The following is a 57,671-nucleotide window of genomic DNA, read 5'->3' as shown; positions in this document are numbered from 1 at the left end:
TCGTATACTGTATTTACTTACACTGTATGAACACCCTTCTCTTTTAATAGTACCATCTAATATGGATAAAACGATTATCTACTGACCACAGCAGTATGAAGTTGAGTGGATTTCAAGTATAATCACAGCCCTCCCAGCTTGCACAATTTTTATAAAAATCCGTTACAACCGTTGTTTGTAACCAAGGATTTAGCGTTAAGCTACACCCACATTTTGGATGGCTGCCAAACTTATGAGCAATACCCCAACACTAGCATCAGATTTTCAAGAAAGTGTCGAATCTTATCGTCAGCTAATCACCTCAACTGGCGAAAACTTAGAGCGTCCCGGCTTGCAAGACACCCCAACGCGTGCAGCAAAAGCGTTTGCGCATTTGACTAAGGGTTATCATCAAAGCTTGGATGAAGTCGTCAATGGCGCGGTATTCCCATCGACCAATCGTGAATTGGTCTTGGTGCAAAACATTGAATTTTATTCATTATGTGAGCATCATATGTTGCCGTTTCATGGCGTCGCGCACATCGGCTACTTGCCGAATGGTCACGTATTAGGGCTGTCAAAATTCGCTCGTATCGTCGATATGTTTGCCCGTCGTTTGCAAATTCAAGAGAATTTAAGCGAACAAGTGGCACAAACGATTATGGATGTGACGGGTTGCCGCGGTGTGGCAGTAGTCATGGATGCAGCGCACATGTGCATGATGATGCGCGGCGTGAATAAACAGCATTCAACCACGCGCAGTACAGCGATGCTGGGCGAATACGTATACGACAATCAAGCACGTAATGAATTTTTAGATGCGGTGCCAAAGCGGAAACCTGCTTTTTAAATATCAATCAAGATAAAAACCAGCAACAGAAATAAAAGTCAAAAAAAAGAGCATATTGCCATATTAGCAATATGCTCTTTTTTATTTATAAAGGTTGTTAATTAGAGATTGTTAATGAGAGCTATTAAGCCACCTTATCATTTTTTGAGTCACTTTTTGAGTCACGACTTGCGTGCTCATCACTGGCTTGCTGAATCTTAGTTAAAATAGCCTTGATTTCAGCTGCAGACAGATAAGTCGGTACCGCATAAGTATCGCTGACTTCTTTAGCCGCGGCTTTGGCAATGTTATCAAAATCACTGCTTTGCATGCCTTTAACGGTTGGATCGATATTTAAGGTAGCAATCAATTCGCGTACTTGCGCGATGAGATGATCGGCAATGTCGCTATCGCTCTTGTTAGCTTGACCCGATTTTACCATACCGGTTTTACGAGCCAACTCTGCCAGTCTTTTCTTGCTGCCTTTACGATTGACGTCAAGCACATACGGCAGCACGATGGCATTGGCGCGACCATGAGGAATACTATAATGCGCTCCTAACTGGTGAGCGATGGCATGGACGTAGCCAAGACCAGCTTTATTAAAGGCGATACCGCCGTAATGAGCGGCAATACCCATCTCTTCACGGGCTTTAAGATTGCCGCCATCTTTATAAACTAGGGGTAAGTTTTGCATCACAGATTTAACTGCAGACGCCGCATAGTAGTCGGTCTCGACGCTGGCATTGGCACTCATCCAAGCTTCTAAGGCATGCGTTAAGACATCGATACCTGTATCGGCTGTGATATGCGCCGGCATGCCTTTCATAATAACTGGATCAATAGCCGCGGCTAATGGCACCATTCTTGGGTCGATAGATAAGGCTTTTTGATGAGTTTTATCATCTGATACTACCGCACCCAAAGTAGCTTCTGAGCCCGTGCCAGCGGTGGTCGGAATACAATAAAGCGGAACCGAAGGCTTTCTAGCTTTCAAGATACCGATAAGCTGTTTTGGCTTGCAGTTATTGCCTTGTGACATGGCAATCATTTTAGCAGCATCAATGACCGAACCACCACCAATAGCAATAATTGAGTCGCACTTAGCGTCGACAGACTTACGTAGTCCTTCTTCGACGACTTTAAAAGTAGGATCTGGGGTAATGCCATCGTAGACTTTATAGCTGATGTTTTTGCTATCTAGGTAGTCAGTGACTTTCGCAGGGATACCAAGTTTGTTTAATACCGCGTCAGTAACGATAAAAACGTTGGTATTGCCTTCATTGATGAGCATGTCGCACAGATCCTCACAAGAGGTCTCACCGACGAATAACATAGGTCTTCTGATAGGTACAACGTACGCAAAGGCTTTTAGCACTTTAGCACGCGTCTTGGCAACCGCCAAATAACCGGCGTGTTGTAAGCCCGTACTGTTTACCAATTTAGAAATAGTATTTTGTTTTTTCATGGGTATAAAAATCCTTTTTAATGATGCTAATACTAGCAATAGCGACAACTTAAAGCAGTGATTCATCACCGCTGTCAAAATAAGAATACTTTTAAAATAAAAGTGCTGTGTCAGTGCCTAGCTACTCTAAACTACTGTTTAAACTTATTGTACCACCGCCATTTTTAGGATGTCATGATTATTATGAACTGCTATGTTCTGGTTATTTAGCGTCGCATCTTTACTTATACAACGAAAATCAGCTATCAACTTTTTTCTTTACGAAAACTTAAAATAGCCTCAGTAGCGACTTGTTGAATGCGTTGCCAGTCCGCTAAGTTCCACCGTGAATAACTGGCATAGACATCTAGCTGCATAGCAGGTTCTAAGTCAAAATACTGAGTACAAGGAGGACGTATAACCTGTCGATTAGTACACCTTATATAAGTCACTATCGTACCGTTACCATCTCGCTTTATAAAAACATCCTCTGCAAATCTATCTTCACGCCATGGTTTGTTGGTCTTTGGGTCTATACCTGGCGGGGAGTAGACTTCTAAACCATACTGTTTTTCAGGCAATTTTTCATATCGATGTCTAGGGGTAACCTCGTAGGTAGGATTAATCTTACCTTTACCCATGCGATCGATACCTTTGGAACCATAATAGCGATCACCTGAATTGATACCGACTGAGACCCACGGATTTTCTGGTAGCTTTTTTTCTTGATGATATATGTCTGCTAGCTTACCAAAAGGACCATCTAGTAGAGTTTTATCGGTATAGCGAATATCAAAGCCAAGACTATTGATTTTAGATTGATAGGTTCGTTCAGGCTTTTTGCCCACGATCTTCTCTCCCCAACTAGGATCCCCATCATATTCAATCAATTCGACAAATTCTCTAGGTAGATTTACAGAAACGCCACCAAGATCGCCAATGGCATATTTGTCTTGTGTTTCAGCTACGGTTGAATTCTCCGAACAGCCAATAAGTAATAGAGCGCTAGATAAAAGCATCAAGCATAATTTTCTCATGATTTTTACTTATAATAATTGATAGCGTTTATTGTTATAACAAACTCGCCTGCAATAATTGCTGCGCATACGGGTGCTGGGGATTATTAAACACATCTTCGCTACGACCCGACTCAATACACACACCATCTTTTATCACCATCATATGCTGACATAAGGCACGGACTACTTTTAAATCGTGGCTGATAAACACATAGCTGACTTGCAATTTTTCTTGAATCTCACGTAGCAAGCTGACCACAGTGACTTGCGTGGTGCTATCAAGCGCGGACGTCGGCTCATCCAATATCAACAGACTTGGTCGCATAATGAGTGCACGGGCAAGCGCCACGCGCTGACGCTGTCCACCTGATAGCTCATGCGGATAACGCTGCGCAAAATCAGCTGGTAGATGCACAGTCACCAAACTATCCATCACCGCTTGTTGACGTTCTGCTTTATTGACACCTTGTACTAACAGCCCTTCTGCGACGATTTGCATGACCGTCATGCGAGGGTTAATACTGGCAAAGGGATCTTGAAATACCATTTGAATTTGCGAACGGAAGGTGCGCAAATCACGTTTGGACAATGCTGTAATATCTTGTCCATTGACCATTATCTGACCACTGACACGCGCTTGATTGCTGAGTAATTGGCTTAGCGCAAGGGCAATCGTGGTTTTCCCAGAACCTGACTCACCAACGATACCGAGTGCCTGCCCTTTCTGTAGGGTCATATCGACATCTTTTACCGCATCAAACCAGCGTTTGGTACCGCCAAATAGATTTTTTTCAATAGGAAACTGCACTTGTAAATTACTGACTTGCAATACAGTTGGTAACTGACTTTCATCATCCAATAAACTGAGTGCTTGCCCGAAATCTTGCTTGATAAGCGAGCGGGTATATTCCGCTTTAGGCTGGCCAAATACTGCTGCTGTTTGCCCTTGCTCAATAGTGTGTCCTTGGCGCATGACGATGACTTCATCGCTATAGCGCCTGACCAGATTGAGATCATGGCTGATTAATATCATTGCCATATTATGCTGACGCTTAAGGTTATCTAACAGCTCAAGAATCTCATGTTGCAAGGTTACATCAAGCGCAGTAGTCGGTTCATCAGCGATTAAAATATCAGGTTGCTGCGCCAATGCCATGGCAATCATGACTCGCTGACGTTGACCGCCCGATAATTCATGCGGATAGCGATTTAGCTTATCAGCAGGGTCGTTGATATTGACATCATTTAACAAGGCGATACTTTTTTCGCGCCATTGCTTTTTGGCTACGCCGCTGAGATGCAATGATTCAGCAATTTGTTTGCCGACTGTATGTAGTGGATTAAGCGCCGTCATCGGCTCTTGAAACACCATACCGATATGCTGACCACGAATAGAGCGCAGCGCCGCATTACGTGCCTTATTATTAGCTACCGGTAATGTCACCATTCCTGTTACATCTGCTAATTGTACATCGCCAGTAACGGTCAAACTGTCCGGTAGCAAACCCAATAGCGCAAGACTGGCAATCGACTTACCAGAGCCCGACTCACCAACTATGGCAAGTGTTTGTCCTTGCCGCAGCTCATACGATAGCTTATCGACTAAAGGCACGCCAAGAGTGTTGGCAATACTAAGCTTATCCACTATCAGCATGAGCTTGCTTTGGGCATTGCTATGATTGTCATTTAAACGATTTTTTTGCTTAGTAGCAGTTGTCATATTAGCGGTTATCATATTCTCAGTTGTCATATCACGAGCGCCTCGGATCAAAGGCATCACGTAGCGCTTCGCCAACGAAGATTAGCAATGATAAGATAAAGGTTAAGCTAAAGAACCCTGATAGCGCAAGCCATGGGGCATCAAGGTTGTTTTTCCCTTGTACCATCAACTCACCGAGCGACGGTGAACCAGGCGGTAAACCATAACCTAAGAAATCTAGCGCTGTTAACGCAATAATATTAGCCGTTAAAATGAACGGCAGCTGTGACAAGCTTGAAGCTAAGGCGTTGGGTAAGATATGCCTGAGCATGATTTGACTGTCTGACACCCCAAGGTTACGAGCAGCACGGACATAATCAAAGTTACGCGCACGTAAAAACTCCGCCCGTACCAAACCGACTAACCCCATCCAGCCGAATAATAACATCATTGCAAACAGCATAAAGATACTAGGGCTAAATAAGCTCACCAAAATAATAATCATAAACAGCTGCGGCATACCGCCCCATACTTCCATAAAGCGCTGCCCGGCTAAATCTACCCAGCCACCGTAATAACCTTGTATCGCACCGACGATAATACCAATCAAAGCGCCCGCGAGCGTCAGTGCCAGTCCAAACAATAACGATACCCGCAACCCATAAAGTATCCGTGCCAGCACATCGCGACCTAAGTCATCAGTACCAAGCCAGTTCTGGCTATTCGGCGCGGCCGGATACGGAATACCTAACTCAACGTTTGGCGTCTGATCGGCAAATGGAATGGGCGGCATAATATAAAAGCCCTGCTCATCAATCAGCGTTTGCACCGCAGGGTCTTTATAGTTGGTTTCGGTCTCAAACACCCCACCAAAAGTCGTTTCAGGATAGGCTTTTAGTACGGGGAAATAATAATTGTCTTGATACTGCACCAGTAGCGGTTTGTCATTAGCAATGACATTGGCTGCCATACAAATGACGAATATCAGCGCAAAAATAAACAGCGATATGACACCAAGGCGATTATGACGAAAACGGTTTAGGCGTGCCTGCCAGATAGGATTTAGGCGGCGTTTTTTTTCTATAGGAATAGAAGATGCAGTTGAGGGCGTTGAAGATAATGGATGACTTGACATTAGCGCCCCTCAAAATCGATACGGGGATCAATTAAGTGATAACTTAAATCACTGATTAACTGTAATAACAGTCCTACCAAGGTAAAAATAAACAGCGTACCGAATATCACCGGATAATCGCGCTGTTGGATGGCTTCAAAACCTAACAGCCCCAAACCATCAAGTTTAAAGATAATCTCAATCAAAAAATTGCCAGCAAAGAAAACCCCAACGATGGCCGCTGGAATACCAGCAATAATAATCAGCATGGCATTACGAAACACATGACCATATAGAACTTGACGCTCACCCAAGCCTTTTGCGCGAGCGGTGAGCACGTATTGCTTACCAAGCTCTTCTAAAAAGCTAAACTTGGTCAAATAGGTTAAGCCGGCAAAACCGCCAACGGTACTTGCTAGGAGCGGTAGCGCCAGATGCCAAAAGTAATCTTTCACTTTACCAAGCGTGCTTAATTGATCGAAATTCTCAGAGGTTAATCCTTGCAATGGGAAAATATTCCAGTAGCTGCCACCAGCGAAAAACACCAATAGTATGACGGCAAATACAAAAACGGGAATCGCATGGCCGATAGCAAGCAGCATCGCCGTGGCTTTATCAATCCCCGAGCCATGATGCATGGCTTTATAAACACCCAGTGGAATCGCTATCATATAAATCAGCAACGTGCTCCAAAGCCCGAGTGAGATGGAGACGGGCAGCTTCTCTATAATGAGGTCAGTCACAGTCTGACCTTTAAAAAACGACTCACCAAAATCCAGCTGGGCATAATTTTTTAGCATTAGCCAAAAGCGCTCAGGCGCGGATTTATCAAAGCCGTATTGCGCATTGATGGCCGCTACCATCTCCTCCGATAGACCGCGTGTACCTTGGTAAGTACTAGTATTACCGGCACTGCCCGCACCAAGATTACCGCCGAGCGCATTGTCCTTTGCGCTTTGCTCAATAAGCGCCAGTTGCTGCTCAACAGGACCGCCCGGCGCCGCTTGTACAATGACAAAGTTTGCCAGCAATATCAAAAATAGCGTCGGTAATATCAGTAATAACCTTTTTAAGATATAACGACCCATAATGGCGGCTTCCTAAAATAAAGAGATATGACAACTTAGCATTTAGAAGTTATTTTTTAGCTCACGTAATGCTGCAAATATAGTTAAAGACTTATCATCATCAATAGTGACTTCAGACTTCACCCCTGCAATCACACTTGGCTCTTGCGTGCGCAAAAACACATTGATTGCGCGCTCATGCTCTAAAGTAACGGGCAGCGTCGGGACACCTTGGGCGGTTTTTTCTTCTGCTTGCGCAAGCGCTTGCTGCATCGCTTCATTAGCCGGTTCAATAGATAAGCCAAAGCGTAGATTACTGGCCGTATATTCGTGTGCTGGATACAGCAGCGTCTCAGCTGGCAAGCCATTTAAACGCTTAAAGCTCTCATGCAATTGCTCAATCGTACCGGTAAAGACGCGACCACAACCGGCACTAAATAAAGTATCACCGCAAAAACAATGCTTCTGCCCATCTATATCCAAAATATACGCCACGTGGCTTGCTGTATGACCTGAGACATCCCATACTTGCGCGGCGCAGCCCCAAGCACTGACCGTACTGCCGTCTTTAATGGTCTGGTCTTCATCGACGTTGTGTTCTGTATGCGCAACCAGATGGGTCATCGGATAAGACTCTTGTAGCTCGGCAACACCGCCGATATGATCATGGTGATGATGCGTGGTCCAGATAGACGTCAGCTCAAGCTCATGCTCCTCTAAATAAGCAATCACTGGCTCAGCTTGACCCGGATCAATGACAATCGCCTGCTTATTATTCTCATTAATTAATGTCCAGATATAATTGTCATTAAATGCTTTAATCGGGTGAATACGAATACTCATATGAAGTCCTTAGCAGTGATTATCTTTATTAAGAATGTCTTTTATTAAACTTTCAAACCAAATAAAACGTTATGCAGCGTCATTGCATTTATTAACTTAAATTATTGTTTTAAACTATCTTTTAGAGCCATTGTTTTAGACTATTGCTTCAAATATTGATTAACACGTGCTTCTGCTTCTTTATCTGTCCACCAATAATCGATAGCGACGGCGTTGGTCGGCAGTTTTTCAGTATGACGATATTGATTCCAGTAGGCAACATTGGTGGCAGACTTGCCGTATAAAGGCACTAAATAATGACCTGCCCGTAGCAAGCGATCGAGCACCTTGGTATATAAAACAATCTCATCACGGCTCTCAGCATTTGCAAGTGCGGTTGTGACCTCATCTATCACTATATTTCTAATACCAATGGTATTGGCGTTACCCGCTTCATCAGCGGCGGCACTGCCCCAAAACGCCGCTTGCTCAGCACCAGGTGATAAGCTCTGTGCAAAGACGTCGACCACCATATCATAGTCAAAAAGGCGCATACGCTCGTAATATTGCGGCCCATCGACTTGGCGTAAGGTCGCATCAAACCCCAAACGCTTTAAATTACGGATATAAGGTAGCAAGACACGCCCCATGGTCTCGCCTGTCATCAAAATTTCAATCTGAGCAAGCTTGCCATTTGGCTGATATAACTGCATATCTTTGTAATAAAAGCCAGCATCTAGCAACAGCTGGCGCGCCTCTAGTAAGGCTTTACGATTAAAGCCGCTACCATCACTGGTTGGCAATCGCCATTCCGTTAATACCGCTTGTCGCTGAATCGGTTCAAGCTTGGCTAGCAATGGGCTTAATACCTGCATCTCAGCCGCAGATGGCGTACCAGTAGCAGCAAGCTCTGAGCCATGAAAGAAGCTTTGTAAGCGCTCATACTGCCCATGAAATAAGGTTTTATTCATCCACTCAAAATCATAAGCTGCCGTCAATGCTTGGCGGACGCGAATATCTTGAAAAATTGGCCTGCGCATATTCATCACCAGACCCTGCATCGGTACTGGGTTTTCGCTGCTGATGGTTTCTTTATTAATCAGACCAGCTTTGACGGCTGGGAAATTGTAACCTGTTGCCCAATTAGAGGCTTTGTTTTCCGGGCGGAAGCGATATTGCCCAGATTTAAAACCCTCAAAAGCAATCTCATCACTTTGATAATAGACAAACTTAATCATATCAAAGTTATAACGACCGCGATTGACCATCAAATCACGGCCCCAATAATTGGGATCACGCACATAGCTGACCGCGCGCCCCGCATCGACGCGGCCGAGTTTATAAGGACCACTGCCCATGAGCGGCGTCAAGGTTATTTTCTCAAAATCTGTATCAATCGATGACTTAGCAAAAATAGGGAATTGCCCAACCGTTAATAAAATCTCTTTATTTTCATCAGACTTAAAAACAAACTTGACGCGCTGCTTATCGATAATCTCAATGTCTTTAATATCGCCCAAATAGCTGCGGATATACATTGGGCCTTTAGTCAGTATCGCATCATAGGTGGCTTTAACATCGTGACTGGTCACCGCTGTCCCATCCCAAAAGCGCGCGGCAGGATTAACATGGTAAATAATCCAACTGGTGTCATCGGGATCATACGTGACTTTATTTGCCAGCTGCGGATACATGGTAAAGGCTTCATTGAGTGAGCCCGTCATCAAGGTATCATACAGATAGTCCGTACCAACCATCGCCACACCTGTGGTCATCCATTTATTGGCCGCATTAAAGGTGCCGCGTGCCTCAAGCGATAATGTGCCACCCTTGGGCGCATTGGGATTGGCATAAGGCATGAACGGCACGTCAATATATTCAGTGGTACTATTATGCCCAAGCGCAGTCGTAGTGATTGGCGCCGCGATACTAGCAGGTATCCAGCTGATAGTAATGGCGAGCAAGACGGCTTTTAGCATGGTATTTTTTAACATCATAAAGTTATAACAAACCCCTTCGCCAGACCGAATGAATATATTGAGCATTTAACCAGTGACTGAAAGCTACTGACTGCTTATGAAATAAAAGCTGAGAAAAATGTGATGTATCTGACGTATCGTAAGTGCTGCAAAATTTTATCATAACAAACTTAGGTTTTTTAACCTAATATTTTGCAGCGTTAAGGTTGCTACATGACGGATTATGCAGCTTAAAAAACACTAATACGCATAAAAAAAGACGCAGCTCATAAAGTTGCGTCTTTTGTTTTAAAACCCGTGCTAACTTAAGCGTGCTTTTTTTCAAAGGCGATCATAAAGTCAACCAATTGCTGTACCCAATCTAGCGACACTGCATTATAAATACTGGCACGCATACCGCCGACATCGCGGTGACCTTTTAGATTCATCAAACCTGCTGCCGCTGACTCTTCTAAGAATACTTTGTCAAGGCTGCTGTCTGCTAACGTAAACGGCACGTTCATGATAGAGCGATATTTGGGGTCAACTGGATTGCTATAAAAGCTGCTATCATCAATTGTTTTATACAGCAAATCAGCTTTTTGTTGGTTGATTTCACCGATAGCAGCAACGCCACCCTGCTCCTCTAACCAATCAAATACCAACCCTGCTAAATACCAAGAATACGTCGCTGGCGTGTTTGACATTGACTCTTTTTCAGCCTGATGTTCATAGTTCATCAGCAATGGACACCATTCACTTGCTTGCCCCAATAAATCTTCACGAATAATGACAATGATTAATCCTGCTGGCCCGATATTTTTTTGCGCACCCGCGTAAATCATGCCAAATTTAGAGACGTCAATAGGCTGTGACAAAATGCAAGAAGACATATCGGCGATAATCGGCGCATCGACTTGTGGCGGCTCAAATATTTGTACACCATGAATGGTTTCATTGGCGCAGTAGTGGAAATACGCCGCAACTTCGCTTAGGTTCCAATCGCTTTGGGCTGGCACGTCGGTAAAATTACTGTCTTTACCCGTTGCCACTACATTAACCTCGCCCAAACCCAGTTTGGCATAGCGCTGTGCTTCTTTAACCGCTTTACCAGACCAAGTACCTGTCGTTAGATAGTCTGCGCGGCCACCATTTAACAGGTTTAATGGAATCGCTGAAAACTGTAAGCTGGCACCGCCTTGCAAAAACAGCACTTTATAGTTATCTGGAATGTCCATGAGCGAGCGCAATTTGGCTTCCGCTTTTTCGGTAATCGCGATGTATTCTTTACTACGGTGACTCACTTCCATAACCGACATACCGCGTCCCTGCCAATCAAGCAACTCTTCTTGAGCGCGTGATAAAACGGCGGTCGGTATGGTGGCAGGTCCCGCTGAAAAGTTGGGTACACGGTTAGGAGCGGCTTTAGTGGTCATAATCATTATCCTAAATATGATGAAATCATCGTGGTTATATAAGTTCTAAAGCGGCAGTTTTAGCAGCTCATCTATAAAACTGTCGCTTTAAAACCCCTTAAGTTTTATCTCTATATTTATTTTTAACAGTGTATTTAATAACCGTGTTTTTTAATTATGCGAATTTAATGGTCAAGCTTTAATTATTAGCATTTAAATTTAACTAGATAACTGCTCCCAAAGCTGACGTTTAAGGCTACTATCAGCAAGCATGTCATCGAGCGTGGGCACAGTAGAAAGGTTCGGATGCTCAAGGCCGTCAGGCAAAGCAGTCAATGCGGCAACTTTTATCTCTTCGCTACGACCAATCTTAAAGATATATCCTGCAAGGCTGGCATTGGCAAGCTCAGCGGTATCCATACCTTCACAAATAGGAAATGAGGTTGTCTCACAACTGATGGATAGCGCTTGGGTGATATTTTGCCACAGTTTTTGGCTGTCATGATTAAGGGCTTGAATATCAACCAAAATTACCCAATCGCCATAGCGACCACCTTGTAAATCAAATGGTACTACCTTTTTAAAGCTATCGTCTTTAAAGTTATTCTCTTTAAAACTGCTATCTTCAAAGCTTGAAGCGTTATTTACATTATCAATCGCAGTTTGCTGAACGACAGTATTTACAAGTGAGGTAACGGCGGGCTTAGAGATATCAGGGGCAGTCGAGTCAAAACTATAGGTAACGGGGCTTTGTTGGTCAGATTGGCTTAAACCTGTCTCATTAGCGTCATCATAAGAATGATTAGACTCATCATCTACCATATCTGATATGGCATTAATATTTGGGGATTCAATATTAGAAGATGCAATGCTTGGCTGTTCAGTGCTCGTTGTAAAAGAAGCTGTAGCATTAGATGGAGTGCTGGCATTAGATAAAGTTGAGTTAGCGGTAGTCTGCTCAGGCAGAGTAGGCGCAGAAATATCGGCAATATTCATGGTTTCAGAGCTTGGCTGCACCCACTGATTGATACCCATCATCGCTAAAATCTGGCGCTGCTGCATACGATGCTGCAATACAATTAGCGGGTCTTGAATATCACTCATGCTTATTTACTATCCTACTTATCTAAAATGAATTTACAGGCTTTTACTATCAAAAGAATACTCAAATGCAATCAATGACATTGCTCAAAAAAGCTGCCGAACGCCTAGCCAATGATTGGCAAGCTCGGTCAAGCAATCATACTCATCTTGACTGACTATCGTATCGTGTAACATCACTGTATGCAACGTACTCAGCCATTGCCGGTACGTATGATAAGTATAAAAATGGCGCGTACTATCATTGCCCGCCTTATCTACACTATCTGCCCTATCTGCATTGCCGTCCTGTATATGAGCATTATAATCTATTTGAGCGCCGCCCTGTTGCCTCTGTCGATAATTATCATCACCTTTGGCTTCTGATACAGACGATTGACTTGCAGACGCTATAAAAATAGGCACCGCTTCTATTAATGCTAATAATTGAACAGTATTTAAACTTTGCGCAGTCAATAACAACCATTGCAAATTTGCCTCACTAACGGCTGCTAAATCAATAGCAATCAAACGTGCATGACGGCGTAAATCTACAAGATAATGAGCAACGCTAGCACTATTGTAGCTGAGCACTGAAATAGGTGTTGAGATAGGTACTGAGCTATCTAGTGCAGATATTATCTGCCCTTTAGCATCCTTTGATAAGCGATAAGCCAATAAAGTAAGCATTGTTCTCGCGGCAATATCGAGACCATCAAACACCTGTCCTGACGGGTCAAGCTGAGCATAAATATCATCCGTGCCAGCGTGCAATACTTGCTGCCATTGATAGTATGGATATTGAGGGTGAAGATGCGACTGAACCTGTGTATCATTTAATACGGCAGACAATACGGGTAATAATTGCTGCAGCTGTAGCGCCTGCCATAACGCTAAAATCGCTGGCGACCGAGAGCGCGTATTCTCTAAAGGATTTAATACGGATATAGATTTATCAATAGAAGCATCATTATCTATAGTATCAGCGATATTTTGGCTTAGATCAGCCGTAAGGGAGTTTTCAAACAGCTGAATGATACCTTGCTGATAACGCAATAGCATCGTCCGACACTTTTTCTGCTGCACATAATATTGATGATCTTGATTACTATGACTGGCTTCATATTTTAAGCGCAATTCATCGATAGCGTTTTCTGATAGATTATGTTGGCGTAGTTGCTTTAGCGCTAACGCAATCAAAGCACTGTTTAATCGTCTGTCAAGATTTGCCACTGCCGCTAATAATTTATGATCGAGTGTATGCGGTAAAATTTGTGTGTTGCCGCTTGTATCAGTTTCAGCAGCAGAGGTTCCATCCTCATCAAGCCCAAGCCAGATATCAGTTAAATCATAAGTCGCTGTTGTTGACAGCACATAACCCTGATGACAAAGTAGTACGGACTCAATCAAAGCTTGCGCCCCTAGCGGGTGATAACTGTGATTGAGCACATACTGCGGTAGCGATACCTTTTGTATGTCATCAATACCAACCAATGTATCAGACGGCAAATCACTATCAGGTTTGGCTTGCCATGGCTTAAGCAACTGATGAGTACCGACATCTTCTGCTTGCACCTGCAAACGCCCATCAATAACAACATCTTGCTCTATAACAAATTCAAGCCCGTTATCGTCCTGCAATTCATTATTTATCTCACTAGTAGAAAAGGTAGCGATTTCTTTTTCGATAGCATCTTTTTCAATAACATCATTGAAGTTACTGTTAAGGCTTTTCTCAGCCGAACAGCGGTTTTTATCGGTCGCGCTTTTATAAATATCTGACGCTGACTGAGCAGCAGTTACTAGAGTTTGACGTGTATTTTTATCTTGTTTATGACTGCTTAGGCTATTTGCTACTATCACACCCCAATCACCTAAGCGGCGCTGCTCATATATCTCTTTAATTTTTTGTTGATTGATGCGTTTTTCTTTAGCAACCTGCACGGCGAAATCATGATAAGCATTCTCGTTAATAGCGCTCATACGCTCAGCCAAACTTGGATGGGTGGCAAACCACGATACGTCACCCAAATCGGCACCACTACTGGCAAAAAAGAAATGACTTAATCCATTGATATCGGCGATGCCAGTTAAGCGCGAACCAAGCGTATCTTGATGAATGGACTTTAAGGTTTCCATAATAGCTGGCGAACGTGTCAGCTGCACACTGGTCGCATCAGCAAGCAACTCGCGCTCACGGTTAAAGCTATGCTTAATCAGTTGCGCACTGGCCATACTAGAAAAACTCAATCCATGTATTAATAATGTCCAAATATTGCGCGGTGCTTGACTATCAAACTTATTATTATGTTGTAGCCATCGTGACTGACTCTTAGCTGATGATTGCTGGCTTTGCGACTGGCTTTGCCAGTAGGCGACCCATTCACTATGAGTGGTAAAGTTTGCTGTCTGCGCTTCAGTGCTACGCGCATGGCTATCAATCGCTCTTTGCGGTAAAGGGTTGCTTTGATTGACCGCACTATTAATAAAAGAGCCATCAAAATAGTTTTGCTGACTGTTTTTATGACTGACTTTATAACCAGAACCAAAATTACTAATAGAATCACTCCAGTCATAGAGTAATTGCAAGCCTGCTAACACCACCATTAACTGTAAATTAAACGTCGCATCGCCATGTAAGATATGACCATACTCATGCCCTATCAGCCCATATAGCGCCTCATCAGATACCTTATCAAGCGCGCCTTGGGTGACGACGAGCACCATATCTTGACTATGGCGACCCGCAACAAAGCCATTGATACCTTGCTCATCAGGCAGCACATAGAGAATCGGCATACGCAAACCCGAAGCAATGGCTAGCTGTTGGGCAATCTCATAATAACGCCGATAAACAGGCGGGAAATCACGCTCATCACGCACCGCAATATGTCGGACACTAAAGCGAACCTTTGCTGCAGGCTGATGCTGATGGGCAACTCCTTGGCTATGCTCCCAAGCATCTTGGCTGTGGTCGATAAACAAGCGCACCGCGCCCACGCGCTGAGCAATCGCACGACCACCTGCTTTTAAGCGTCTATACTCTAAAAAACTGCCCGCAACAAAGCTACCGATTGTCCATACGACCACCAATATTAATACCCAATGATAAATGCCACCGGTAAATAGCGTGAGCAGCAGCGCCATAACACCAAGCGCCACCGCAATATGGGCAAAGACAATCAGAAAAAATAGCCCATAGAGCAACAAGCTGCGCTGAGTACGGGTTCGCTGTGCACCAAAAAAATCCATCTATTACTCTTACCTAACCATAACTACGTGCATTTGACAGTATGTAAATATCAGCCCATATCGACAACAGGTGCTTGAGCAATTGCCTTTCTGTCTTCAAATACCAGTGGGCTAAGTGGACGAAATCCAAAGGTGCTGCTGACGAGATTATTTGGGAACATTTCACGGTCATTGTTATAAAACATCACGCTGTCATTATAATGCTGACGGGCAAAGCCAATCCGGTTTTCGGTATTGGTCAACTCATCCATCAGCTCTTTAATCATGCTATCCGCTTTTAGCTCAGGGTAAGACTCCACAACCGCTGAGAATTGCCCCAAGGCTTTCGACAACATACCCTCTGCTTTGGCAAACAACGCCATGTGTTCAAGCGAATCTGGCTGATGCTTAGTAGAATCTTGCAAGCTTTGGGCATGATTACGCGCGCTAATCACGCGGGTCAGCGTTTCTTCTTCATGGGTCAGATAACGTTTGGCGGTTTCGACTAAATTTGGAATCAAATCATGACGGCGCTTTAGCTGCACATCGATTTGCGCAAAGCCATTTTTTGCTTGGTTGCGGGCACGTACCAGCTTATTAAATACTGACACCCCAAAAACCACAATCAATATGACCACTGCAATGAATAACCAAACAAACATTTTCACTATCAGACTCCAAAAAGTTTTGTATTTATACTATTGTTAATAAAGGTTACTACAATGTATTTTACCCCATATATATTGCTCAAAGTCCAAAATCAGACGAAATGCAGGCGAAAAAAAAGCCCTTTACAATGAAGGACTTATTATTAGGTTTGACTCTTTAAAACGATATAGCAGGAGTATCATCAAATTTTAGGCAAAAAAAAGCGACTCCATCAGCACATCCTCGGCACACATTATAACTATTACCGTTGCTACCTTCCGGTCCTGGCGGGATTCATAGAACAATGTTGCGAGGCTACCAATGGAGCCACCAGTTGCAGATTATACAAGAATTTTTTATTATTACAACCCCTATCGTCAAACTGTTTGCTTTAGAGACTCAATGAGCCTGTAACTTAAGTGACAAAATTCTCACAACAACCCGTGTATTTTTTGCTATTTTACCTAAGGTCTGTTGAATAAAAAATGAACACAAACAACAGCGGATATAACAATGCGCATTATAACAACGTAACTCAGATAATTGAGATTACCATTACTAGCACTCATTAGGAGATAATTATGAAAAACACTTGGATGAACAAAGCCGCACTTGCTACGGGTACGGCCGCCCTACTGACCGCGATGATGGGTAGCGCCCATGCAGAACCCACAGGCTACGATCAGCTGACTTTTCAGACAGAAGTCAAAGAAGAAATCCAAAACGATGAAGTTCGCGCCAGTATGTATAAAAAAGCACAGGCAACAGATGCTAAGACGCTAGCGACCACGCTTAATACTTCTATCAATAACGCGATGAAAATCGCTAAACGCTACCCTAGTGTGACGGTCAGTACCGGTCAGCAGCGCACTTATCCGCGCTATGATAAAAATGACAAAATCATTGGTTGGACAGGACAAGCGAGCATCGACTTAAAGAGCACTGACTTTGCCGCGACCAGTCAGCTGATTGCAGACTTGCAAGAGACCTTAGTGATGGAAAACCTAAACTTTGGGGTTTCAGACGCTAAAAAAGATGCGCTAGAGCAAAAGCTTATGACCGATGCTTCTCGCGCTTTTCAGCAGCAGGCTAAAAACCTGACTCGTGCATGGGATGCGCGCGGTTATCGTGTCGTCACTGTCAATCTAAATACCGGTAGCAACTACCCTCGCCCTATGTATAGCGCGATGAATATGAAAGCTGAAGCGGCGGATGCCTCAGTACCAAGCCAAAGCTTTGAATCGGGCAACAGTACCATTTCAGTGACTGCGAATGGCACGATTGAGTTAACGAAATAAACGCAGAGGTAATGAGTTAAGCAATAGATATTATTACTAACTTCTACCAATAAGGGCAATCACTGCTTTCAGTGACTGCCCTTATTTTATGTCCAGCAATTATTATTAATGGATTGCCGCTAACTTTTCACTGTTAACCTTTCACTACTAGCCTTTAACACAGTGACTCAGATTTATTTTTTTACCGGTTCTTCAAGCGTCATGGGTTTATCAACTATGGGTTTATCAACTATTGGCTTAGTAAATGACAACATATTAGGCTGTTTGCCATCTTGACGCATTTTTAGTAACACTTTTTGATACCAAGGCAGACGCTGATACGCCAAAATCTGCTCTGCTAATTTCTTATTCTTTTGCAAGGTTTGCGTATTTTGGATGACATAGACGGTACGCTCGACCTGTTTTGCTACCTGCCCTTTTTTATTTTTTATCACAGCTTTGATGTTATGCGCACCCGGCAAAACATCAACAGTTGCAATCGAGGCGCTTAAACTCTGCGCCACCTCGTTATTATCTAAGTAAATGCTCACGCTATCGCCTGCTTGTAGTGCTGGTTTTATTTGCACCTTGACATCGATGCTTTGTACTGGACGACGATATGCCCGCTCTTCGCTAGGCTCTGTCATCGTCAGCTGATAATTAATGGGCGCTTTATTAGCGGTTGAATCACTGTTGGCAGTGGTACTAGTCGTGTTAGCAGCAGGTGCTTGAGTAGTATTGACAGGCTGATTGTTGGCATTGTTGGTTTGACTAGAACTATTTGCACCCACACTAACGCTGCCAGTCATGACGCTGGTTTGGCTAATTTGTTTGCCAGCTTGCTGCTCATAGTTCTGCGGACGGTCGGTAAAGGTCACTTGACCGGTCTTTTCATCAACAACTTTATAAATAGCAGCGGCATGTGCCATCGGCGCGTAAAGACTGGCGGTGCTGATAATCAAACCTGTTAGCAGACTTAGCGATAATCCTTTATTGAAAATAGTACTTTTTAATGATGCAATCATAGTCAGTTAGCCTAATAGCGATTTATTATTAATATATAGATGCAACCATTATGCGATATTTTTACCATTAAATCAGCAATGACTTCACACTAAATCGACCAATTAAACACGCACTTTGATTGAACAAAAAAACCAGCTAAGAATTACTTAACTGGTTTTTTTATCGAGAATTTGGCGTTTTAACTATAGATTAGCAGCTATAGTACAAATCAAACTCAACAGGATGCACAGTAATGTTGACGCGCTGTACTTCTTCTTGTTTAAGCGCAATATAGGCTTCTAGCATCTCTTTAGTGAATACATCACCTTTTAATAAGAACTCGTGATCTTCTTTCAACGCTTGTAGCGCCACTTCTAAGTTTTCAGCAACCGTTGGAATGAGTGCTTCTTCTTCTGGTGGTAAGTCATATAAGTTTTTATCAGCGGCTTCGCCTGGATGCATCTTGTTTTGAATACCGTCAAGACCTGCCATGAGCAACGCTGCAAACGCTAGGTATGGGTTGGCTGCTGGATCAGGGAATCGAGCTTCAACACGCACCGCTTTTGGGCTACTAACGTGTGGAATACGGATAGACGCTGAGCGGTTAGACGCTGAGTACGCAAGCTTGATAGGCGCTTCATAATGAGGCACAAGGCGCTTATAGCTGTTGGTCGATGGGTTGGTAATCGCATTTAATGCACGCGCATGCTTGATAACACCGCCAATAAAGTATAGCGCGGTTTCTGACAAGCCTGCATATTCATCACCTGAGAAAGTATTGACACCGTCTTTTGAGATAGAAATATGCACGTGCATGCCTGAACCATTATCACCGACCACTGGTTTTGGCATAAAGGTGGCGGTTTTGCCAAACTGATGGGCAACGTTATGGACCGCATATTTTAGCTTTTGCACTTCATCCGCTTTACGAACGAGCGTATTAAAGGCAACGCCAATCTCTAACTGACAAGGGGCAACTTCATGATGATGGACTTCGATACAACCTTCACCAACCATATCTTCGATACGCTCGCACATCACTGCACGCATGTCTTGTGAGCTATCAACGGGTGGTACTGGTACATAGCCGCCTTTGACGCGTGGGCGATGCCCCATATTGCCCCACTCATAGTCTTTATTGGTTGACCAAGCCGCTTCTTCAGCAACGATTTCATGGCTGACGCCAGACATGTTAATCGACCATTTTACTTCGTCAAATACAAAAAACTCAGGCTCAGGACCAAAAAAAGCCGTATCACCAATACCGGTAGATTTTAAGTATTCTTCAGCGCGGCGGGCGATAGAGCGTGGGTCACGGTCATAGCCTTGTAGCGTTGATGGCTCGATGATATCACAAGTCACAACCACCGTAACCGCATCAAAGAACGGGTCGATAAAGGCGGTCTCTGGATCAGGACGTAAAATCATATCTGAGGCTTCAATACCCTTCCAACCAGCAATCGATGAGCCATCAAACATTTTGCCATCTTCCATCACTTCTTCGTCAACGCTATGCGCTGGAAAGCTCATGTGATGCTCTTTGCCGCGCGTATCGGTGAAACGAAAATCGACCCATTTGGCATTGGATGATTTGATAAGATCAAGTAGTTTATTCGACATGGATAGTTTCCCTTATGGTTATCATGGTACTGAAATTAAAACTTAGGATTAAAAATATTAGATTCTAGAAAATCGGTGTTATCAGCGTTATTTACTCAGTATGTCTCTTTACTCTTAACGGTAATTTTCTTAACCGACTACAAGCAGCAGCTATTTTAGCAACATCTGGCTCATAATGCTGAACTGTTCAAATGCATATTAATAAATAACGCTGCATTACTTCGTAGCGCATTGTTTCGTAACGTTAGTTACTAATACTGAGTATGGGTGCAACTGCTATGCCAATTCTGGGTACCACTATAAAAATTTTAATATAATACAAAGCCGTAAATCATAGTTATTAATAGTAAATACAGATAGTTATGTAAGAAATATCGGAATACTAAAAAATGATTTGCATGGCAACGGTAGTTTGTAATCCTTAACCATGAAACTATAACATAACGATAAACGCACTATAGAAGCGCATAAACAGCACTTTATTAATAATTGTCGCACTTTTATGGTGCATATATTATCTATTAGAGGGCGGCTGCGCTACATTTGATAGATGGCAAAATAGTGTTAAGATAACGACGTTTAATATGGCAAGCTTAACAAGCCTTTCGCATTATAAAAATGTCTGCGCGTTATAAATGAGCATAAAAACTATCATGACCAAGCATAAAACCGTAAAGTACCCGCATAGCAATACGTCTAAGATTCTGAGTTAGAAATACTAAGTTAAAGATTCTAAGTTGAAAACATAATGATTTTGATGATCGATAATTACGACAGCTTTACCTACAATATTGTACAGTACTTCGGTGAATTGCAGCAGGACATCAGGGTTTGGCATAACGATGAAATCAGTATTGAGGAGCTTAAAGCACTTGCGCCAGATGCCATTGTTATTGGTCCCGGCCCCTGTGACCCTGACCGCGCCGGTATCTCGTTAGAGGTCATTGAGACGTTTAAAGGTATTATCCCGATATTAGGTATTTGCTTGGGTCATCAGGCAATCGGCCAAGCGTTTGGCGGCAAAATCGTCAAAGCAAGCGAGGTCATGCACGGGCGTTTATCGGCTATTTATCATAATGCACAAGGGGCGTTTGTCAACTTGCCCAATCCAGCAAAGTTTACCCGTTATCACTCACTGGTGATTGAGCAAGCAAGCTTACCAGAATGCTTTGAGGTTAGCGCTTGGACGCAAAATGCTAATGGCGATATTGAGGAAATCATGGGCATTCGCCACCGCGAGTTTGCGATTGAAGGGGTTCAGTTTCATCCTGAATCGATTTTAAGCGAAGCCGGTTATCAGCTGCTGAATAACTTTTTACAAACGCACAATCTAGCCGTAATGTCGTCAGATGAGCTACCGCAAGTAGGCTAGCTGTTTTAAAAGAAAAACTCTATTTAACCCAATGAATGTATTTATACGACAATTATAAAAGATAATAATAAGTGAGAATATTATGACCTCTGCCGCTATGCAGGATAAAAAATCAATGATGGAACAAATTAATAAGAGCAATCAAATTAACCAAACGCAGCAAGGGGTTGAAGCCATCAATCAGCTCTCAGATGAGAATATTCATAAACTCCTGACCACCGCTTTAGGCAGAATTTTTCAGCATATTGATCTGACCTTTGATGAGATGTATCAAGTCATGCTCATCATTATGCAAGGCAGATGTAGCGATGCTATGATGGGCGCGATTTTGACTGGTTTACGTATGAAAGGTGAGTCAATTGACGAGATTACAGCGTCAGCAAGCGCCATGCGTGCTTTAGCCGCCAATATCAGCCCAAAAGACTGTCGTTATATGGTCGATATCGTCGGTACAGGTGGCGATGGGGCTAACTTATTTAACGTGTCAACAGCCGCAGCCTTGGTAGCAGCCGCAGCGGGGGCGCAAGTTGCTAAGCATGGTAACCGCGGCGTTTCGACCAAATCTGGTAGCTCAGACTTACTTGAACAAGCAGGTATTAGCCTTACGCTGACCCCCGAACAAGCGCAGCAATGTATTGAAAATCAAGGCATTGGTTTCTTATTTGCGCCCAATCATCATAGTGCGATGCGCTACGCCAATCCGGTACGCCGTGAGCTAAAAGCGCGGACGATTTTTAATATCTTAGGTCCACTGACCAACCCTGCTGGCACACCAAATCTCGTTATCGGCGTCTTTACCGCGCAGCTATGTGAGCCTTTAGCAAAAGTGATGAAAAACTTGGGCGCGCGCCATGTGATGGTGGTCGGAGCAAAAGATGGTTTGGACGAAATCAGTCTCGCGACCTCGACCACGGTAGCTGAATTAAAAGATGGTGAAATCTCTGTTTATGAGATGATGCCAGAAGATGCCGGCGTTGAATCACAAACCTTAATTGGCCTTGATGTAGATTCTCCAGCACAAAGTCTTGAGCTGATTCGTGCCGCTTTATCAGGAGCAGATACTACCGACCGCGCTGTCCTAAAAGCTCGTGATATGATTGCCTTAAATGCCGGTGCCGCGATATATACCGCAGGACTTGCCAGCAACTATCCGAATGGCGTGAGCCGCGCACAAAAAGTCATTAAAAATGGTGACGCTTTGATTAAGCTTGATGACTTAGCCAAATATACGCAGCAATTAGCTGACCAAGTTTAATAAGCTAAATGCTTAGAATTAATAAAAAAATACGTTACTCATAACCCTGTTAATCGCAACTATTTATGCAGCCTTAATTTATTTGCCTAATTGTTACCCTAATTTTTTTACCAAATAACGGAATATAGCCATGACCGCCAATCCAAAATCAGACACCGCCATTCCTTCAGTGTTGCAGCGTATCGTCGCCACCAAACATGAGGAAGTTGCTGCTGCTCGTGCAGCAGTATCGCTTGAGGCATTAAAAGCACAAGTTGAAGCTGATACACAGCCCCGTCGCGGTTTTGCCGATGCTTTACGCAGCGCTGATATTGGTATCATTGCTGAGATTAAAAAAGCCTCGCCATCTAAAGGTATTATCAATCATAATTTTGCCCCAGCGCTGTTTGCTAAGCAATATGAGCAAGCCGGTGCCAGTTGTTTATCAGTACTCACCGACCGTGATTATTTCCAAGGTGACGATAGCTACTTAATCCAAGCACGCGAATCTTGCAGCTTACCGATATTGCGCAAAGATTTTATGGTAGATGTATATCAGATTTACCAATCTTACTTGATGGGTGCCGATTGCATCTTGCTAATTATGGCCTGCCTTGACGATACCCAAGTACAAGAATTGCACGCGCTAAGCATCGAGCTTGGTATGGATGTGTTGATTGAAGTGCATACCAAGGCTGAGCTTGAGCGCGCCCTACAACTGCCACGCTCAGCGCACAATATCTATGGTATTAATAATCGTGACTTAAATACCTTTGATGTCGACTTACAAACGACGCTTGAGCTAAAAAATATATTACTCGAAGCCTTAGCAGCTGATGTTGATAGCAGCATGCTGTTACCAAAGACGTCGCCACTGATTGTCACCGAAAGCGGTATCCATAGCAGCGACGATATTCGTTTGATGCTCAATAACGATATTCAGCACTTTTTAATAGGTGAGCAATTTATGAAAACCTATCATCCAGGGCAAGCGTTACAATCCTTACTTGCGAGCGTTGCAGCACAGGCGTAAAGTAATTAAAAAAGTAACTGAAAAATCTTAATTTAAGATTAGATAGCTTTAAGATATCTAATAAATACCTCATTCACTCACCAACGATACGTTAACTATTATGTCAAACTCTCTGTTTTCAAAAGAAATGCAAGACCAACTAAAAGAGCTTAAAGGGCAACTGAGTAAAGGTCGCGATACCAACTCAGCGGATGGCGATAATGAAAAGCCAACCGAACCTGTCTCGCTGTTGACGCAAAAACAAGTTAAAAAAACGGTCAAGCAATTAGATAGCGAACATATCGACGACGATAAAGTGCTATTTATGCAAGCGATGCATGGCGTCAATCAATTAGAAGATAAAAATGTGCGCTCGCCTGCCAATGCTTCAAAAGCCGGCAAACTTGACGCCGCAACGTTATCAAAACGTGCCGCAGCTCAAGGTAGTGAAGCAAGTGACTTAGGTGCAGGCTTGTCAGATATGCAAGCATTACTCAATCCGGTCGCTGCTGAAGCCTACTTATCTTATAAGCAGCCAACCTTACAAAACAAAATCTTTGATCAGCTCAAAAAAGGCAAGCTACGTTGGTATGATGCGGTAGATATTCATGGCTGCACCATCGAAGAAGCACGCGTGGCAATGACCCAGCTACTAAGCCAAGCCAAGCAAAACAATGAAACCATGGTAAAAATTGTCCATGGTAAAGGTTCTGAAGCGATTTTAAAAACATGCGTTAATGGTTGGTTGCGTCAACTACCAGAAGTATTGGCATTTTGCTCTGCCCCGCCTAAAGATGGTGGTAATGGCGCAGTATTAGTCTTACTTAAAAAGCCTAAAAATGATGGCGAGTAGTTTTTAGTTTTAGCTTAGTATCAAAATAAAAGGACTGCAATTGGCAGTCCTTTTTTATAAAGAAAATCGTAAAATTTTTTAATCATAGGCTTTAACTATATACGCCATTATTTTTATATCTCTATTTTTCCGTTTAAAAAACAGTGAAATCAGAATTACTATGACCATACAAACCATTGAAAACAGTAAAGAATTAAAAGCGCATATCAGCGCTTTGATTGCTATCGAACCAAGATTTGCGCCTGTTTATAAGCAAGTTGGCGTGCCTGATTTACGCCATAATGCTGGCGGCTTTACACAAGTAATGAGAGCGATGGTTGGGCAACAGCTGTCTGTAGCAGCGGCAGCAAGCATTTGGCAACGCTTGGTAGATACAGGATTGACGACACCGACAGCGATTCATGCAGCGACTGATGAGGGCTTACGAGCGCAAGGGTTATCTAAGCAAAAAATTCGTTATACACGCTCTTTAGTCGAGCACAATATAGATTTTGCTGCCTTAGAAACCCTGCCCGATGACGACGTTATCAAAACCTTGACTGCCGTTATCGGTATTGGACGCTGGACCGCTGAGATGTACCTGCTGTTTTCATTAAAACGAGCCGATGTGCTGGCAGTCGATGACTTAGCGATTAAAGTGGCGGCGATGGACTTGCTAGGGCTAGCAGAACGCCCAACGCCAAAACAATTAAAAAATCTGACTCACGATTGGTCGCCGTATCGTAGCGCTGCCAGCTTATTGCTATGGCAATACTATGGTTTCTTACGTCAAAAAAATGCCATCCCTTTATAAGCGGCACTTTTATAAGATATGCCTTTATAACTATCTAACTGAATAGCCTTCTAACTAAATAGCTCTCTAACGAACAAAACGTGGGGTAACTTTTTAAGCGAAATTGTCACATGACACCCTAAGGCTGATTCCAAATAGAAAAACCAAATTTTCTTTTGGCACGCTTAAATTTATTTTTTACCAATGCCTTTCTTTTTTGTTGACGCTCTTTATCTAAGTTAATTCTTTTATGCTTGGCTTCTTTGCTTGCTTCGATTTCAGCTGCTTTATTATCCTTGGTTTTGTCCGCCTCTTTGATTAAATCAACCGCATTCTGCTTACCGTCTATATCATCACTGTTGCTGATGTCATTAACGTCATGATTAACCTCATTCTTATTCTCATCAGTGCTTAAATTATCTTCTACCGCTTCACTACCATTATCCTCGATATCATTTAATATCTGATGCTCAAGCTCAGCTTGATTGACAATCAGCTGCTGGGTTGGCAAGGCATGCTCGACCTTGTATTTCGCTACTTGGTTTAAGATATCGACAAATAACACGTTTTGTTTGTCATAAAACTCGGTAATCCCATTGGCATTGACATAAGCCTGTAATTGGATAACGTAGCAATCTTGGCGCAGCTCTAAGATATTGACCTGATTCCATTCTTGGTTGGTTAGATAGTGCTCATCTAAGAACGCATCCAAGTCTTTGACCATTTTAAATACCACCTCAATATCAGCGGTACGCTTAAGATATAACTGGTGCAAAAAACGGAACATATCACGCGAGGTAAAGTTTTCAATTTGCATCGATGAAAAATCACCGTTTGGCACAGTGACGATGGTGCGCGACAAAGTACGTACCCGTGATGAACGAATGCCAATATCGACAACCGTGCCTTCATAGGTACCAAATTTACAATAATCACCGATACGCACGGGCGAATCCGCTACCACCACCACACTACCAACCAAGTTTTCAATCGTCTTTTGCGCACCAAGGGCTAAGGCCAAACCACCGACCCCCAATGCCGCAATACCTGTGGTCAAGTCAAAGCCCAAATTGCCAAAGATGACGATAACGGCAAATATCAATAATAGGGCTTTGACCACTTTACGCAGCAGTCCCAAGATAGAAACACGTTCGGTATAGTTTTTCTTATAGCTTAAATTGACCGCGCGGGTAAATATCGAATCAATAACGCGTAATAACAACCAAGTGGTCGCCACCCAAGAGGCAATATCAGTAAAGCGATTGACCGGCTCGCGCAGGGTCACTGAGACACCCGCATAAACCATCACCTCAGACAATATCAGCGCCATAACCACTACTGCCAGCGGCAATATCACATTATCAGGTAAGGGCAATGCCTCACCACGAATACGCGGATAAGCCAGTTTTAATAAGTGATAGAGCAGCCAAACCAAAATATAAGTCAGTATAAAGCTACTGACAATCATGGTGAGGGCAGCAAATAAATCCGCCATCTGGTAACCAAACAGCTTTTTGCCTTCTAATGAATCAATGGTATAGCGAGAAACCAACGTCGGCTCATAGTTCTCTATCACCTCTGGTACGGCATCAAGCGTGTCACTCGAAAACTGCCAATACTGCTCCCCTTCCTTAGACACAACCCTTTCGAGCAGCAGCGGCACGCTTTTATCGCCGACATTAATCACGCCCACGCTTTCTTGGCTGGGTGGTAACTGATCGGTTAAGTTGCCCTCAGGGGTATTATTAATCTGTAAGTCAGGCTGAAAACGCCCACCGGCGTCGAGCGCTTGCTTAAACTGGCGCACAATGGTGGTTGGATTATCAGATTTGGATAAATTTAAATAATTACTTGCCAGCAGATAGTCGTTTTCCCCTAACGCTCCGATAAACCCTTGAACAGTATGGCGTGGCGTATCGCGTCCAAATGAGTCTGGTATCGAGGTTTTGGTCGCCTCCTCACTTTGCCCACCCACACCCAGTATGTTGGCTTCGGCGGCAGTCGCACTATGCGGCAAGAGTAAACTTAATATCATCGCAAACATAAACGCCATCATCATAAGCAGCGTTTTGGGAAATGAAACGGATGGAGATGGCGCGGTACGAGCACTCAGATAACGCTGAATAGACAAAACAAACCTCTTAGCTTGATGAATGGCACAACAGAAAAATAGATAAAACCTGCCCTATGATAGCAATTATTTATGACGGTAATGCTTTTGATTGCATGTTTTTATCGCAGTCTCTATTAGGCAATTATATTTTAACTTCTCATATTTAGGCATTCACTTCTTATCGCCGCTCTACCTATATAATTTAGGAATACACCCACTATAGTTAATTTTATTAAATTAAGTCATTTAAGTGCATAAACAACCATCTATCATGAAAGTCGCTCAGCTTATAATGAATAAACATTAGGTTAAAGTGGTTTATAAGTAAGAGAACTTTATAGATAATAAGCGCGTGTAATATAGGTATTACTTTTTGTAAATATTAGCGTCTCAGCTTTCACATCTGTAACTTTCTGACATGATCAATTTGGAATTAAATATGGCTTTATCCCGTTCATCTTCGACCACCTATCTTCGGTTGTGTATCTTAAGTGCTTTAGGCATATTTGCCATGAGTGCTACAGCCGCGACTGCTGACAGTAGCGCTATTGACGATAGCAAGCTGCCACAAGTTGAGCTTGATAAAATCGTCGTCACAGCCACACGTACGCCAACTAAAACAAGTAATGTCATTGCCCAAACTCGGGTGATTGATAAAGAAGAGCTACAACGTTATCAGGGTCAGACAGTTACTGATATATTGAAGAATCAGCCTGGTATAAACATTATTCAAAGTGGTGGCATGGGCACAGCCAGTAATTTTTATATGCGCGGCTTTGATAGTAAGCAAGTATTAGTGCTTATCGATGGTATACGATATGGTTCTATCTCTTTGGGCAGCCCATCTCTAAACCTATTATCCGCCGACCAAATTGATCGTATCGAAATTTTATATGGTGCCTCAGGCTCTAGTATTTATGGTTCTGATGCCATGGGCGGGGTCATTCAAATCTTCACCAAGGGCAATAATGTAGAAAAATCCAATGTTTCTACGACTGTTGGTTATGGCAGTAATGATCATTACCAAGTTGGCGTAACGGGTCAGCTTAAAAATGAAACCTCATCATTGAGCTTAGGTGTCAGTCGCAACGAAACAGACGGTTTTAACGCGATTGCTAATGCCAATTCCTACGATTACAATGCGGACGATGATGGTTTCAAATCTACCAATGCCAGTTTGGCATTGCAGCATAAGCTATCAGACTCGCTAAGCGCGGGAATAAGTGCCTTGTATACCGACTCAACTACCGACATTGACTCAGCAGGAAACGCGTTTCCAAATGCCTATTCAGATCAAAAAAATGGCAGTGCAAATGCTTATCTTCAATACAAAACGCCTTTAACGGTCAGCAAACTTAGCTATGGACAAAGTGTTGATAAAGCCACTTCTCATGATGCCAACTCTATTAACTATCAACAAGGTAGTCAGTTCGATACCACGCAAGAGCAAGCACGCTTAGAGACCAGTATTAACGCGCAGCCTGGTACTGTTATCGTTGGCGCAGAATGGTTATCACAAAAATTAGACGCCTCAGATGTTTTAGTCTATCCACCTTACCCTGACACCACTCCTCCTGTTCAAACCGCTTATGACCCTGACGACAGAACCGTTAAAAGTGCTTTTGTTGGCTATCAATTGTCAGAGTCTTATTACGACCTACAAGCCAACTATCGTGTAGATGACAACTCTCAATACGGTAATGAGAGCACCTACAATTTAGGAGCAGCTATACGCCCGTTGGCTGGCATGCGAATTGGTGCCAACTATGCCACAGGTTTTCGTGTACCAACGTTTAATGACTTATACTGGCCTGGTTTTAGCAACCCCAACCTAAAACCCGAAAGAACAGAGAACACAGAAGTATTCGTTGAATATGCTAATGACGCTCAGACCTCAAGACTGACAGGCTATTACACCGATGCAGAAGACCTAATTTCTAATGCGGCAAATATCAGTGAAGCGAAAATCAAAGGATTGAGTTTAACCTCAGACTGGAATATGAATGCTTTTATATTTGGTCTTGGTTATGACTACTTAGATGCGAAGGACAAAACGGCAAATAGCACAAGCTATAATCAACAGCTTGCTTATCGTCCTAAAAACAGCGGTATGATTTACATTGGTTATCAGCAACCGATGTTCGATGTTCGCCTTGAAGCCAAACATACTGATGATAGAGTCACGGCCGAAAACAATAAACTTGATAGCTACACCTTGCTTAATTTAAGTGGCAGCGCCTATATTACGCCTAAACTTCGCGCTAACTTGCGTATAGATAATATTACTGACGAGGAATATACCCTTGCCAGTCAATTCGGTAATGAGTACGCCACAGAAGGCACCAGCTATTTCGGCTCTTTAACTTATAACTGGTTCTAAGCTGATTTTAATAGCGTAAAATTTAGTGTTTGTCTAATTATAAAAGGTCATCTAACGATGGCCTTTTTTTGTGCCTACCAAAAAAGCAAAATCACTTATGCCGATGCTGCCTAATATTTATGTTGTCCAATAGGTGACAATCGCAGATTCATCTATTACAATAACGACCTCCGAGAGGTGTTGCGCCATATGAATTGACAGCTGCGTTGAGATTTTAATCAAAGCTACGCTGATTAATTCGTCATGTTAGGCTCGGTAACTGTTGAATAATCATTTCACTGATTATTGACAGCGTAAATAACGGCACCTGCGTTTTTATTCTTTTTATCATACCTTAACCACTGATAGGAGCATATTATGGACGCAGTGTCTAACACCCCATCTGCCCATACGATCGATCCCTCTTTCACTGACTATAAAGTCGCCGACATCAGCCTTGCTGATTATGGTCGCCGTGAAATCTCCCTTGCTGAAGCCGAAATGCCTGCCCTAATGGGGTTGCGTCGTCGCTACGAAGCCGATCAACCGCTTAAAGGCGCGAAAATCGCTGGCTGTATCCATATGACCATCCAGACTGCGGTCCTTATCGAGACATTAGTCGCGCTAGGTGCTGAAGTACGCTGGACATCATGTAACATCTTCTCAACCCAAGACCATGCTGCTGCTGCTATTGCTGCTGCTGGTATCTCTGTTTACGCTTGGAAAGGCGAAACCGAAGAAGAGTACGAGTGGTGCTTGCGTCAACAAATCCACGTTGGCGGTGAAGCATCAGGTCAGCTTTGGGATGCAAACCTAATCTTAGATGACGGCGGTGATTTAACTGCGTTGATTCATAATGATTATGCAGAGCTGCTTGATAACATCCATGGTATCTCTGAAGAGACGACTACAGGCGTCCATCGCTTGGTTGAGATGCTCAATAAAGGTACGCTAAAAGTACCGGCTATCAACGTTAACGATGCGGTTACCAAGTCTAAAAATGACAACAAATACGGCTGCCGTCATAGCTTAAACGACGCTATCAAACGTGCTACCGACATGTTCCTTGCAGGTCGCCGCGCCTTAGTTATCGGTTATGGTGATGTGGGTAAAGGCTCTACGCAAAGCTTACGTCAAGAAGGCATGATTGTCCGTGTCTCAGAAGTCGATCCTATCTGTGCCATGCAGGCATGTATGGATGGTTTTGAAGTATTGTCACCGTATATCAATGGCGACAACACTGGCGGCGCAGAAAACATCAACACCCGTCTGCTTGAAGATACAGATATGATTGTCACCACTACCGGTAACTACCATGTTTGTGACAGACATATGCTAGCGGCTCTTAAACCAGGTGCTGTCGTTTGTAATATCGGTCACTTTGACACCGAAATCGATACCCAATTTATGCGTGATAACTGGCGCTGGGTTGAGATTAAGCCACAAGTGCATCAAATCTTCCGCTCAGACGACGAAAACGATTATTTAATCCTGCTTGCTGAAGGTCGTTTAGTGAACTTGGGTAATGCAACCGGTCACCCATCGCGCGTAATGGACGGCTCATTTGCCAACCAAGTATTGGCGCAAATGTATCTGTTCGAAGAAAAATTCGCTGACTTGCCAGCAGATAAGCGCAATGACAACTTATACGTTAAAGTCTTACCGAAAAAGCTAGACGAAGAAGTGGCTGCGGCGATGGTTGCTGGTTTTAACGGTACGCTAACTAAGCTGACTGAAAAACAAGCGGAGTATTTAGGCGTACCTGTCGAAGGTCCATTTAAGCCTGACGCTTATAAATACTAATAGGAGCCAGACTGTGACTAAGCCTGCTTTCTCCTTTGAGTTTTTTCCAGCTAAAACCGAGCAAGGACACGAAAAGCTCCTCAGCACTTATGATGAGTTAAATAAGCTATCACCTGCTTACTTTTCAGTGACCTACGGTGCGGGTGGTTCAACCCGTAGCCGCACTTTAGATATCGTTCAAGCTTTGTGCGCGCGCGGTGACACTGATATTGCGCCGCATATGTCTTGTATTGGTGATGACAAAGCGGAAATCGCTGAGTTGCTCGACCTTTATAAGAGCTTAGGCATCACACGCTTGGTCGCCCTGCGTGGTGATTTGCCATCAGGTCAGGTTGGTATGGGCGAGCTGCCATTTGCGTTAGACTTGGTTAAGTTTATCCGTGAATACTCAGGCGATCACTTCCGTATCGAGGTCGCAGCCTATCCTGAGATGCATCCACAAGCGCGCAGCTTTGAGTTTGATGTTGACAACTTGGTGAATAAATACCGAGCGGGTGCCAATGCGTCAATTACCCAGTTTTTCTATAACGCCGATAGCTATTTGTATCTGCGTGATACCTTAGAAAAACGCGGTATTGATACGGTTGCACAGCCATTGGTAGCCGGTATTATGCCGATTACTAACTCTAGTAATCTAGTACGCTTTGCCGATAGCTGTGGCGCTGATATTCCACGTTATGTGCGTAAACGCTTGGCGGATTTTGGTGATGACCGCACCGCCATTCGTGAGTTCGGCTTTGATATCGTTTATCGTTTATGTGAGCGTTTAATTAGCGAGGGCGTACCTGCCATACATTTTTATAGCATGAATAAGGTTGAGCCAAACAAGCGCTTGGTCGAAGCCTTAGGCTTGATTGCTTAAATACTTATCGAATGTATTGTTTAATGACTGGCGTTCCTAGGAGCGCCAGTCTTTTTTGGTATAGGAATTGCAGTTATGCGAGTTCCATTAGTGACAATCCCTTTACCCACTCAAATGATATTCTGCTAAGATATTGAAAATATATCATGACACCTATTATAGGAATAAGTAATTTTGCGACGTTTCTTTTATGCCACCGATAACAACATTAGTAATGACGTTACCAATGAAAATGAAAAGGCTGCAACCTACCCTCAGCTTAGCACCTTGCCTATCGGTGCCAGCGTCGAATTAACCGAAAGTATCGTCCATCATTGGTGCCGTGTATTACGCGCTAATATTGGCGATAAAGGGATTTTGTTTGACGGTTTCGGCGGTGAATATCAGGTACAGCTACAAACCATCAGCAAAAAACACGCCACTGCAACGTTATTGGCTCATGTAGATACTGACCGCAATGCCGCTGTATTGACGAAAATTGGACTGGTCATAAGTCGCGGTGAGCGAATGGATTACGCCATTCAAAAATCCACTGAGCTTGGTGTGACTGCCATTCAATTGCTGAGCAGCCATCATGGCGAGGTCAATCTAAAACCTGCCCAAGTAGAGAAAAAACTGGCACAGTGGCAGCAAGTCGCCATCACCGCCTGTGAGCAATGCGGCCTGAATCGCCCGCCCCTTATTATCGCGCCATTATCGATTGATGACTGGCTATTAAATGTAGCAGCTAGCGAAAAAGCAAACGAAAAAGAAATGGTCGTCAGCCCTATGGTGGCTGAGCTGAGTAAAGATGCCTATTATCAAGTATTACAGCAGCCAGCAGATTTGCGCCTGCAACTGAGTGTCCCAGCAGCAGGACAACCCCTGATGCCTGAGACGCTCCCCGTCGTCTTAAAGCAACATGCGCCTTATATCGAATTATTAATCGGACCTGAAGGCGGGCTTAGCGCTGATGAATGCGCCAAAGCTGCGGATGTGGGTTTTGCACCTTGGCAAATTGGCCCACGGGTTCTGCGTACCGAAACCGCGCCCGTGGTTGCACTGGCGACATTGTCGGCATTGGCAACTATGCATGCTTTAAATCAATAGTGGCCAAACTGTTCACCATTACCAAGCCCATTTATTATTTAATTTCGATGTTATGAGTCCATTATGAGCGCATTCACCCCTATGCCAATATCAGATAAACAGCAACTATTGGTCAAATTGTGCGAGCAATTTGAAGACGCCATATTCATATTGGACGAAAAATTACGCTATTTATCCGTCAATGCTAACTATGAGCTGATGCTTGGCTATACAGAAAATTTTTTGCTTGGGCGTCCGCTTGGGATATATGCTGCTGAATTTTTGTCAGAAGATGAACAGGCAGTGCTCAAAAACCTGATTAACAGCTTGGACAGTACAGGATTTTGTGAAATTGACTTTTCAATGGCAAACCGCTACGGGCAAGTCATCGACTGCCATATCACCTACCGCAAAATTTATCTAGAAGAAACCCCTTATTACGTCGGCACCATTCGTGATATGGCGACGCTTGCTAAAAACAGAAAAAAGGTGGTGCACCTGCTGAATTATGACCAGCTGACCGGACTACCGAACCGTAAAGTGTTTTTAAGTCAAACCAGTGAATTGTTGTTGGACAGCTATCAAGAAGTGGTCGTGGTACGCCTAAACATTGACCGTTATCGCAACCTTGCCAGTCTATTGGGACCGGATGCTATCAATACCTTGGTAGAAAACTTCGTCTTACGTATTACTGAGCTTGAGCTTGATAATTTACGCTGTTTTTCCCATTTCGGCGGTGATGACTTTGCCTTATTGTTTGAATGTAATGATGCCAATATGGTGCGCCATCAGTTAGACAGCTTAATGCAAATGTGCGAACGCCCTTTCTTCTTAAATGGCAATACGGCAAAAGGCACCGAGGTCTATTGCCATATCTCTGTCGGGGTAAGCTATTTTCCTGAAAATGGTAATGAATTTATCGGCCTGTTGACCAAAGCCGAAAAAGCCTTGAATTATGTCAAACAGCAGGGTGGCGATGATGTCTGTTGGTATCATAAAGCCATAAATGAGGTCAATGCGCATAATATACAGCTAGAATCTGAGCTGAGAGCTGCCACCAATGCAGGGCAATTTGTACCCTACTATCAACCTAAATTTGCCTTAGACACAGGCATGATTACCGGTTTTGAGGCGTTAGTACGCTGGCAACACCCTAGCCGCGGTTTGCTAAAACCCATTGATTTTATTGATGCCATCATTTCTCATAAACTATCGCTTGAGTTATTTTCGCAAATGGCGGTTCAAATCGCCGAGCAGCTAACAATTTGGCAAGGTTTGGGCTTTGATCAACACATCTGTATCAATGCTGATGCCGCCGAATTTAGCCATCCTGATTTTTTTGACATGGTCAGTAACTTACTAGTAGAGCATGATATTGCCGCCCACCAACTGCATATTGAAGTGACAGAATCTTCTTTAATACAGCGCCATGCCAATGTTAAAAAGCAGCTTAACTTACTCAAGGAGCTCGGCATCTGTCTGGCTCTTGATGACTTTGGTACCGGTTATGCCTCATTGAGTTACTTGCAAGAGTACCCTTTTGACTTTATTAAAATTGATAAAAGCTTTATCTCCAAAATCACAGATGACCGTACACAGCGCGCGATTGTCAAAGCGATTTTGGATTTAGCGGAGGCGCTTGATATGCAGGTTATCGCCGAAGGCATCGAAACCGAGCAGCAGCGTGATTTACTCTTAGACATGGGTTGCCAGTACGGGCAAGGCTATTGGTTTGGTAAACCTATGACGGCTGAGCAAGCAACCGTGCTATTAACGCAGCAACATTTGTCCAAAAACAATCCTTCTTAATACTGTCCCATAAAAGTAGATTGATAACATTTTCATAGAGTTATTGCGAGTCGTTTTATTCTGTAAGGTCGATGATATATAGGATGCAAGACAGGTTGATGACTTATCAGTATTGTCACCAAACTTGTATATTTGCCACTGAACGCCTATCTTTTACCAAGAATTTACGAATACAGTCATAATTCTTTTTACTCTTCTCAATCTATTTCATATGATCGGTGTCATTGTTTGTTATTTATACAGACAGATTTCATACCAGTAATTGGCTGGCGACTCAGACTTAACTAATCACAGTCAATGATAGTCGCCGCCTTACTGCCGGTCGCACCTTAAAAAAGGACAGGAAGTTATGCAATATAAAGCGCCCCTACGTGATATCCAATTCGTGATGCATGAGTTACTTGACAGCGAAAGTCACTATAAAACCTTGCCGGCGTTCCAAGAAGCGGATCGTGAGTTGATGGACAGTCTGTTTGAGATGGCGGCAAGCTTTGCTGAAAATGAGCTGTCACCATTGAACCAAAGCGGTGATGCTGAAGGCTGTAAATTTGACAACGGCACTGTTACCACGCCAAAAGGTTTTAAAGAAGCGTATAAAGCCTATTGTGAGCTTGGCTTCCCAGCCTTGTCTGCCGAAGAAGAATTCGGTGGTCAAAACATGCCGTTCTCATTATCAACGGTCATCAATGAGATGGTTGGTACCGCGAACTGGTCATTCTCTATGTACCCCGGCCTATCGCATGGCGCTATCCAAACTATCGAACACCATGGTACGGATGAGCAAAAACAAACCTACCTAGAAAAAATGGTCACCGGTGAATGGTCAGGTACCATGTGCTTGACTGAAGCACATGCAGGTTCTGATTTGGGTATTATCCGCACCAAAGCCGTACCTAACGATGATGGCAGTTATAGCATTACCGGTCAGAAAATCTTTATCTCAGCCGGTGAGCATGATTTAACTGACAACATTATTCATATCTGTTTGGCTCGCTTACCAGGCGCACCAGCTGGCACCAAAGGCATCTCGTTGTTTATCGTTCCTAAGATATTGGTCAACGAAGACAACAGCCTAGGCGAAAAGAATAGCGTGGTTTGTGGTTCTATCGAGCACAAAATGGGTATCAAAGCCTCAGCGACTTGTGTAATGAACTTCGATGGCGCCAAAGGTTACCTCATTGGCCCAGAAAACCGTGGTCTACAGTGCATGTTTACCTTTATGAACGTGGCCCGTATTGGTACAGCAGTTCAAGGCTTAACGGCTGCAGAGTATGCGTTCCAAGGCTCGCTAACTTATGCCAAAGACCGTCTAGCGATGCGCTCACTATCAGGTGCTAAAGCGCCAGAAAAAGTCGCTGACCCTATCATTGTGCATCCAGCCGTTCGTAACATGCTATTGACCGAAAAAGCCTTTGCAGAAGGCGGTCGCGCCTTGGTTTATTATCTCTCACATTTTGCGGATACCGTGGCAAAGGGCGAAGGCGATAACCTGAAGTTTGCTGACCAAATGCTGTCACTATTGACGCCGATTGCTAAAGCATTCTTGACTGAGACTGGTCTAGAAGCCGCCAACCATGGCGTGCAAGTTTATGGTGGTCATGGCTTTATCAGCGAATGGGGCATGGAACAAAACGTCCGTGATACGCGTATCGCTTGCTTATACGAAGGTACCACTGAAATCCAAGCGCTCGACCTACTAGGTCGTAAAGTATTGGGTTCACAAGGTAAACTGCTTGCCAACTTTATCAAAATTATCCAAACATTCTGCGAAGAAAATAAAGAAAATGACGCGATGGGTCAGTTTATCCGCCCACTTGCCAAGCATCTTAAAGAGTGGAGCGATTTGACTGCCCGTATCGGCATGCAAGCGACTGAAAACCCTGATGCAGTTGGCGGCGCGGCTGTTGATTACTTATACTTCAGCGGTTATGTGACCCTAGCTTACTTATGGGCTCGTATGGCATTAGTTGCACAAACTGAAATCGCTAATGGTAGCAGCGAGCAAGCATTCTACGATGCCAAAGTAAAAACCGCACAATTCTACTTTGCGAAGTTGTTGCCACGTACCACCACACACGTACAGCGCATCAGCACTGGTGTTGAGCCGTACATGACGATGGACGTTGATCAATTTGCCTTTTAATGAAAACGGCTAGTAATTAACACGGCTAGTTTTTGCGGAAATTGACGACGCTGTAATTAATAATGCTTGTATGAGTAATAAATAGATTAAAGCTATTTTTATTGCTTAGGTGTTATACAATAAAGCGGCGTTGATGTAGATGTTAATATGTAGGTCCTATCGGCAACATACTTAGGTGTGTTGCCGATTTTCTTAGCTAATCTACCAAACTGATTTTTTGACTAAAAATTGACGCAGACAAAACAGCGACTCTGCCCATTAAACTATTTTTGGTGTACGCACAATTCACGAAGAAAACCCCCTCTCGATACGCTAATTTGCTAAACTTTAGCTATCTATGCTTATGTGCCACCCAAAAGAACAACGCGATATTTTCGACCCACTTACTTTTATTCATTTGAACCAAAGGAATGTTTATGGCTGTTTATAATGCCCCTCTTAACGACATGCGCTTTATTTTAACTGACGTTTTTAAAGCCCATGAATTTTGGCAAAATAACGAAAACCTTGCTCATGTTGACATGGAAACCGTCGATATGATTTTGGAAGAAATGGCAAAACTGTCAAAAAACGTGTTATTGCCTATCAACCGTAGCGGTGATGAAGAAGGCGCAACCTTTGAAGGTAATGGCGTTGTGACCACCCCGACTGGTTTTAAAGAGGCGTATAAGCAGTATGCAGAATCAGGTTGGGTTGGCTTAAGCGGTAACTCTGAATACGGTGGTCAAGGTTTTCCAAAAATGGTCACCATGCTGACTGAAGAGATGGTCTTCACGGCCAACCAGTCATTTGCCCTCTATCCAAACCTAACTGTTGGCGCGACACTTTGCCTAAATGCGGCAGCGTCTGAAGAGCAAAAGCAAACTTACTTAGAGAAAATGTACAACGGTGAATGGGCAGGTACCATGTGCTTGACCGAGCCGCATGCTGGTACTGACTTGGGTATCATCAAAACCAAAGCGGTGCCTAACGATGACGGTAGCTATGATATCTCTGGTACCAAAATCTTTATCACTGGCGGTGAGCATGACCTAACCGAAAACATCATTCATTTGGTATTGGCAAAAACCCCAAATGCGCCAGAAGGCTCAAAAGGCATCTCGTTATTTGTTGTGCCAAAATTCTTGGTTAATGAAGATGGTAGCTTAGGTGAGCGCAACACTTTAGCAGTTGGCTCTATTGAGCACAAAATGGGCATCAAAGCCTCTGCAACTTGTGTGATGAACTTTGACAACGCCAAAGGCTGGATGGTTGGTGCAGAAAACACCGGTCTGTCTTCAATGTTCATTATGATGAACTATGAGCGTGTGACTATGGGTCTACAGGGCCTAGGTGGTTCTGAGCTTGCTTATCAAAACGCTGCTTTATATGCTAATGACCGAGGTCAAGGCCGTAGCGACACGCAAATTCAAAGCCCAGAAAAACCAGCCGATGCCATCATTCATCATGCCGATGTACGTCGCATGCTGTTAAATGCTAAAGCCAATACTGAAGCGTCACGTTGTTTTGCGATGTATGTTGCCAAAAACCTTGATCAAGAGAAATTTAGTACCGATCCTGAAGCCGCTCAAGCAGCAGCAGCGCGCGTTGCCCTACTGACGCCAGTTGCCAAAGCGTTCTTGACCGATAAAGCATTAGAAGCGACCATTGATTGCCAGCAAGTATTTGGCGGTCACGGCTATATCCGCGAATGGGGTATGGAGCAAATCGTTCGTGATACTCGTATTGCCCAGATTTATGAAGGCACCAACGGTATTCAAGCGCTTGACCTACTAGGTCGTAAAGTGGCGAAAAATAATGGCAAATACGTCACTCATTTCTTAGGTGAGATTCGTGATTTTGTCAAAAATATGCAAGCGGATCATGGTATCAAGCAAGCGACGCTAGACGCAGCTGATACCATCGAAGATCTAACCACCACTGTGTTAAACAACATCGGTGAGCGCAAGAGCGAAATCAACGGCTGTGCGGTTGACTACATGCATGCCTTTGGTTATCTTGCCTACTCGTATATGTTTGCCTTGATGGTCGAAGCCGCTAACGGTAAAGAAGGTGATTTCTACACCAATAAAGCCAAGCTTGCCGATTATTTCGTTGGTCGTATCTTGCCACGTATCGATGCTCATGCACAGATGGTTAAAGCCGGTAGTGATCCAATGATGAACTTTGATCTAAATTACTTTGATGTACCTGCTAGCTAATTTTTTACTTTTATAATAAAGTAAGCCTACCGCACTATGATAAAAGGGACAGTCACGCTACTGTCCCTTTTTTTGCCAAAAATATCGTCCCAGTAAGCAAAAGCATCGAAGCAATAATCAAAGTAATAATCGAAGCTGCCACTTACACAACAATCGACAGCATGAGCGGCACAATCTGCAGCACAATAACTGCTAACAAAATAATTAACCGCCCACGTGTCGTTACGATTAAAATAACGCAACGCCAAACGTATTGCGCTTAATAAGAATATTCCTGATACCTATAAAGCAATGCCTATAAAGCAACATCTGAAAATCAATACACTCTAAATTTATACCCTGCAAATTAACAAGCGGTCAATTCATAGGGACATATATCGCAACAGTGATAATTCCGACAAGCATGAGAAGAAAAGGTTTCAAATAAAATATATCGTTGCACAGACTGAATAATAACAATGATTGAAATAACCACCATAAGGGATGCGATGTGTCAGAGATAAAACACATTTTACAACAGATTACTGCCTTAAGTGATGTGCCAGATCCTGCGGTACTCAAGCGCTTAATCGATGAGCTACGAGTGAGTGATAAAGAGCCGGCTTTGGCCAATCAGAATATTCAAGAGTTGATTGAGGTCATACGTCAACATCCAGAATATGGCGACGGGCTATCAAGTTTTGTCTTAAAGCTTATTATTGAATATCGTCAAATTGCTTTATATACCGATACTGGCATCATGTCAGATCAGGGATTTTTTAATAGTCTGCGCCGCCTTGTCGGTCATCGTTTCTTACCACTGTTGCCACAAGAAGACTCCGTCGTAGAATTGGTTGGTTATTTATTCGATAAACGTTCTGATGAGCGCTGGCTTGCCCATATCGACAAGGACAAATGGGATGAGCTGGTCGGGCTACTCAAAGTCAATGAACAGCATTTAAACTTAGTCGCGACGGCAAAAAACAGCATCTTAAACGCGATTATCATTTTATCGTATCGTATCAGCGGCATTGGTTTGCATCCAGATTTGATGGAATTTTATCCGCAAATGCTGAATTATTCAGCGTCATTTGTGGCACAAAATCAAGAAGCGGTCTTGTATGTCAATCAGTACCGCGAAGCGCATGAGCTTGACACCCTAACCGATATCATTCCTGAAAAAGCCGTGGATCCAGCGCCATTACTGGTCATGATTGAGCAATGCGAAGATATCGTTGCCACCATACGTAAGCGCATTTATAAAACCGGTATCTCTATCCGCTTGACCAATATGATGCTCCGTTTGGATCAAAGTTTGCAGCGCATGCGCATCTTAACTGAGCTGGTGGCAGACAATTATGATAAGCGCGATCAGGCCATCATTGAGCTGATTCAAGCGCTGATTACCACCGCTAGCCGCCGCTATAGTATTGGTTATCTGATTGATAATAATACCAAGCTGCTGTCGCGTAAAGTCACCGAAAACGCGAGCCGCGTTGGTGAGCATTATATTAGTACCGATAAATCCGGTTATCAGAAGATGTTTAAAAAGGCCTCTATCGGTGGCTTTATCATTGCTTTTATGGCGACCACTAAGATATTGGCGTACCATCTGGCGCTTGCACCGATGGGACGCGCCTTTATCAATAGCATGATTTATGGTTTGGGTTTTGTTTTTATTCATATCGTCCATGGTACGGTCGCGACCAAGCAGCCCGCTATGACGGCAGCAGCAATCGCCTCTACCATATCGGATGGTTCTGGCAAAAAATCGCACCAGTTAAATAAGTTATCAGAATTGGTGGTCGATATTTTACGTACCCAGTTTGTCGCGATTATGGGTAACGTCATGGTAGCAATACCCGTTGCCCTGATTATCTCTTTTGCTTGGTTACATTATACCGGCGCACCGATGATCAATACCGATAAGGCTGCGCACTTATTGCATGATCTTGACCCGTTTCATTCACTGGCACTACCCCATGCAGCTATCGCTGGCGTGTATTTATTTTTATCCGGTCTAATCGCTGGATACTATGATAATCTGGCGGTCTACAATCAAATTGGCGCCCGTATTCAGCGCCATCGGCTACTGCAATATTTATTACCGAAAGCTTGGTTGCAGCGTTTAGGCGGCTTTATCGAAGCCAACCTCGGCGCTATTATGGGGAACTTCTTATTTGGGGTATTCTTAGGCAGTACGGCAACCATCGGCTTCTTATTTGGCTTACCGATTGATATTCGCCATATTGCCTTTGCCTCAGCAAATCTAGCACATGGATTGTTTAATATATCCGCCAACCAATGGGATTGGCAGATTGTATTTATCTCCATCTTGGGCGTTGCCCTTATCGGTATGGTCAACTTAATGGTAAGCTTTTCGCTGGCCTTATTTGTGGCACTACGCTCTAAAGAAGTCAAATTTATGGAGTGGAGCCGTTTAACCAAGCAACTCTTTAGTCACCTGCTTACCCATCCTTCTGACTTTATCTGGCCGCGCGATAAGCCTATGAAATACGCTCGAATTGACAGTCAAGGACATATGATTTTTGATGATACCAGTGCCCATAAAGGCGGACAGCCCATCCATAACAATTATGTTGTGCGCCGTTTGTCTGATGTCAAAATCTTGCCTAAATCTAAGCAAAAAAGCATGCAAAATGAACAGGCTGTCACCGATATAGATTACGATAATAATATATCAAATGGTGACCTTGACGCAGCGATCACAAGTCGTGAAGCTCACAGCACCACCAATCATATCAGCACTAAAAAAACCATTGACCTCGATGATGGACTGCTAGATGCGGAGCTTAATAGCGTTCCTTATAGCAATGATATTCAATACGATAAAGCGCACAATGCATTGAATGAAGAGCATCAGGCAAGCATTCAATATACTAATGATGATAGCAATCCTGAAAGTAAAGCTGCGGGCGATGCCAAAACACCACTGCCTAAACCAAAAAAACCACCAAACCTACCCAGTTAATGGGAGGGTCTTGGTGGCTTAGGTAGTTATTTGGCTGCGGGCTTGGTTATTGATTCGACGTTTTCTTTAGGTAACTATCCAAAAAAAACACCCTGTATATAGGCTATATAACTAAGATTATGATTCTGGCAGTAAGCAATGCGCGCTTGAGGTGATGGTTTTGCCATCGCCCAAGCGATAAGCCAATAGATGATTGCCCCAAACACAGCCACCATCAAGTGCGCGCGCATACGGCAAATCAACCTCAGCTTTAAGCGCTGCCCAATGACCAAACAAAATCTTGCGCGTGCGCGGTACTTGCCATTCAAACCAAGGTAAAAATCCTTTTGGCATCGGCTCTTCTAACCCTGCTGCAAAACTAAATTCAAGCGTGCCATCTTGTTTGCATAGACGCATACGCGTGAAATAATTGGTAATTGCGCGCATTTTGGTAAAACCATTAATACCCGCATGCCACTCATCGGCTGTTTTGCTATATAGATTTGGCAATAAACGATCGAGCTGTTTTAAACTGCCTTGTAGCTGCGCCTCTAACTGCTGCGCATAGTTTGCTGCCGTTTCAATCGTCCAATGCGGTGGAATGCCAGCATGTACCAATACCGTCTGTTCATCAGGAAAAACCAATATTGGCTGATGACGTAGCCATTCAAGCAATTCATCACAATCATCGGCCGCAAGAATAGCTGCCGTCTTGTCTTTTTTCTTAATGGACGTCGCCCCACGCCAAACCGCAATTAAATTGATATCGTGATTGCCCAATACCGTTGCCGCAGCCCCTTGTTCACATAGCGCTTTCACATGACGTAAGGTACTTAACGAGTCTTCACCGCGTGCCACCAAGTCACCTGCAAACCATAGCTTGTCTTGCGCAGGGTCAAAATCCAAGGTTTCCAGTAATTGCAGGTATGCCTCATAGCAACCCTGCAAGTCACCGATAACATACTGATGGCGAAAAATCATAAACCCTCTATACTTTTATGTGATGTTTATCATGCGAAAATTTTTGACGATAAAGTGGCAGTAGATTCATTTAAACCTCTATTTTGCGTGCCTGATTGCTGAGATTGACAAAATCTTTCACACTCAAGACTTCAGGGCGCGCTTGCGGGTCGATGGCGCAAGCCGCAAAGTCTTCTTCGCTCAATGTCGGTAGCAAAGTTGATTTTTTAAAAATAGCCCGTAGCGTCTTACGACGATGGTTAAAGGTTTCGCGCACCACAATCGCAAAGTACGCTTCGTCTTCTGCCACGATTGGTTTGTTGATATGTGGCGTCAGGCGAAAAACGGCACTGGTGACTTTTGGCGGCGGATTAAATGCGCCGCGCGGTACGGTCAGTAGATAGTCGGTATCACAATGATATTGCATGATGACCGATAGACGACCATAGGTTTTGCTGCCGACATCGGCAGTGATACGCTCGACCACTTCTTTTTGCAGCATAAAATGCATGTCTTGAATCACATCGGCATAACTGAGCAAATGAAAGAGTATCGGCGTAGAAATATTATAAGGTAGATTGCCGACTACGCGGAGCTTACCGCGCTCAGGGCTATACAGTTCACGATAATCGACATGCATGGCATTGTCTTTGATAATCGTAAAGTTCGGATGGCTATTGGCACCGATACGAATACGTAAACTATCTGCCAAATCGCGATCCAGCTCTACCACCGTCATCGCATCGACTTCTGCCAATAGCGGCTCAGTCAGCGCGCCCATGCCCGGTCCAATCTCGATTAAATTGTCATCACGCTCGAGGCGAATGCTGTCAACAATTTGGCGGATGACACTGCCATCGTGCAAGAAGTTTTGACCAAAACGCTTACGCGGTTGGTGTTTGGCAGCGCGTAGGCTGTTAGAAATAGATTGAGCATCAAACGTAGTTTTGGACATAAAAAGGTCTTAATCGATAAAAGATAAATGGGCTATAGCGCTATGGCAGCAATATGCTGATTATATATCAATGAATTATAACACAGCTCATAAATGCACTGTCTTTTTGAGATATTTTATTAGCAAACTACCCATACCTTAGTACAACCGACACAGTGCCTTATTTTTGTTCTAAAATCATTTATTATAACAACGATTATGAGAATGAACATGGTACCCTAGTGAGGACTTGAACCTTTGGCTCTAGGCTCATGATACCAACGGGTTTTCTCCCTGAGATAGTTCCAGTGTACTTCGTTGTGTACATGCAGTGAGTTTTTCGAAGATGAATTTAAGCTGTGTGACTATTGTCTTGTTATAGAGACTACTTCAAACTATATGTGGTTTACATAAAAAGTTACTTATTTGAGGTTTTGCTATGAATGTTTTTTACAAAATGAGCGCATCAGTTTTAATGAGCACGATGCTATTAACTGGCTGTTCAAGTCTTAGTACTCATAATACGGTAGATAAAACTGAGGTCGTAAAATCATCTCAAGTTGCGCCTATTCCACAAGTAGGGTTTCGCTATAGTGATGCTGAAAACTTTGATCTCGCTAATGAAGACAAGCTTTCTTGGCGTATATTTTATGACAAACCCTCTACAGGAACAGATGCTAAGTGGTTTGATGCGGTAAAACGTGGTGACCTAGCAACGGTTAAATATATGGTAAATAATGGTCAAGACTTAGAAGCTAAAGATACAGGTAGCCTTAATCAAACCGCTCTCGGCTGGGCAGCATTTATTGGCTATGAAGATATTGTAGATTACTTAGTTGATAAAGGCGCTGATATATATGCTAAAGATGATGGTGACGTTTATAACGTCATGAAATCTGCTGTACTAGGGGGAAATACCGTTATTGTTAAAAAAGTACATAAGTTATTAAATGACAAAGCGCCTGTCGATTTAAACGACCAAGAAATAGAAGATGATGGTGAAACATTTATTATGGTTGCCGCTAGTAATAATCGTATTGAGACGGTCAAATATTTACTGGCTCAAGGTGCTAATCCCAACCTTGTGGCGACTACTCAAGATGAAACTCAGGCATCGTATAATCAAAGTGCTTACTCCTATGCTTGTACTCGCGGTCATGCAGAGATGACAAAATTACTTGCGTCAAAAGGTGTGGTTAATCATCGTACGGGCAAAGCAAGTTGTCAATAACGTTTTCAATCATTAGAGCTATCTAATTGCTTTTGATTACAGACCTTCATAGTAGTCTAGATACTTAAAAAAAGGACGCTTCACAGTTTTTGAAGCGTCCTTTTTTAGGTTATACCTATGGCGAACCACTCAGGTACCTTCACTGGTTTGGTTCCCTATACAGGCATCGATGTGGTAGATATATGAGACACCTAGGAATTTTCATACTCTCTAAGATTGTTGAATATCAAACAATCCCAGCGTGGTTCAACATATGTATCAAAAAAAACATTTTTTATTAGGAAAAGCCATGCTTCTTAGTTTTATTGCGCGCCATAGCACATTAATTATGCCAGTTTGCGCAATTGTGGGCTTTGTTTTTCCAAACTTATCCAATGCAGTATTGGTATATTTGCCCCAAATACTGTTCTTCTTGATGTTCTTTACTTTACTGGGCATCGACCAATACGCGCTGTTAAAGCGTATAGCGACAAGCTATGTGTGGGTTTTTGCCTTGTTACAAAGCGGGGGCATGTGTCTAGTTTTAGTATTAATTGCTTATGCGTTCGGTGTACGTGGCGATTGGCTATTGGCGATTGCAGGTCTTGGCGCCACTGCCCCATTGTTTGGTAGTGGTGCGTTGGTCAATGCGGTGGGGTTTGATGCACAACTGGCGACGGCAAAAACTATCGCTGCTACGCTCATTATGCCATTCACATTATTAGGCGTATTATGGCTATTAGGCGATGAAAGTTCAAATTTAGACGTTGGTCTTTATGTCAAACGCTTGTTAGTTTATATTTTTATGCCAATGGTGCTAGCTGTGGGAGTGCGTCGGTTTGTTCCACCTGCTATTTTGTCACGTTATTATCCCAAAATTGGGCAGTTTAATATTTTACTGCTGATGTTGTTTCCACTGGGACTGATGGCAGGATTTCGTACCACCTTTGACCATAATCCCTGGCAAGCGTTGTTATTACTAGTGCTAAGTTCGGTATTGGCATTGGTATTTTATTTTACCGCTTATATAATATATCGGCGTTTTGGCTATGAGAATGCTATTGTCGCGGCGCTGGTGTGTGGCGGACGCAATGTATTACTTTCTTACACCATAACTGTACCCTTTATGGGTGCGGTGTTTCTACCGTTACTGGGTGCTTTTCAATTACCAATGTTTTGCTTACCCTTACTGGGCAAATATATGGCAAAACGCCATACGACTCGACCTATGGATTTAAAGTCAGGTTTCTGAATCGCCCTGACTACTTACAGATAAGTTATTGTTTAGAGGGTTTATTTTTTGGGTATACCCTAGCGGAACCAGCTATTTCACCCTTCAAACCTATTAATAGACCACTTAAAACAGACTGCTATAGTGGAACCACTTATATTAGACCGTGTTTGATGATTCATAAATAGCCATCATTCACAACAAAGTTACCCAATACTGCGTGACACACTTCGAGTGTAGCAGTTTTATATAAGAGGTCTATTAATAAGCGATTTATCCGCCATCTCATTGGCCATCAATAGTGCTTGGTATAAGCTGGTCGCACTTGCGCCGTCGCGCCCTGCTAAATCAAGCGCCGTCCCATGGTCGACGGAGGTACGGATATACGGCAACCCCAAAGTAAGATTGACCGTATCGCCAAAACCGTGTGATTTGAGCACTGGTAAACCTTGGTCATGATACATAGCAATCACAGCGTCACAATTCGCTAAATGTCTTGGGGTAAATAGCGTATCTGCAGGCATCGCCTCTGATATATCGACGCCTGCATCGATAAATTCTTGTAGCACGGGGTTAATAATCTCAATTTCCTCGACACCTAGATGCCCGCCCTCGCCTGCATGCGGATTAAGACCGCATACCAAGATACGCGGCTGCGTTAAGCCAAACTTCTCGCGCATATCGTCAATGACAATTTGCACCGTTTGGCGTACATTATCAGCGGTGATAGCAGCAGGTATGTCTTTTAATGCTAAATGTGTGGTAACAAGCGCCACTTTCATGGCTTGATTGGCGAGCATCATCACGACTTTCTCACAGCCACTTTGCTGCATAAAAAACTCAGTATGACCACTAAACATGGTGCCATCGAGCAGTTTAATATCAGCATCTATCAGTGCAGATTTTTGCAATGGCCCTGTGACGATAGCAGCAACTGTTTTGTTGGTTGCTAACTGATGGGCGATGTCCAATTGCTTGGCAACCATGGCCGAATTACGAGTATTAATTTTTCCGCAGACAACTGGTTCAGCACAAGGGGTATTCAGCAGGATAAAAGCATGATTGTCATTATTATTGTCATCAATAGTTTGCTGTGACATCTGCTCTAAAAAGTCATCGGCTGCGATGTCTAAATCGACAGTTTGCCAAAATGGACAGCTCTCGAGCACGCCTGCTGTTACCAGCATATCAGCGCGCTTTTGCATCGCAGTGCTATCGGCAGTAACCCAGATTGGGCGTTTAAAATCTTGCAATTTACCCTCAGCTGCTAATAGCAGCACAACATCCATTCCAATACCAGCAGGCTCACCGGTTGTGATTAATAATGGTAGTCTTTTTTGCATAGTAAAATATCCTAGTTTGATATTAAGAATATGATTTTATTGTATTTATTATTATGAAAACGAGCGTTTAAGATGGTCTAAGACATCGCAAATTTTATGTCATAGCAGATGGCATTTTTATAGATAGTTACTTATAGCAGCCGAAAAAACGGTAGAATGTGTTAAACTTTCGCCTTTCATTGTAGCATTTACCAGCAAGCGCTGAGACCACCTTTTGGTACTTCTCTCGTAGAGGTATGTCGCGCTTGCTTGGCTGTATCACTATTAAAATAAATACTGATAGCACACCGCTATTTATAATCTCTTATATACTTAATTTTATACCGACTTTTGACACATTAGGCATCCATGGCAGACAACGAAAAAACCGACGACTTACTCAATCAAACACCGCCACACAATATCGATATTGAAAAGGCCTTGCTAGCGTCTTTGATGAGTATCGAAGAGGCATACGATAAGATTGCAGATATCGTCACCAAAGACGACTTTTATGCAGGGCGACATCAGTATATTTTTGATGCTATTGCGCATTTGGCGGCGGTCAACGAGCCTTATGATACGGTCATGGTACATGACTGGTTAGAAGCACAAAAACTACTCAAAGGTGCCGGTGGTGACAGCTACTTAGCCGATATTTTGAGTCAAAGTCCTGCCACCTTGTTTAACCTCACCGCTTATGCGCAGCGCGTGCGCGAGCTATCGACCTTACGCCAGCTGATTACTACTGGCAATGACATGCTGACCCTTGCCTATAATCCCAAAGACCAAACGGTAAGCGATATCTTAGACAATGTTGAGGCAAAAATATTCAGTATTAATGAGCAACATAACAAACGCGCTGAGCAGCGTGGACCCGTTGGTATTACCTCAGTATTGACCAATGTTATTGATAAAATCCAAGAATTAAAATCCAATCCTGACGGCATGATTGGCTTACAAACGCCGTTTGTCGAGCTAAACAATAAGACTCAAGGCTTACAAGCGGGCGATTTAATCATTGTGGCGGCGCGTCCTTCTATGGGTAAAACAACCTTTGCGATGAACTTGGCAGAAGGGATTTTATTTAACGAAGATTTACCCGTGGTGGTGTTTTCGATGGAGATGCCAGCCGAGTCTATCGTCATGCGTTTGCTGTCATCATGGGGCGCGATTAATCAGACGCACCTGCGTTCTGGGCAAATGAACGAAGATGAATGGGCAAAAATGATGAACGCCATTCAGCATTTGCAGTCTAAGCATTTATACATTGATGACAGTACTGCCCTGCCGCCCTCTGAGCTACGTTCGCGCTGCCGCCGTATCGCTAAAAATCATGATGGCAAACTTGGCGCTATCATTGTCGATTATCTACAGCTGATGAAAGTGCCTAATCTTGATGGCAACCGTGTTGGAGAAATCTCCGAGATTTCTCGTAGCTTAAAAGCTTTGGCTCGTGAGCTTGAATGTCCGGTTATTGCCTTATCGCAGCTTAACCGTAGTCTAGAGAACCGTCCTAATAAGCGCCCTATCATGTCGGATTTGCGTGAATCGGGTGCGATTGAGCAGGATGCCGATTTGATTATGTTTATTTATCGCGATGAGGTTTATAATGAAAACTCAGACCACAAAGGCGTGGCTGAAATCATCATTGGTAAACAGCGTAATGGCCCTATCGGCACCATACGCTTGGGCTTTGAAGGGCAATTTACCCGCTTTATCAACCTGACGCCAGAATACTATCAAAACGTCAGCTTTGAAAATGATGAGTAATAAACAAAACGAACGATACGCTTAATAAGCGATTACTCATAAAAAATAGCCAGTGCGTCATCAGCCCAATTGATGACGCATTGGCTTTATCACTTTACTCATAAAATAACTTTGCTAATAAGCCAATTTTGACAATAATATAAGCTTGCTAATAGAGAAGGCAATTATGCGCACTATTACAATTAAACCAGCCGCCATCACCCATAATGTGGCTGAAGTTAAAAAACGGGCACCGACAGCTAAAGTCCTTGCTATGGTTAAAGCCAATGCCTATGGTCATGGCGTGGCCGCTGTTCTGCCAGCATTAAAACAAGCTAAACCACAGGCAGATGGTATCGGCGTCGCCACCTTGATAGAAGCCTTGGAAGCTCGTCAATTGGGCTGGGATAAAACCATTGGTCTAATCGAAGGCGCATTTACCGCCGATGAGTGGCAGCTGGCGATTGAGCATGATATTAGCTGCGTGATTCATCATGAGCCGCAGTTAACGTGGGCATTAGAAAACACCCCACCTACTACCAGCGCTACTAGCGTGGTTTGGCTTAAATACAATACTGGCATGAACCGCTTAGGGTTTAATGACCAAACCCTTATTCCAGCAGCCAAACGTCTGCATGAAGCCGGTTATCAGTTGGTTTTGACCACTCACTTTGCCAATGCCGATGACTGCGCTCATCCTCTAAACGCCATTCAAATCCAGCGCTTTAACGACATGCTGCAGACCCTAAAAGAAACGGTGAGTAGCGATGTAAAAGGCTCATTGTGCAACTCAGCGGGTATCGTCAATTTCCCCGAGCATCATCACGATTGGGTACGTCCGGGCATCATGCTCTACGGGAGTACGCCAGTCATTGATAAAAGTGCGCGTGATTTGGACTTACAGCCAGCGATGGAATTTAGCGCGCAGATTATCGCTCTACAAACGGTCAACGCCGGTGATGGTATTGGTTATGGCAGCCGCTGGACTGCGATGCAAGATACCAAAACGGCTTTGGTTAGTATCGGTTATGGTGATGGCTATCCACGGGTGGTGAGTGACAACGCTTATGTTTCTGTTATTGATGCTATCAACCATCAAAGCTATCCATGCGCGGTAGTCGGACGAGTGGCGATGGATATGATCGTCATTGATGTCAGCACTGTTCCAGAAAGCGTGGCTTTAGATAGTAAAGTGATACTTTGGGGTGATGCGCCGCACGTCGATGAAGTCGCCGCTCATGCTGAGACCATTAGCTATGAGTTGCTATGCCGCCTAAGCGCTCGCCCAAATCGGACCATAGCAAAATCATAATTGATAGAGTTTAATGTAATGATGGTTTGAGAGACGAATGAAGCAATGCAGCACTGCAGCACTGCTGAATCACGGCAAATTGGACATTTACATTAAGCCCAATTGCGCTATACTAAAAGTTTGTTGTCACACCAGTATACGCACTGACGCGATGCTATTAAAAAATGACAACGTATCATTTTTCATCGACTGCGATCGACTGCTAGGATTACTATGAGTTTGCGCCATTTTTTGACCCTATCTGATTTAACCAAACAAGAACTAGAAAACTTAATCAAACGCGCGAGCGAACTGCGTAAGATGCAACATGCTGGCGAGATATATCAGCCTTTTGTTGGTCGGACGCTTGGCATGATATTTGAGAAATCATCCACCCGTACGCGTATCTCGTTCGAGACTGGCATGGGTCAGTTTGGCGGTAATGCTATCTTTTTATCGCCAAATGACACCCAACTTGGCCGTGGTGAGCCGCTAGAAGATTCCGCTCGCGTCATCTCGAGCATGGTCGATATCATCATGATTCGCACCTTTGGGCACGAAAAAGTTGAGACCTTTGCGGAATACTCTAGTGTACCGATTATCAACGCGCTTACTGACGAATTCCATCCCTGCCAGCTGCTTGCTGATATGCAGACCTATTATGAGCATCGCGGTAGTATCGAAAATAAAATCGTCACGTGGGTCGGTGATGGCAACAATATGTGCGCCTCCTACATGCAAGCGGCCAATCAGTTTGGCTTTGAGCTACGTGTAGCAGCCCCTTATGGTTTCGAGCCTGACCCTGAGCTGATGAAACGCTTCTCGCATTGCGTCAGTATCGTTGAAAACGTCCAAGAAGCGGCGAAAGATTCAAACTTAATTGTCACCGATGTCTGGGCAAGTATGGGGCAAGAGTCTGAACAAAATACCCGTGCGCGCCGCTTTGCTTCTTATCAAGTGACGCCATCACTACTCGATAAAGCCGACCCTGAAGTGGTGTTTATGCATTGCTTGCCAGCCCATCGCGGCGAAGAAATCTCTCATGATATGCTCGATGATCCGCGCTCTGTGGTATGGCATGAAGCCGAAAACCGCTTACATGCGCAAAAAGCTTTGATGGAATTTTTATTAAAAGATAAAATTAAGCTGCCTGCCTAAAAACAAGCTGGTAAAGAGCATAACCTGAAATATTGATAAACCAGCACGTATAAAAATAACACGTACAAAAAAAGGCAGAGCATATTTATAGTGCTCTGCCTTTTTATTGTTTACAGCTTTATTTAGCGATAAGTTATAGCATTAAATTCTGTCAATAATACATTAGCGCGTTAAAGTCGTCACGCCATTACTGCCCGCTTTTAATAAGACATCGGCTTGATTGGCAGCAAAGATACCATTACAGACTACCCCAACGATATTGTTTAATTGCTGCTCAAGCTCTAGTGGGTTACTGACATCTAAGTCATAAGTATCTAAAATCACATTGCCATAATCGGTAACGAAATCTTCACGATATACTGGCTCAGCGCCCAAACGGGCTAATTGCCTTGCCACATACGAGCGCGCTTGTGGCAGCACCTCTATCGGTACTGGAAATTCGCGTCCCAACCATTCAACGCTTTTACTTTCATCAACCATGCAGATAAACTTATTAGATGCTGCAGCGACAATTTTTTCACGTGTGAGCGCGCCGCCGCCACCTTTAATCAATTGCAAATGCTCATTTACCTCATCAGCACCATCGATATAGACATCAAGCTGACCGGCAAAGTTTAAATCGACAATTTCGATACCAAGAGCGCGTAGCTTATCTTCGGTGACCTGTGAGCTTGCAACCGCGCCAGCAAGCCTTAGTGTCGGCAACAACTCAATCAAACAGTTAACCGTACTGCCCGTCCCCACTCCAAGTATCATGTCATCTTCAATATAGCTTAGGGCAGCTTTGGCTGCAGCTTGCTTTTGTGCTTGCTGATCACTCATCATAAATCCTTGGAAAAATAAACGTCTCACTCTAAAAGAGCTAAAATGATAAAAGAGGTAAAATGCGCGCTTATTATAACCGATGGCTTTAGGCGATGTTAGCGTAAAACCCATTCTAAATACTCATTGCCCCTTCTCAGAGCCCATACTTACTTTAATGTATTGATGGCTTGACCTTTAACCTTCAAAAAAACTCCCTATAAAATTTGCAATTGTGTCTTGCAAGATAGTGAAAATCAGCATAGGCTAATCTATTTCGTTTTTGTGCTTATCTATACTGGTTTATAGTTATTTATAGCGGCTAATTTATAAACACTGACTTTATAGCCATTTGCACTTCTTTTATTCATCTTCACTCTGTTTAGGAATTATTATGCTGTCACATTGGGTACGAGCCATCTTGCAAGCCACCGTCTATGACGTTGCCATTCAAACACCACTTGAAGCTGCACCCAAGCTGACCCAACGTTTTGCTAATGATATTCGATTTAAGCGCGAAGACCTGCAACCAGTAAAATCTTTTAAATTACGCGGTGCTTACAACCGTATTAGCCAATTGAGCGATGAGCAAAAAGCGCGCGGCGTCATTTGCGCCTCAGCGGGCAACCATGCCCAAGGCGTTGCTTATTCAGCGCGTAAGCTTGCCCTAAATAACATCATCGTGATGCCAACCACCACCCCTGACATCAAAGTAGATGCCGTTAGAGCACTCGGCGGTAATGTCGACTTGTATGGCGATAGCTTTGATGAAGCCAACCGTTATGCAATCAATCGCGCTGAGACTGAGGGTTTAACCTTTATTCCGCCTTATGATGATGAATTGGTCATTGCAGGACAAGGTACCATTGGTCTGGAATTAACCCAGCAATGGCGCAACATGGATTATGTATTCGTTGCTGTGGGTGGTGGCGGTTTGATTTCTGGCGTTGCAGCATTCTTGGGTGAAGTTGCGCCGCACGTCAAAGTCATCGCTGTAGAAGCAGACCAATCAGCTTCACTTAAAGCTGCTCTTGAAGCAAATGAGCGGGTCACGCTTAAGCAAGTCGGTCTGTTTGTCGATGGTGTTGCAGTCGCTCAAATTGGCGAGCTACCTTTTGATATCGTGCGTATGCAAAAAAGTGATAAATCAGGTCCTGTCGTCGAGCCTGAAGTGGTCACTTGTACCAACGATGAAGTCTGCGCGGCGGTGAAAGATATCTTTGAAGAGAATCGTAGCATCGTTGAACCTGCTGGAGCTCTACCCGTTGCAGGTATGAAAAAATATATCGAAGCCCATAACCTACAAGGTAAAAACTGCGTCGGTATCATTTGCGGTGCCAATATGAACTTTGACCGCTTGCGTTATATCGCTGAGCGTACTGAGATTGGTGAGAAAAAAGAAGCCATCTTTGGCGTGACCATTCCTGAGCAAACCGGCGCTTTCTTAAACTTCTGCCGTAGCCTACATGGCCGTAATATCACCGAGTTTAACTACCGTGCCGATAGCAAAAAATCACCAGATTCGATGGAACCTGCAGCAATCTTTGTCGGTATCGCCCTAAAAGAGGGCGACAAAGAGCGTCAAACGATTAGCAATCAATTGGCGGCTGATGGCTATGAAGCACACGACTTAACCGATGATGATATCGCCAAATCCCATATCCGTCATCTGATTGGTGGTCATGCACATGTCGAAAACGAGCAGTTATTAAAGGTAGTTTTCCCTGAACGTCCGGGTGCATTGCTGACTTTCTTAGAAAAACTGGGTGACGATTTTAATATTACCTTGTTCCATTATCGCAACCATGGCGCCGCTGAAGGTCGTGTGTTGGTCGGCTTGCAAGCTTCTGAGGGCAACTCTCGCCAACTACAAGATGCGCTTCTTGATATTGGTTATGACTGCACTATGCTTAATGACAATATTGGTTATCAGTTGTTTTTAAAATAGGTTTTTATAAGCAACGATGATGACGTATTGTGAGCGGCTTATCCTACTAGGATTGGCCGCTTACTCATATAGAGAGTACTATGCATATCCCTACCATTTTTGCCGAAGACAATTTTGATAATGTCATTGAATTTATTGCCGTCAATCCGTTAGCGACTTTGATTGCTCAAACTAAAGATGGCATCGAAGCCTGTCATATACCGCTGTTTTGGCATAACGACCACGCTAAATTCAATGCAGATGTTGGTTATGACTCTGCTTCCAATAAATCACACGGCTATCTTTATGGTCATTTTGGTCGTAAAAACCCTATTTACCAAGATGCCTTAACAGACAGTTCATGGTTAATTATTTTTCAAGATTCGGGGCATTACATTAGCCCCAACTGGTATCCAAGCAAAGCAAGAACCCATAAAGAAGTACCGACATGGAACTATCAAAGCGTACACATTCAATCTAAAATCGAGATGCTCGAAGATACCGATACGCTGAAATGGATATTAGCAACCATGACCGCGCAGCAAGAGGTGATATCCGATAACCCTTGGTCATTAGATGACGCGCCAGCTGCTTATATCGAGGCCATGTGTCGCGGTATTATTGGTTTTAGATTGCCTATCGATTCGATACAAGCTCAGTTTAAATTGAGCCAAAATAAAACCGTCGAAAATATTAATGGTGTGATAAACGGTTTAGAGCAGTTAAATACTAACAGTGCTGTAGCAATGGCTGCTAAAGTTACCAATCAGAACAATGGCTAATTTAAGTTGTCCTCATTCACCATAAAAACCTATTTTGAAATACTTTAATCGCTTAACGCTCTTTTAATCAGTAAAAACAACACCATTATTATCTTACGTTATTGATATCCATGAGGTTTTGATGAGTAAACACAATAAAAACCATAATCAGCCCGCACATAGCCAACCAGATGCCGTGCGTATGCGTCTTGATAAATGGTTATGGGCCGCTAGATTTTATCGCACCCGCACCCTTGCCAAAGAAGCCATCGAAAGCGGACGCGTCCATTATGCAGGGAGCCGCGTCAAAACCAGCAAAGAGATTGCCGTCGGGGATGAGCTCAGTATTCGCCAAGGCTCAGCAACCGCCATGACTGAGAAAACCGTGTTGGTTGAAGCGCTAAGCGCACAACGTGGTAATGCGATTGCTGCCCAAGCGTTATATTCTGAAACTGAGGAAAGCGAGGAGCGCCGCGCTTTTTATGCCGAGCAGCGCAAACTTGCCAATCTTGCCCGTCCAGATAATAAACCCAATAAAAAAGAGCGGCGTGATTTACAACGCTTCAAACACAACCAAGACTAAGGCTGTTATCCATACTGCTCACTCAATATTTATCGCTTTAACTTATTTTAATAATAAAGATGATAAATAAAGAGGGTTCATACAGACTATTTATGTAAGCTATTAAAGTCGGCAGCTTGCTATTATTGATAGCCTAATGTGACCCTATTGTTTTACCTCTACCCTTGCCATTCAACGTATTAACCGTTACGCTGATAGCCAATTAATTTACTCGATAACATGCTAATAAACCGCATTAATCATGCTGGTCTTGATAGCATGTTTTTTTGTTGTGATAAAAGGTCATTATATGCTAATTAAAGCGTCTACTCCCTCATCTGTGCTATTGGTTTGTTTGGGAAACATTTGCCGTTCACCGACCGCCGAAGAGATTTTTCGTCAGCAAGCAGCCATTGCAGGGCTAGCGATGAAAGTGGATTCGGCAGGGACTGGAGATTGGCATATTGGTCATGCGCCTGATGTACGGGCACAGCGCCATGCTAAAGCTCATGGTTATAACATTAATAAGCTGGTCGCGCGTCAAGTAAGCGCTGACGACTTTCGCAAATTTGATTTGATTTTGGCGATGGATGCGCAAAACTTAGCTGACCTGCAAGCCATTAAAGACAGCATCACTGACACAGATGGCAAACTTGCCAAACTGGCGCTATTTAGTGAAGAAGATCCAACCTACGGCGGCGACGATGTACCAGACCCTTATCAAGGTGATGGCGACGCTTTTGAAGAAGTCATCGAACGTATCGAATCAAGTGCCCAAGCGTGGATTGAAAGTTGGAAAACTGCTTAGAAATGATTAATAGTGCTTAGCAATAAAGCGCCATATTTCTGCTACCTTTATGCCGTGCATCCTTTATAATAAACTCCGCATGATTTCTTGTTTATTTGCCAGATAGGCTATGTTATGACCTCAGCTTTACGCCATGATTCCAATGCTCAACCTACGACATCGACTAACCTTAAGGTGAATGTACCACAGGCTA

Annotated in this window: 43 protein-coding genes and 1 other RNA gene (1 of these 44 cut by a window edge); 25 read left to right on the top strand and 19 right to left on the bottom strand. The window is 43.5% G+C overall.

Translation table 11 applies throughout. The features are described 5' to 3' along the window. The first annotated feature begins 232 nt into the window (after positions 1-232). The gene (folE, locus tag ACP7AA_RS04205; protein ID WP_281491554.1) at positions 233-829 is read left to right on the top strand and encodes a GTP cyclohydrolase I FolE; all 597 of its coding nucleotides are present in this window, start codon (positions 233-235) and stop codon (positions 827-829) included. 124 nt (positions 830-953) lie between these two features. On the opposite strand, the gene ACP7AA_RS04200 is transcribed toward folE, so the two are convergent. The 12 genes from ACP7AA_RS04200 to ffs form a co-directional block, all read right to left on the bottom strand. Then, positions 954-2,276, bottom strand: coding sequence for an iron-containing alcohol dehydrogenase (locus ACP7AA_RS04200; RefSeq protein WP_281491555.1), 1,323 nt, complete (start codon positions 2,274-2,276; stop codon positions 954-956). Positions 2,277-2,521: 245 nt separating this feature from the next. After that, a complete protein-coding gene (locus ACP7AA_RS04195) occupies positions 2,522-3,292 on the bottom strand; it encodes a hypothetical protein (RefSeq protein WP_426222749.1) in 771 nt (256 codons plus the stop codon). Positions 3,293-3,326: 34 nt separating this feature from the next. After that, positions 3,327-5,009, bottom strand: coding sequence for an ABC transporter ATP-binding protein (locus ACP7AA_RS04190; protein ID WP_426222972.1), 1,683 nt, complete (start codon positions 5,007-5,009; stop codon positions 3,327-3,329). Positions 5,010-5,025: 16 nt separating this feature from the next. Continuing rightward, positions 5,026-6,108, bottom strand: coding sequence for an ABC transporter permease (locus tag ACP7AA_RS04185; protein WP_426222748.1), 1,083 nt, complete (start codon positions 6,106-6,108; stop codon positions 5,026-5,028). Further along, on the bottom strand, positions 6,108-7,175 hold the full coding sequence (gene yejB, locus ACP7AA_RS04180; RefSeq protein ID WP_426222747.1) for a microcin C ABC transporter permease YejB: 1,068 nt from the start codon (positions 7,173-7,175) through the stop codon (positions 6,108-6,110). Before yejB ends, ACP7AA_RS04185 begins: the two co-directional genes overlap by 1 nt. Positions 7,176-7,217: 42 nt before the next feature. After that, complete coding sequence (gloB, locus tag ACP7AA_RS04175; RefSeq protein ID WP_191689931.1) at positions 7,218-7,997, bottom strand: hydroxyacylglutathione hydrolase; 780 nt, start codon at positions 7,995-7,997, stop codon at positions 7,218-7,220. 140 nt (positions 7,998-8,137) lie between these two features. Next, the gene (locus ACP7AA_RS04170; RefSeq protein WP_298906958.1) at positions 8,138-9,970 is read right to left on the bottom strand and encodes an extracellular solute-binding protein; all 1,833 of its coding nucleotides are present in this window, start codon (positions 9,968-9,970) and stop codon (positions 8,138-8,140) included. Positions 9,971-10,260: 290 nt separating this feature from the next. Continuing rightward, a complete protein-coding gene (serC, locus tag ACP7AA_RS04165; protein ID WP_426222746.1) occupies positions 10,261-11,370 on the bottom strand; it encodes a 3-phosphoserine/phosphohydroxythreonine transaminase in 1,110 nt (369 codons plus the stop codon). 198 nt (positions 11,371-11,568) lie between these two features. Further along, positions 11,569-12,453, bottom strand: coding sequence for a hypothetical protein (locus tag ACP7AA_RS04160; RefSeq protein WP_281491561.1), 885 nt, complete (start codon positions 12,451-12,453; stop codon positions 11,569-11,571). An 84-nt stretch (positions 12,454-12,537) separates the two neighbouring features. Next, positions 12,538-15,681, bottom strand: a complete 3,144-nt coding sequence (locus ACP7AA_RS04155) for a M48 family metalloprotease (protein WP_426222745.1) — start codon at positions 15,679-15,681, stop codon at positions 12,538-12,540. A 50-nt stretch (positions 15,682-15,731) separates the two neighbouring features. Next, entirely contained in the window at positions 15,732-16,322 is a 591-nt protein-coding gene (locus tag ACP7AA_RS04150; protein ID WP_426222971.1) for a LemA family protein, read from the bottom strand. 213 nt (positions 16,323-16,535) lie between these two features. Then, positions 16,536-16,632: signal recognition particle sRNA small type (ffs, locus tag ACP7AA_RS04145), an RNA gene on the bottom strand. A gap of 257 nt (positions 16,633-16,889) precedes the next feature. On the opposite strand from ffs, the gene ACP7AA_RS04140 reads away from it, so the two are divergent. Continuing rightward, on the top strand, positions 16,890-17,606 hold the full coding sequence (locus tag ACP7AA_RS04140) for an SIMPL domain-containing protein (protein WP_271133353.1): 717 nt from the start codon (positions 16,890-16,892) through the stop codon (positions 17,604-17,606). A gap of 173 nt (positions 17,607-17,779) precedes the next feature. On the opposite strand, the gene ACP7AA_RS04135 is transcribed toward ACP7AA_RS04140, so the two are convergent. Together ACP7AA_RS04135 and glnA are read right to left on the bottom strand one after the other, a co-directional pair. Continuing rightward, a complete protein-coding gene (locus ACP7AA_RS04135) occupies positions 17,780-18,610 on the bottom strand; it encodes a DUF4124 domain-containing protein (RefSeq protein WP_426222744.1) in 831 nt (276 codons plus the stop codon). Positions 18,611-18,800: 190 nt separating this feature from the next. Further along, positions 18,801-20,210 (bottom strand): type I glutamate--ammonia ligase, encoded by a 1,410-nt coding sequence (gene glnA, locus ACP7AA_RS04130; protein ID WP_201619303.1) that lies wholly within the window; start codon positions 20,208-20,210, stop codon positions 18,801-18,803. 748 nt (positions 20,211-20,958) lie between these two features. On the opposite strand from glnA, the gene ACP7AA_RS04125 reads away from it, so the two are divergent. The 5 genes from ACP7AA_RS04125 to ACP7AA_RS04105 all read left to right on the top strand — a co-directional run bounded on the left by ACP7AA_RS04125 (position 20,959) and on the right by ACP7AA_RS04105 (position 25,474). Continuing rightward, positions 20,959-21,582, top strand: a complete 624-nt coding sequence (locus ACP7AA_RS04125; RefSeq protein WP_426222743.1) for an anthranilate synthase component II — start codon at positions 20,959-20,961, stop codon at positions 21,580-21,582. A 118-nt stretch (positions 21,583-21,700) separates the two neighbouring features. Then, entirely contained in the window at positions 21,701-22,837 is a 1,137-nt protein-coding gene (trpD, locus tag ACP7AA_RS04120) for an anthranilate phosphoribosyltransferase (RefSeq protein WP_298872452.1), read from the top strand. A 130-nt stretch (positions 22,838-22,967) separates the two neighbouring features. Continuing rightward, the gene (gene trpC / locus ACP7AA_RS04115) at positions 22,968-23,849 is read left to right on the top strand and encodes an indole-3-glycerol phosphate synthase TrpC (protein ID WP_426222742.1); all 882 of its coding nucleotides are present in this window, start codon (positions 22,968-22,970) and stop codon (positions 23,847-23,849) included. A 100-nt stretch (positions 23,850-23,949) separates the two neighbouring features. Beyond that, complete coding sequence (locus ACP7AA_RS04110) at positions 23,950-24,681, top strand: Smr/MutS family protein (RefSeq protein WP_201564977.1); 732 nt, start codon at positions 23,950-23,952, stop codon at positions 24,679-24,681. Positions 24,682-24,841: 160 nt separating this feature from the next. Beyond that, positions 24,842-25,474 carry a DNA-3-methyladenine glycosylase family protein gene (locus ACP7AA_RS04105; protein WP_413501075.1) on the top strand — a complete coding sequence of 211 codons (633 nt, stop codon included), beginning with the start codon at positions 24,842-24,844 and terminating at the stop codon, positions 25,472-25,474. A gap of 118 nt (positions 25,475-25,592) precedes the next feature. Here the strand turns inward: ACP7AA_RS04105 and ACP7AA_RS04100 are convergent, their stop codons facing one another. Then, positions 25,593-27,512: a mechanosensitive ion channel family protein gene (locus ACP7AA_RS04100; protein WP_413501143.1), complete on the bottom strand. Its 1,920-nt coding sequence runs from the start codon at positions 27,510-27,512 to the stop codon at positions 25,593-25,595. Positions 27,513-28,077: 565 nt separating this feature from the next. Between ACP7AA_RS04100 and ACP7AA_RS04095 the strand changes: the two genes are divergently transcribed. From ACP7AA_RS04095 to ACP7AA_RS04060, 8 genes are all read left to right on the top strand, one after another. Continuing rightward, positions 28,078-29,946: a TonB-dependent receptor gene (locus ACP7AA_RS04095; RefSeq protein ID WP_413501074.1), complete on the top strand. Its 1,869-nt coding sequence runs from the start codon at positions 28,078-28,080 to the stop codon at positions 29,944-29,946. 357 nt (positions 29,947-30,303) lie between these two features. Beyond that, positions 30,304-31,728: an adenosylhomocysteinase gene (gene ahcY, locus ACP7AA_RS04090; RefSeq protein WP_426222741.1), complete on the top strand. Its 1,425-nt coding sequence runs from the start codon at positions 30,304-30,306 to the stop codon at positions 31,726-31,728. A 13-nt stretch (positions 31,729-31,741) separates the two neighbouring features. Continuing rightward, the gene (locus ACP7AA_RS04085; protein WP_201619309.1) at positions 31,742-32,590 is read left to right on the top strand and encodes a methylenetetrahydrofolate reductase; all 849 of its coding nucleotides are present in this window, start codon (positions 31,742-31,744) and stop codon (positions 32,588-32,590) included. A 174-nt stretch (positions 32,591-32,764) separates the two neighbouring features. Next, complete coding sequence (locus tag ACP7AA_RS04080) at positions 32,765-33,679, top strand: 16S rRNA (uracil(1498)-N(3))-methyltransferase (protein ID WP_426222740.1); 915 nt, start codon at positions 32,765-32,767, stop codon at positions 33,677-33,679. A gap of 63 nt (positions 33,680-33,742) precedes the next feature. Further along, entirely contained in the window at positions 33,743-35,467 is a 1,725-nt protein-coding gene (locus ACP7AA_RS04075; protein ID WP_426222739.1) for an EAL domain-containing protein, read from the top strand. A gap of 349 nt (positions 35,468-35,816) precedes the next feature. After that, entirely contained in the window at positions 35,817-37,610 is a 1,794-nt protein-coding gene (locus ACP7AA_RS04070) for an acyl-CoA dehydrogenase C-terminal domain-containing protein (protein WP_201564969.1), read from the top strand. 416 nt (positions 37,611-38,026) lie between these two features. Continuing rightward, a complete protein-coding gene (locus tag ACP7AA_RS04065) occupies positions 38,027-39,811 on the top strand; it encodes an acyl-CoA dehydrogenase C-terminal domain-containing protein (RefSeq protein WP_426222738.1) in 1,785 nt (594 codons plus the stop codon). A gap of 490 nt (positions 39,812-40,301) precedes the next feature. Further along, positions 40,302-42,782, top strand: coding sequence for a site-specific recombinase (locus ACP7AA_RS04060; protein WP_281491575.1), 2,481 nt, complete (start codon positions 40,302-40,304; stop codon positions 42,780-42,782). 117 nt (positions 42,783-42,899) lie between these two features. Here ACP7AA_RS04060 and ACP7AA_RS04055 read toward each other — a convergent pair whose 3' ends face one another. Continuing rightward, positions 42,900-43,742 (bottom strand): symmetrical bis(5'-nucleosyl)-tetraphosphatase, encoded by an 843-nt coding sequence (locus ACP7AA_RS04055; protein ID WP_281491576.1) that lies wholly within the window; start codon positions 43,740-43,742, stop codon positions 42,900-42,902. 70 nt (positions 43,743-43,812) lie between these two features. Then, positions 43,813-44,676 (bottom strand): 16S rRNA (adenine(1518)-N(6)/adenine(1519)-N(6))-dimethyltransferase RsmA, encoded by an 864-nt coding sequence (rsmA, locus tag ACP7AA_RS04050; RefSeq protein ID WP_201619315.1) that lies wholly within the window; start codon positions 44,674-44,676, stop codon positions 43,813-43,815. A gap of 436 nt (positions 44,677-45,112) precedes the next feature. On the opposite strand from rsmA, the gene ACP7AA_RS04045 reads away from it, so the two are divergent. Together ACP7AA_RS04045 and ACP7AA_RS04040 are read left to right on the top strand one after the other, a co-directional pair. Next, positions 45,113-45,886: an ankyrin repeat domain-containing protein gene (locus ACP7AA_RS04045; RefSeq protein WP_131401070.1), complete on the top strand. Its 774-nt coding sequence runs from the start codon at positions 45,113-45,115 to the stop codon at positions 45,884-45,886. Positions 45,887-46,175: 289 nt separating this feature from the next. Then, positions 46,176-47,117: a lantibiotic ABC transporter permease gene (locus ACP7AA_RS04040; protein ID WP_131401071.1), complete on the top strand. Its 942-nt coding sequence runs from the start codon at positions 46,176-46,178 to the stop codon at positions 47,115-47,117. 224 nt (positions 47,118-47,341) lie between these two features. Here the strand turns inward: ACP7AA_RS04040 and pdxA are convergent, their stop codons facing one another. Then, positions 47,342-48,439 (bottom strand): 4-hydroxythreonine-4-phosphate dehydrogenase PdxA, encoded by a 1,098-nt coding sequence (gene pdxA / locus ACP7AA_RS04035; protein WP_201564965.1) that lies wholly within the window; start codon positions 48,437-48,439, stop codon positions 47,342-47,344. 348 nt (positions 48,440-48,787) lie between these two features. Between pdxA and dnaB the strand changes: the two genes are divergently transcribed. The 3 genes from dnaB to argF all read left to right on the top strand — a co-directional run bounded on the left by dnaB (position 48,788) and on the right by argF (position 52,619). After that, entirely contained in the window at positions 48,788-50,191 is a 1,404-nt protein-coding gene (gene dnaB / locus ACP7AA_RS04030; protein ID WP_201625142.1) for a replicative DNA helicase, read from the top strand. Positions 50,192-50,357: 166 nt separating this feature from the next. Then, a complete protein-coding gene (gene alr / locus ACP7AA_RS04025; RefSeq protein WP_426222737.1) occupies positions 50,358-51,482 on the top strand; it encodes an alanine racemase in 1,125 nt (374 codons plus the stop codon). A 213-nt stretch (positions 51,483-51,695) separates the two neighbouring features. Then, the gene (argF, locus tag ACP7AA_RS04020; RefSeq protein WP_183618390.1) at positions 51,696-52,619 is read left to right on the top strand and encodes an ornithine carbamoyltransferase; all 924 of its coding nucleotides are present in this window, start codon (positions 51,696-51,698) and stop codon (positions 52,617-52,619) included. 162 nt (positions 52,620-52,781) lie between these two features. On the opposite strand, the gene rpiA is transcribed toward argF, so the two are convergent. Beyond that, on the bottom strand, positions 52,782-53,441 hold the full coding sequence (gene rpiA / locus ACP7AA_RS04015; protein WP_201590905.1) for a ribose-5-phosphate isomerase RpiA: 660 nt from the start codon (positions 53,439-53,441) through the stop codon (positions 52,782-52,784). Positions 53,442-53,814: 373 nt separating this feature from the next. Here rpiA and ilvA point away from each other — a divergent pair, with 373 nt between their 5' ends. The 5 genes from ilvA to murB all read left to right on the top strand — a co-directional run. Further along, positions 53,815-55,368 (top strand): threonine ammonia-lyase, biosynthetic, encoded by a 1,554-nt coding sequence (gene ilvA, locus ACP7AA_RS04010; protein WP_201564961.1) that lies wholly within the window; start codon positions 53,815-53,817, stop codon positions 55,366-55,368. An 80-nt stretch (positions 55,369-55,448) separates the two neighbouring features. Beyond that, a complete protein-coding gene (locus tag ACP7AA_RS04005) occupies positions 55,449-56,129 on the top strand; it encodes an FMN-binding negative transcriptional regulator (RefSeq protein WP_426222736.1) in 681 nt (226 codons plus the stop codon). A gap of 121 nt (positions 56,130-56,250) precedes the next feature. Continuing rightward, on the top strand, positions 56,251-56,691 hold the full coding sequence (locus ACP7AA_RS04000; protein WP_201564959.1) for an RNA-binding S4 domain-containing protein: 441 nt from the start codon (positions 56,251-56,253) through the stop codon (positions 56,689-56,691). A 289-nt stretch (positions 56,692-56,980) separates the two neighbouring features. Next, positions 56,981-57,478: a low molecular weight protein-tyrosine-phosphatase gene (locus ACP7AA_RS03995; protein ID WP_296172716.1), complete on the top strand. Its 498-nt coding sequence runs from the start codon at positions 56,981-56,983 to the stop codon at positions 57,476-57,478. A 114-nt stretch (positions 57,479-57,592) separates the two neighbouring features. Beyond that, on the top strand, positions 57,593-57,671 hold the beginning of the coding sequence (gene murB / locus ACP7AA_RS03990; protein WP_426222735.1) for a UDP-N-acetylmuramate dehydrogenase. The gene runs 1,070 nt beyond the window's last position; only the first 79 of its 1,149 coding nucleotides appear in the window; its start codon is at positions 57,593-57,595; the stop codon falls past the right edge of the window.

Source organism: Psychrobacter sp. DWR1-2-3, assembly GCF_049896465.1.
Classification (GTDB): Bacteria; Pseudomonadota; Gammaproteobacteria; order Pseudomonadales; family Moraxellaceae; genus Psychrobacter; species Psychrobacter maritimus.
This window is presented reverse-complemented; position numbering and strand designations above follow the sequence as displayed.

Bases quoted from the DNA above. Each gene is read 5' to 3' on its own strand.
- folE (WP_281491554.1), top strand. From the start codon at position 233: ATGAGCAATACCCCAACACTAGCATCAGATTTTCAAGAAAGTGTCGAA.
- ACP7AA_RS04200 (WP_281491555.1), bottom strand. From the start codon at position 2,276: ATGAAAAAACAAAATACTATTTCTAAATTGGTAAACAGTACGGGCTTA.
- ACP7AA_RS04195 (WP_426222749.1), bottom strand. From the start codon at position 3,292: ATGAGAAAATTATGCTTGATGCTTTTATCTAGCGCTCTATTACTTATT.
- ACP7AA_RS04190 (WP_426222972.1), bottom strand. From the start codon at position 5,009: ATGATAACCGCTAATATGACAACTGCTACTAAGCAAAAAAATCGTTTA.
- ACP7AA_RS04185 (WP_426222748.1), bottom strand. From the start codon at position 6,108: ATGTCAAGTCATCCATTATCTTCAACGCCCTCAACTGCATCTTCTATT.
- yejB (WP_426222747.1), bottom strand. From the start codon at position 7,175: ATGGGTCGTTATATCTTAAAAAGGTTATTACTGATATTACCGACGCTA.
- gloB (WP_191689931.1), bottom strand. From the start codon at position 7,997: ATGAGTATTCGTATTCACCCGATTAAAGCATTTAATGACAATTATATC.
- ACP7AA_RS04170 (WP_298906958.1), bottom strand. From the start codon at position 9,970: ATGTTAAAAAATACCATGCTAAAAGCCGTCTTGCTCGCCATTACTATC.
- serC (WP_426222746.1), bottom strand. From the start codon at position 11,370: ATGACCACTAAAGCCGCTCCTAACCGTGTACCCAACTTTTCAGCGGGA.
- ACP7AA_RS04160 (WP_281491561.1), bottom strand. From the start codon at position 12,453: ATGAGTGATATTCAAGACCCGCTAATTGTATTGCAGCATCGTATGCAG.
- ACP7AA_RS04155 (WP_426222745.1), bottom strand. From the start codon at position 15,681: ATGGATTTTTTTGGTGCACAGCGAACCCGTACTCAGCGCAGCTTGTTG.
- ACP7AA_RS04150 (WP_426222971.1), bottom strand. From the start codon at position 16,322: ATGTTTGTTTGGTTATTCATTGCAGTGGTCATATTGATTGTGGTTTTT.
- ACP7AA_RS04140 (WP_271133353.1), top strand. From the start codon at position 16,890: ATGAAAAACACTTGGATGAACAAAGCCGCACTTGCTACGGGTACGGCC.
- ACP7AA_RS04135 (WP_426222744.1), bottom strand. From the start codon at position 18,610: ATGATTGCATCATTAAAAAGTACTATTTTCAATAAAGGATTATCGCTA.
- glnA (WP_201619303.1), bottom strand. From the start codon at position 20,210: ATGTCGAATAAACTACTTGATCTTATCAAATCATCCAATGCCAAATGG.
- ACP7AA_RS04125 (WP_426222743.1), top strand. From the start codon at position 20,959: ATGATTTTGATGATCGATAATTACGACAGCTTTACCTACAATATTGTA.
- trpD (WP_298872452.1), top strand. From the start codon at position 21,701: ATGGAACAAATTAATAAGAGCAATCAAATTAACCAAACGCAGCAAGGG.
- trpC (WP_426222742.1), top strand. From the start codon at position 22,968: ATGACCGCCAATCCAAAATCAGACACCGCCATTCCTTCAGTGTTGCAG.
- ACP7AA_RS04110 (WP_201564977.1), top strand. From the start codon at position 23,950: ATGTCAAACTCTCTGTTTTCAAAAGAAATGCAAGACCAACTAAAAGAG.
- ACP7AA_RS04105 (WP_413501075.1), top strand. From the start codon at position 24,842: ATGACCATACAAACCATTGAAAACAGTAAAGAATTAAAAGCGCATATC.
- ACP7AA_RS04100 (WP_413501143.1), bottom strand. From the start codon at position 27,512: ATGATGATGGCGTTTATGTTTGCGATGATATTAAGTTTACTCTTGCCG.
- ACP7AA_RS04095 (WP_413501074.1), top strand. From the start codon at position 28,078: ATGAGTGCTACAGCCGCGACTGCTGACAGTAGCGCTATTGACGATAGC.
- ahcY (WP_426222741.1), top strand. From the start codon at position 30,304: ATGGACGCAGTGTCTAACACCCCATCTGCCCATACGATCGATCCCTCT.
- ACP7AA_RS04075 (WP_426222739.1), top strand. From the start codon at position 33,743: ATGAGCGCATTCACCCCTATGCCAATATCAGATAAACAGCAACTATTG.
- ACP7AA_RS04070 (WP_201564969.1), top strand. From the start codon at position 35,817: ATGCAATATAAAGCGCCCCTACGTGATATCCAATTCGTGATGCATGAG.
- ACP7AA_RS04065 (WP_426222738.1), top strand. From the start codon at position 38,027: ATGGCTGTTTATAATGCCCCTCTTAACGACATGCGCTTTATTTTAACT.
- ACP7AA_RS04055 (WP_281491576.1), bottom strand. From the start codon at position 43,742: ATGATTTTTCGCCATCAGTATGTTATCGGTGACTTGCAGGGTTGCTAT.
- rsmA (WP_201619315.1), bottom strand. From the start codon at position 44,676: ATGTCCAAAACTACGTTTGATGCTCAATCTATTTCTAACAGCCTACGC.
- ACP7AA_RS04045 (WP_131401070.1), top strand. From the start codon at position 45,113: ATGAGCGCATCAGTTTTAATGAGCACGATGCTATTAACTGGCTGTTCA.
- ACP7AA_RS04040 (WP_131401071.1), top strand. From the start codon at position 46,176: ATGCTTCTTAGTTTTATTGCGCGCCATAGCACATTAATTATGCCAGTT.
- pdxA (WP_201564965.1), bottom strand. From the start codon at position 48,439: ATGCAAAAAAGACTACCATTATTAATCACAACCGGTGAGCCTGCTGGT.
- dnaB (WP_201625142.1), top strand. From the start codon at position 48,788: ATGGCAGACAACGAAAAAACCGACGACTTACTCAATCAAACACCGCCA.
- alr (WP_426222737.1), top strand. From the start codon at position 50,358: ATGCGCACTATTACAATTAAACCAGCCGCCATCACCCATAATGTGGCT.
- argF (WP_183618390.1), top strand. From the start codon at position 51,696: ATGAGTTTGCGCCATTTTTTGACCCTATCTGATTTAACCAAACAAGAA.
- rpiA (WP_201590905.1), bottom strand. From the start codon at position 53,441: ATGAGTGATCAGCAAGCACAAAAGCAAGCTGCAGCCAAAGCTGCCCTA.
- ilvA (WP_201564961.1), top strand. From the start codon at position 53,815: ATGCTGTCACATTGGGTACGAGCCATCTTGCAAGCCACCGTCTATGAC.
- ACP7AA_RS04005 (WP_426222736.1), top strand. From the start codon at position 55,449: ATGCATATCCCTACCATTTTTGCCGAAGACAATTTTGATAATGTCATT.
- ACP7AA_RS04000 (WP_201564959.1), top strand. From the start codon at position 56,251: ATGAGTAAACACAATAAAAACCATAATCAGCCCGCACATAGCCAACCA.
- ACP7AA_RS03995 (WP_296172716.1), top strand. From the start codon at position 56,981: ATGCTAATTAAAGCGTCTACTCCCTCATCTGTGCTATTGGTTTGTTTG.